At 70.5% G+C, this 45,311-nt stretch carries 43 protein-coding genes and 1 pseudogene (1 of these 44 cut by a window edge); 16 read left to right on the plus strand and 28 right to left on the minus strand.

Translation table 11 applies throughout. The features are described 5' to 3' along the window. Nucleotides 1–706 carry the 5' portion of a RibD family protein gene (locus tag ACFSCV_RS08905; protein WP_378799043.1) on the minus strand. The gene continues 155 nt to the left of window position 1, outside the view, so the window shows 706 of its 861 coding nt (coding positions 1–706); its start codon is at nt 704–706; its stop codon lies beyond the left edge, outside the window. A 184-nt stretch (nt 707–890) separates the two neighbouring features. Between ACFSCV_RS08905 and ACFSCV_RS08910 the strand changes: the two genes are divergently transcribed. Together ACFSCV_RS08910 and fae are read left to right on the plus strand one after the other, a co-directional pair. Beyond that, nucleotides 891–1,547, plus strand: a complete 657-nt coding sequence (locus ACFSCV_RS08910) for a carbonic anhydrase (protein WP_378799045.1) — start codon at nt 891–893, stop codon at nt 1,545–1,547. 39 nt (nt 1,548–1,586) lie between these two features. Next, on the plus strand, nt 1,587–2,126 hold the full coding sequence (gene fae / locus ACFSCV_RS08915) for a formaldehyde-activating enzyme (protein WP_378799047.1): 540 nt from the start codon (nt 1,587–1,589) through the stop codon (nt 2,124–2,126). A gap of 31 nt (nt 2,127–2,157) precedes the next feature. On the opposite strand, the gene ACFSCV_RS08920 is transcribed toward fae, so the two are convergent. The 5 genes from ACFSCV_RS08920 to ACFSCV_RS08940 are packed head-to-tail and all read right to left on the minus strand — an operon-like array spanning nt 2,158 to nt 5,010. Beyond that, on the minus strand, nt 2,158–2,583 hold the full coding sequence (locus ACFSCV_RS08920; protein WP_378799049.1) for a periplasmic heavy metal sensor: 426 nt from the start codon (nt 2,581–2,583) through the stop codon (nt 2,158–2,160). 1 nt (nt 2,584) lies between these two features. After that, the gene (locus ACFSCV_RS08925) at nt 2,585–3,010 is read right to left on the minus strand and encodes a hypothetical protein (RefSeq protein WP_378799051.1); all 426 of its coding nucleotides are present in this window, start codon (nt 3,008–3,010) and stop codon (nt 2,585–2,587) included. Then, nucleotides 3,007–3,618, minus strand: coding sequence for a sigma-70 family RNA polymerase sigma factor (locus tag ACFSCV_RS08930; protein ID WP_378799053.1), 612 nt, complete (start codon nt 3,616–3,618; stop codon nt 3,007–3,009). The genes ACFSCV_RS08925 and ACFSCV_RS08930 overlap by 4 nt, the downstream gene beginning before the upstream one ends. A 58-nt stretch (nt 3,619–3,676) precedes the next feature. Then, a complete protein-coding gene (locus ACFSCV_RS08935) occupies nt 3,677–4,252 on the minus strand; it encodes an EF-hand domain-containing protein (RefSeq protein ID WP_378799055.1) in 576 nt (191 codons plus the stop codon). Nucleotides 4,253–4,305: 53 nt separating this feature from the next. Then, the gene (locus ACFSCV_RS08940) at nt 4,306–5,010 is read right to left on the minus strand and encodes a uracil-DNA glycosylase family protein (RefSeq protein WP_378799057.1); all 705 of its coding nucleotides are present in this window, start codon (nt 5,008–5,010) and stop codon (nt 4,306–4,308) included. Between the two features lie 74 nt (nt 5,011–5,084). On the opposite strand from ACFSCV_RS08940, the gene ACFSCV_RS08945 reads away from it, so the two are divergent. Next, nucleotides 5,085–6,632, plus strand: coding sequence for a sensor histidine kinase (locus ACFSCV_RS08945; protein WP_378799059.1), 1,548 nt, complete (start codon nt 5,085–5,087; stop codon nt 6,630–6,632). 1 nt (nt 6,633) lies between these two features. Here the strand turns inward: ACFSCV_RS08945 and ACFSCV_RS08950 are convergent, their stop codons facing one another. Then, nucleotides 6,634–7,641, minus strand: coding sequence for an LLM class flavin-dependent oxidoreductase (locus ACFSCV_RS08950; RefSeq protein WP_378799061.1), 1,008 nt, complete (start codon nt 7,639–7,641; stop codon nt 6,634–6,636). Between the two features lie 207 nt (nt 7,642–7,848). Here ACFSCV_RS08950 and ACFSCV_RS08955 point away from each other — a divergent pair, with 207 nt between their 5' ends. After that, on the plus strand, nt 7,849–8,844 hold the full coding sequence (locus ACFSCV_RS08955) for a Bug family tripartite tricarboxylate transporter substrate binding protein (RefSeq protein ID WP_378799063.1): 996 nt from the start codon (nt 7,849–7,851) through the stop codon (nt 8,842–8,844). 62 nt (nt 8,845–8,906) lie between these two features. Here the strand turns inward: ACFSCV_RS08955 and ACFSCV_RS08960 are convergent, their stop codons facing one another. The 3 genes from ACFSCV_RS08960 to ACFSCV_RS08970 all read right to left on the minus strand — a co-directional run bounded on the left by ACFSCV_RS08960 (nt 8,907) and on the right by ACFSCV_RS08970 (nt 14,539). Then, a complete protein-coding gene (locus tag ACFSCV_RS08960; protein ID WP_378799065.1) occupies nt 8,907–12,131 on the minus strand; it encodes an efflux RND transporter permease subunit in 3,225 nt (1,074 codons plus the stop codon). Nucleotides 12,132–12,141: 10 nt separating this feature from the next. Beyond that, on the minus strand, nt 12,142–13,335 hold the full coding sequence (locus ACFSCV_RS08965; protein WP_378799067.1) for an efflux RND transporter periplasmic adaptor subunit: 1,194 nt from the start codon (nt 13,333–13,335) through the stop codon (nt 12,142–12,144). A 163-nt stretch (nt 13,336–13,498) separates the two neighbouring features. After that, a complete protein-coding gene (locus tag ACFSCV_RS08970; RefSeq protein WP_378799069.1) occupies nt 13,499–14,539 on the minus strand; it encodes a LacI family DNA-binding transcriptional regulator in 1,041 nt (346 codons plus the stop codon). Between the two features lie 304 nt (nt 14,540–14,843). On the opposite strand from ACFSCV_RS08970, the gene cysG reads away from it, so the two are divergent. The 5 genes from cysG (at nt 14,844) to ACFSCV_RS08995 (ending at nt 19,710) form a co-directional block, all read left to right on the plus strand. Further along, a complete protein-coding gene (cysG, locus tag ACFSCV_RS08975; protein WP_378799071.1) occupies nt 14,844–16,262 on the plus strand; it encodes a siroheme synthase CysG in 1,419 nt (472 codons plus the stop codon). 15 nt (nt 16,263–16,277) lie between these two features. After that, nucleotides 16,278–16,613 carry a DUF2849 domain-containing protein gene (locus ACFSCV_RS08980; protein WP_378799073.1) on the plus strand — a complete coding sequence of 112 codons (336 nt, stop codon included), beginning with the start codon at nt 16,278–16,280 and terminating at the stop codon, nt 16,611–16,613. Nucleotides 16,614–16,623: 10 nt separating this feature from the next. Then, a complete protein-coding gene (locus tag ACFSCV_RS08985) occupies nt 16,624–18,285 on the plus strand; it encodes a nitrite/sulfite reductase (RefSeq protein WP_378799075.1) in 1,662 nt (553 codons plus the stop codon). Further along, a complete protein-coding gene (locus ACFSCV_RS08990) occupies nt 18,272–19,045 on the plus strand; it encodes a phosphoadenylyl-sulfate reductase (protein WP_378799077.1) in 774 nt (257 codons plus the stop codon). Before ACFSCV_RS08985 ends, ACFSCV_RS08990 begins: the two co-directional genes overlap by 14 nt. 131 nt (nt 19,046–19,176) lie before the next feature. Next, nucleotides 19,177–19,710, plus strand: coding sequence for a DUF934 domain-containing protein (locus tag ACFSCV_RS08995; protein WP_378799079.1), 534 nt, complete (start codon nt 19,177–19,179; stop codon nt 19,708–19,710). 4 nt (nt 19,711–19,714) lie between these two features. On the opposite strand, the gene ACFSCV_RS09000 is transcribed toward ACFSCV_RS08995, so the two are convergent. The 4 genes from ACFSCV_RS09000 to ACFSCV_RS09015 all read right to left on the minus strand — a co-directional run bounded on the left by ACFSCV_RS09000 (nt 19,715) and on the right by ACFSCV_RS09015 (nt 24,913). Further along, nucleotides 19,715–20,788, minus strand: coding sequence for a dipeptidase (locus ACFSCV_RS09000; protein WP_378799081.1), 1,074 nt, complete (start codon nt 20,786–20,788; stop codon nt 19,715–19,717). 743 nt (nt 20,789–21,531) lie between these two features. Further along, on the minus strand, nt 21,532–22,611 hold the full coding sequence (locus ACFSCV_RS09005; protein ID WP_378799083.1) for a tartrate dehydrogenase: 1,080 nt from the start codon (nt 22,609–22,611) through the stop codon (nt 21,532–21,534). Between the two features lie 148 nt (nt 22,612–22,759). After that, nucleotides 22,760–23,728, minus strand: coding sequence for a tripartite tricarboxylate transporter substrate-binding protein (locus ACFSCV_RS09010; RefSeq protein ID WP_378799085.1), 969 nt, complete (start codon nt 23,726–23,728; stop codon nt 22,760–22,762). Between the two features lie 111 nt (nt 23,729–23,839). Next, nucleotides 23,840–24,913: a tartrate dehydrogenase gene (locus tag ACFSCV_RS09015; protein WP_378799087.1), complete on the minus strand. Its 1,074-nt coding sequence runs from the start codon at nt 24,911–24,913 to the stop codon at nt 23,840–23,842. Nucleotides 24,914–25,116: 203 nt separating this feature from the next. Here ACFSCV_RS09015 and ACFSCV_RS09020 point away from each other — a divergent pair, with 203 nt between their 5' ends. After that, the gene (locus ACFSCV_RS09020) at nt 25,117–25,500 is read left to right on the plus strand and encodes a nuclear transport factor 2 family protein (protein WP_378799089.1); all 384 of its coding nucleotides are present in this window, start codon (nt 25,117–25,119) and stop codon (nt 25,498–25,500) included. A 20-nt stretch (nt 25,501–25,520) separates the two neighbouring features. On the opposite strand, the gene ACFSCV_RS09025 is transcribed toward ACFSCV_RS09020, so the two are convergent. Further along, nucleotides 25,521–26,399 carry a LysR family transcriptional regulator gene (locus ACFSCV_RS09025; protein ID WP_378799091.1) on the minus strand — a complete coding sequence of 293 codons (879 nt, stop codon included), beginning with the start codon at nt 26,397–26,399 and terminating at the stop codon, nt 25,521–25,523. Between the two features lie 166 nt (nt 26,400–26,565). Here ACFSCV_RS09025 and ACFSCV_RS09030 point away from each other — a divergent pair, with 166 nt between their 5' ends. Next, nucleotides 26,566–27,729, plus strand: a complete 1,164-nt coding sequence (locus tag ACFSCV_RS09030; protein ID WP_378799093.1) for a mandelate racemase/muconate lactonizing enzyme family protein — start codon at nt 26,566–26,568, stop codon at nt 27,727–27,729. An 85-nt stretch (nt 27,730–27,814) separates the two neighbouring features. On the opposite strand, the gene pyk is transcribed toward ACFSCV_RS09030, so the two are convergent. The 3 genes from pyk to ACFSCV_RS09045 all read right to left on the minus strand — a co-directional run bounded on the left by pyk (nt 27,815) and on the right by ACFSCV_RS09045 (nt 31,131). After that, nucleotides 27,815–29,254: a pyruvate kinase gene (gene pyk / locus ACFSCV_RS09035; protein ID WP_378799095.1), complete on the minus strand. Its 1,440-nt coding sequence runs from the start codon at nt 29,252–29,254 to the stop codon at nt 27,815–27,817. Beyond that, nucleotides 29,251–29,721, minus strand: a complete 471-nt coding sequence (locus tag ACFSCV_RS09040) for a DUF1036 domain-containing protein (RefSeq protein WP_378799097.1) — start codon at nt 29,719–29,721, stop codon at nt 29,251–29,253. Before ACFSCV_RS09040 ends, pyk begins: the two co-directional genes overlap by 4 nt. A 111-nt stretch (nt 29,722–29,832) precedes the next feature. Next, nucleotides 29,833–31,131, minus strand: coding sequence for a glycerate kinase type-2 family protein (locus ACFSCV_RS09045; protein WP_378799099.1), 1,299 nt, complete (start codon nt 31,129–31,131; stop codon nt 29,833–29,835). 127 nt (nt 31,132–31,258) lie between these two features. On the opposite strand from ACFSCV_RS09045, the gene ACFSCV_RS09050 reads away from it, so the two are divergent. From ACFSCV_RS09050 to ACFSCV_RS09060, 3 genes are all read left to right on the plus strand, one after another. After that, nucleotides 31,259–32,065, plus strand: a complete 807-nt coding sequence (locus ACFSCV_RS09050; RefSeq protein ID WP_378799101.1) for an N-formylglutamate amidohydrolase — start codon at nt 31,259–31,261, stop codon at nt 32,063–32,065. A gap of 282 nt (nt 32,066–32,347) precedes the next feature. After that, the gene (locus ACFSCV_RS09055) at nt 32,348–32,698 is read left to right on the plus strand and encodes a DUF1244 domain-containing protein (protein WP_378799103.1); all 351 of its coding nucleotides are present in this window, start codon (nt 32,348–32,350) and stop codon (nt 32,696–32,698) included. 72 nt (nt 32,699–32,770) lie between these two features. Beyond that, nucleotides 32,771–33,028: a DUF2312 domain-containing protein gene (locus ACFSCV_RS09060; protein ID WP_271200819.1), complete on the plus strand. Its 258-nt coding sequence runs from the start codon at nt 32,771–32,773 to the stop codon at nt 33,026–33,028. A 73-nt stretch (nt 33,029–33,101) separates the two neighbouring features. On the opposite strand, the gene ACFSCV_RS09065 is transcribed toward ACFSCV_RS09060, so the two are convergent. The 4 genes from ACFSCV_RS09065 to ACFSCV_RS09080 all read right to left on the minus strand — a co-directional run bounded on the left by ACFSCV_RS09065 (nt 33,102) and on the right by ACFSCV_RS09080 (nt 38,775). Further along, nucleotides 33,102–33,587, minus strand: coding sequence for a hypothetical protein (locus ACFSCV_RS09065; protein WP_378799105.1), 486 nt, complete (start codon nt 33,585–33,587; stop codon nt 33,102–33,104). After that, complete coding sequence (locus ACFSCV_RS09070; RefSeq protein ID WP_378799107.1) at nt 33,584–35,011, minus strand: peptidoglycan L,D-endopeptidase MepK; 1,428 nt, start codon at nt 35,009–35,011, stop codon at nt 33,584–33,586. Before ACFSCV_RS09070 ends, ACFSCV_RS09065 begins: the two co-directional genes overlap by 4 nt. 233 nt (nt 35,012–35,244) lie before the next feature. Continuing rightward, entirely contained in the window at nt 35,245–37,206 is a 1,962-nt protein-coding gene (locus ACFSCV_RS09075) for a L,D-transpeptidase family protein (RefSeq protein WP_378799109.1), read from the minus strand. 78 nt (nt 37,207–37,284) lie between these two features. Next, the gene (locus ACFSCV_RS09080; protein ID WP_378799110.1) at nt 37,285–38,775 is read right to left on the minus strand and encodes a sigma-54-dependent transcriptional regulator; all 1,491 of its coding nucleotides are present in this window, start codon (nt 38,773–38,775) and stop codon (nt 37,285–37,287) included. Between the two features lie 204 nt (nt 38,776–38,979). On the opposite strand from ACFSCV_RS09080, the gene ACFSCV_RS09085 reads away from it, so the two are divergent. Together ACFSCV_RS09085 and ACFSCV_RS09090 are read left to right on the plus strand one after the other, a co-directional pair. Then, complete coding sequence (locus tag ACFSCV_RS09085; protein ID WP_378799112.1) at nt 38,980–40,758, plus strand: M3 family oligoendopeptidase; 1,779 nt, start codon at nt 38,980–38,982, stop codon at nt 40,756–40,758. A 137-nt stretch (nt 40,759–40,895) separates the two neighbouring features. Continuing rightward, nucleotides 40,896–41,471, plus strand: a complete 576-nt coding sequence (locus ACFSCV_RS09090) for a hypothetical protein (RefSeq protein WP_378799114.1) — start codon at nt 40,896–40,898, stop codon at nt 41,469–41,471. An 80-nt stretch (nt 41,472–41,551) separates the two neighbouring features. On the opposite strand, the gene ACFSCV_RS09095 is transcribed toward ACFSCV_RS09090, so the two are convergent. From ACFSCV_RS09095 to ACFSCV_RS09120, 6 genes and pseudogenes are all read right to left on the minus strand, one after another. After that, on the minus strand, nt 41,552–42,034 hold the full coding sequence (locus ACFSCV_RS09095; protein WP_378799116.1) for a F0F1 ATP synthase subunit B family protein: 483 nt from the start codon (nt 42,032–42,034) through the stop codon (nt 41,552–41,554). 11 nt (nt 42,035–42,045) lie between these two features. After that, a complete protein-coding gene (locus ACFSCV_RS09100; protein WP_378799118.1) occupies nt 42,046–42,564 on the minus strand; it encodes a F0F1 ATP synthase subunit B family protein in 519 nt (172 codons plus the stop codon). A 206-nt stretch (nt 42,565–42,770) separates the two neighbouring features. Then, entirely contained in the window at nt 42,771–42,998 is a 228-nt protein-coding gene (locus ACFSCV_RS09105) for a F0F1 ATP synthase subunit C (RefSeq protein ID WP_271204907.1), read from the minus strand. Between the two features lie 54 nt (nt 42,999–43,052). Beyond that, complete coding sequence (locus ACFSCV_RS09110; RefSeq protein WP_378799120.1) at nt 43,053–43,787, minus strand: F0F1 ATP synthase subunit A; 735 nt, start codon at nt 43,785–43,787, stop codon at nt 43,053–43,055. A gap of 124 nt (nt 43,788–43,911) precedes the next feature. Continuing rightward, the gene (locus ACFSCV_RS09115) at nt 43,912–44,274 is read right to left on the minus strand and encodes an AtpZ/AtpI family protein (RefSeq protein WP_378799122.1); all 363 of its coding nucleotides are present in this window, start codon (nt 44,272–44,274) and stop codon (nt 43,912–43,914) included. 185 nt (nt 44,275–44,459) lie between these two features. Next, nucleotides 44,460–45,311 (minus strand): annotated as a pseudogene (locus ACFSCV_RS09120) (chromosome segregation protein SMC); the annotation flags it as partial.

The following is a 45,311-nucleotide window of genomic DNA, read 5'->3' on the forward strand; positions in this document are numbered from 1 at the left end:
CGCGGTCGAGCTCGTCGATCGGGGGCAGAGCGAGGCCGGGCCGGCCGGAGCCGACGAGCAGCGGCGCGACCATCACATGCAGCCGGTCGATGCGTCCCGCGGCCACGAAGGCCGAGACCGTGTCGGCTCCGCCCTCGACCAGCACGCGGCGCAGGCCCCGCCGCGCCAGCGCGGCCACCACGTCGGCCGGAGCGATGCGCCCGTCGCGCGACGGCAGGTGGACGGTCTCGACGCCCGCCACGCCGCAATGGGCCGCGCCTTCGCCGCGGATGACGATGCGGCGCTGGCCGTCGTCGTCGAGCACGCGGGCGTTGTTCGGGATGCGGCCCTTCGGATCGATCACGACGCGCGCCGGGGCGGAGCCGGCGACGCGCCGCACGGTGAGCTGGCAATCGTCGGCGCAGACCGTGCCGACGCCGACCACGACCGCGTCGACGAGCGCGCGCAGCCGGTGGAGGTGGTCGAGCGCGACGTCGCCGTTGATGTAGCGCGAGGCCCCCGTGACGGTGGCGACCCTTCCGTCGAGCGACTGGCCGATCTGCCCGATCACGATCGGGCCGGGCGAGGCGACGGGCTTCAGCATCCGGCAGAGCGGGTGGAGCCTAAGCCGTTCGGGCAGCGCCGCGCCGTGCCGCGCCGCCTTGATCGCGATCCACGCGACCTCGAACGCGTCGTCGTCGGTGTCGTCCGCGGCCGTCATGCACATCGCTTGTCGCTCCGAGGGACGCCGTCCATATCCGTAACGGTTCCAGATAGGCTCCGGACCGCCTGCGGCCAGAAGGCGCTGGCGGGGATTGCGACGGACTGCGCGGTTGACGCTGACGCGGCAGCCGTGGTCCGTGCGCACATCGCCGTCTTGACCGTTACGCTGCTTGAGAAGGGGTGGTTTCATGACCGACGCGCAGCCCGCCTTCACGAAGGAGGCATCGACCTCGCTCGACGCGCTGTTCGACGGCTACCGTCGCTTCCGCGCGGAAGCCTGGCCCGAACTGCGGAAACGGTACGAAAGCCTCGCCGACGGGCAGGCGCCGAAGATTTTGGTGATCGGCTGCTCCGACAGCCGGGTGGACCCACAGCAGATTCTCGGCGCTGCGCCCGGCGAATTGTTCGTGCTCCGCAACGTCGCTGGCCTAGTGCCGCCTTACGCGCCGGACCAGGCGCACCATGGCGCGAGCGCCGCGGTCGAATACGCGGTGCGGGTGCTGAAGGTCGAGCGCATCGTCGTGCTGGCGCATGCGGGCTGCGGCGGCGTGAACGCGCTGCTCAATGGCGCGCCGCCAGAGGCGTCCGACTTTGTCGTGAGCTGGATGGGGATCGCAGCCCGCGCCAGGGGCGCCGTCGACCCCGCGCTCGAAGGCGACGCGCGCCAGCAGGCCGGCGAAGAGGCCTGCGTCGGGGTCACGCTCGGCAACCTCATGACCTTCCCCTGGCTGCGCGAGCGGGTCGAGGCGGGTGACCTCGCCCTCACAGGCATGCATTTCGGCGTCGCCACCGGCCGCCTCCGCTGCTGCGACGGCGCAGGCGTGTGGGCGGCGGTCCCGGCCTGACGGCCGGCGGCCGTTTCGGTTTTCTCAGGAGCACTGACAATGACGAACATCGTTTTCCGCACCGGCGAGGCCACGGTGCTCGCGGCCGAGGGCCAGGCCACCGACGCGATGCCTGAGATCGTGATCGGCCGGGTCGACGGCCCGGTGGGCCACGCCTTCGCCGGCATGCTGGGCCAGACGGTCGGCCACACCCGCATGTTCGTGGTGCGCGACCTGAACCAACAGGTGAAGCCGGCCACGATGATGACCACCAAGGCCACCATCCACACCGCCGAATATGTCGATCTGCTCGGCGGCGTCGTTCAGGCGGCGACCGGCGACGCGATCCTCGACAGCGTCATCGAGGGCGTGATCCCGAAGGACATCGTCGACGATATCTGCATGATCGTCACGATCTGGCTCGACCCGCGCTGCGCCGAGGACCCGAACCTCGACAAGAAGGATCTGTACCGGACCAACTACGAGGCGACGAAGCTCGCCATCAAGCGCGCGATCAACGGCGAGCCGACGATCGACGAGCTGATCGCGAACCGCAAGACGGTGAAGCACTACGCGCTCGAGGACGTCATCGAGTACTGACGCGCCCGGTAAGGACTGGGCGGATATCCGCTCAGTCCTTCTCGCCGCGCGCGACCTTCGCGCGATCGGCCGGCAGCGTCGAAGGCAGAGCCTCGGCGATCGCCTCGTGGATCACCTGCTGGAAGCTCGCGCCCTTCGCGCGGGCGTTCTCGAACGCGGCGCGCACGGCGTCCGCGTCGACCGGATCGGCGCCGATCGTCTCCCGCGTGACCCTTCGCGCCGCCTGCATCTGCGAAAGCGCCTGCGACAGCTCCGTCCGCCGCGCCTCGAGCCGCGCCCGGACCGCGTCGCCGACGGAGTCCGGATAGCGCTGCGACACGAAGCCGATCACGTCGTCCACGTTCCGGCGCGGCGGCGGCTTGCCCGGCCCGGAGGTCATGACGAAGCCGGCCGCCGCGATGTTGAGCGCGACCGACAGGGCGAGCGCGCCGAAGAGCCAGACGGGCCTGCGCGCCATCTCAGAGATCCCCGTCGTTCAGCGACACTTCGATCGCCGCGCCGAGGTCGAGGCTCGTCGCGCCGGTCGCGCGCGCATCGACCATGGCGCCGAGCGCGAGCCCGACGCTGAGCGCGGCGGCGCAGAAGCTGGCGCTCGCGAAACCGAACCGGCCGGGCGACGCCGTGAGCCAGAGCCATCGGTCGCTGCGGCGCGCCGACACCTCGCCGACCACGCGGAACGCGAAGCCGTTCGGCGTGGTCGCGGCGGCAGCCTTCGCCACCAGCGCGTCGAGCCGGACCGCCTCCGCATGCCGCTTCCGGGCTTCCGCGGAGCGGGCGAGCAGCGCGCGCGCCGCGGCGGCTTCCGCTTGAGGCCAGCGGTCGAGGTCCGCGCCGAGGGCGTCGAGCCGCCGGTCGAACAGTGGCAGGGAGAGTTGGTCGGTCATGGTCTCGTCTCCTCGCGCGCCGCTTGAAGGGCGCGCAGGGTCCGCCGGGCGCGGACAAGCATGGATTCCACAGCCTTTTCGGTCGCCTCCAGCGCTTCGGCGATCTCCGCGTTGGAGCGCTCGCCGTCCGCGGCGAGCAGCAGCGCCGCGCGCTGGCGGGCGGGCAGCGTCAGGATGTCCGCCCGCACCTGGTCGACCTCGTCGCGGTCGGACAGGCTGCGCTCGGGCCCGACCTCGTCCGACGGCGGATCGAACGCGTCGGCGAAGGGGAGGAAGCGGCGGAGACGCCGCCGGCGGTCGTGATCGACGCACAGGTTCACCACCACGCGGTGCAGCCAGGTGGAGAACCGGGCGCCGCCGGGACGCCAGCGGTCCGCCGATCTCCAGACGCGCCAGAACGCCTCCTGGACCAGATCCTCCGCCTCGCTGGCGGAGCCGGTGAAGCGGTGCGCGACAGCCTGCGCCTTCGGGCCGTGGCGCGCCACGAGCCGCGCGAAGGCGCGCTGGTCGCCGCCGCCGACGAGCGCGAGCAGCGCGTCGTCGTCCGGCTCGTCCGCCGCGGCGGAGCGTTCAGCCGCGCGCATCGCGCCGGTTCGCGCGTCGCGCATGTCCGTCATCCGGGCCAGCGCCGTCATCGGCCGTCACTCCGCATCCCCGCGGATCATCTCAGTCGGCGTCCTCGTCCGTGTCCCCCGCGTCGCCGACGCCGGCGCGATCCGAAGCCTTCTTCGGCGCGGCGCCGTCGCGACTGGCGGCGCGGCTCTTCATCTTCTCCAGCAGAGCGTCGAACTCGGCCTTCGTCACCTTGCCGTCGCCGTCCTTATCGGCGCGGCGGAACCACGGCAGGCCCTGCGCCAGGAACTCGTCGCGGGTGATCTTGCCGTCGCCGTCCTTGTCGGCGCGGTCGAAGCGGTCCTTGCGAGCGCGCGGCCGGTCGTCGTCGCCGCGCTTGGCGAGGCGCTTCTCGGCCACCGCCCGCAGCCCTTTGATCTCCTCGGCGGACAGGACGCCGTCGCCGTCCTTGTCCATGCGCGCGAACGCCTTGGTCAGGGGCGCCTGCGCCTCCTCCTGCGTGAGCACGCCGTCCTTGTCGACGTCGAGGCGCTCGAAGCGCTTCTCCATGCCCTTCGTCCGCTTCTCGATTCGCTCCGACCGGGTCATGGAATCGGCCGGCTGGGCGGAGGCTGCGAGCGGGGTGAGCGCCAGTGCGGCGGCGAGGCCGGCGGCTGCGATACGGTCCATGGCTGTAAGCTCCTTGGTCGTTGCGCGGAAACTGCGCGCCCCTCTCGCAGGTTCTAACGCGGGCCGCGGCGTTTCCCTGCGCCGGTTTCGCTTTTTGGCGCTAGCGACAGCGCGTCGCGCACCATCTCGCGCAGCGCCGGCGCCAGCTCCTCGTCGAACCACGGATTACGCGTGAGCCAGGCGTTATTGCGCCACGACGGATGCGGAAGCGGCACGACGCGCGGAAGCCCCGGCCGGTCCACGATCCGGCGCCAGTCGGCGACCGCCGCCGTCAGCGACGGTCCGGCGTCAGCCCCGAGATGCCAGAGCTGCGCCGGACGTCCGACCGCGAGCACCAGCTCGATCGACGGCAGCAGTCCGAACAGCTCGGCCCGCCAGGCCGGGGCGCATTCCCGCCGCGGCGGCCGGTCGCCGCCCTTGGCGTCGAGGCCGGGGAAGCAGAAGCCCATCGGGACGACCGCGACGCGCGCCTCGTCGTAGAACTCGTCGTCGCTGACGCCCATCCAGCGCCGCAGCCGCACGCCGGACGGGTCGGTGAACGGCACGCCCGAGGCGTGGACGCGCGTGCCCGGCGCCTGGCCGCAGACCGCGATCCGCGCGGTCGCCCGCGCCCGCACGACAGGGCGGGGAGGGTGCGGCAAAGGCGCGCCGCGCGGCGCGTCACGGCAGATGCGGCAGGCGCGGATTTCCGAGAGCAGCGTCGCGAGTTCGGCGTCCTCGGCCTCCGACGTCTGGGAATTGAACGGTTGCGTCAGCACCGTCTTAAGCCTTTCGCTTGCAAGGTCGCGCTTCGACGTGAAGCAGGGCGGTGAAGCGAGCGCGCGACGTGGACATGTTTGGGCTTCCGGAGGGATCCGATCCCGACATCCGCCCGTCGGAGCGGACGGCGGACCGTCGCCGCACGGTCGCGGCCAATGTCCGCACGGCCCGCGAACGCCTGACCTCCACCACCGGCACCCGTCCCGCCTTCGACCTCGAGCTCGCGCGCATCTACGCTCAGAACCGTGTCTCGGCCGCGCCGGTCGTGCTCGCTCTGGCGGCGTTCGCCGCAATCGGCCTCGGCATATGGGTCTCGAGCGCGGCCGGCCTCATCTGGCTGGCCGCGGCGAGCGCGGGCCATGGCGTCGCGGTCGCGGTCGCGCGGCGCTTCCTCCGCAGGCCGGCGGACGAAGCGGACGTCCGGGTCTGGACCAGGCGCTTCGTCGCCGCCGAGTTCGTCAACGCCTGCGCCTGGGCGTCGGTCGTGGCGCTGCTCGACGTCACGACCGGCGCCGCGGCGATCATAACGCTGTTCGCGATGCTGACCGGCTTCGCCGTCTCGACCACGCTGGCGGCGAGCGTGCCGCTCGCGGTCTACGCCGGGACGCTGCCGATCACGGCCGTGGCGCTCGGCGTCTATGTCCCGGTCGGCGGCCCGGGAGCGGCGGCGGTCGCCGTCATGGCGGTCGGCGCCGAGGTCTATTTCCTGCTGCTCGGCCGCCGGCTGTTCCGCAGCACGCTCGACGCGCTGGAGTTCCGGGCCGAGAAGGACGCGCTGATCGGAGAGCTGGAGCAGGCCAAGGCCAACTCGGACGAGGCGCGCCGGCGCGCGGAGGCGGCCAACCTCGCCAAGTCCCGCTTCCTCGCGACCATGAGCCACGAGCTCCGCACGCCGCTCAACGCCATCCTCGGCTTCTCGGAGGTGATGAAGGCGGAGGTGTTCGGGGCGCATTCGGTTCCGACCTACAAGGAATACGCCGGCGACATCCACCAGAGCGGTCAACATCTGCTCGAGCTCATCAACGAGATCCTCGACCTGTCGCGCATCGAGGCCGGACGCTACGAGCTGAACGAGGAGAGCATCAACCTCGCCTACGTGGTGGAGGACTGCCACCACCTGCTCAAGCTCCGCGCCAAGAACCGCGGCATCGCGATCCGCGAACTGTACGAGCCCGGCATGCCGCCGGTCTGGGCCGACGAGCGGGCGCTGCGCCAGATCACGCTGAACCTGCTGTCGAACGCGATCAAGTTCACCCCTCAGGGCGGCGTGATCACGCTCAAGGTCGGCTGGACCGCCTCCGGCGGTCAGTACTTCAGCGTTTCCGACACCGGGCCGGGCATCCCGGAGAACGAGATCCCGACCGTGCTGGCCTCGTTCGGCCAGGGCACGCTCGCGATCAAGACCGCGGAGCAGGGCGCCGGCCTCGGCCTGCCGATCGTGAAGGGTCTGATCGACCTGCACGGCGGCGGCTTCTCGCTGAAGAGCAAGCTGCGCGAGGGCACCGAGGTCGTCGTCACCCTGCCGGCGACCCGCGTGATGAGCGCCCTGCCGCCGATCCGGCAGGCCGAGAGCCCGCCTGCCGAGCGCGCCGCCGCGCACGGCCTGCGCCGGGCGGTCTAGCTCAGGCCGCGGCCCGCGCCGCCAGCCGGTCCCGGATCTCCGCCGTCAGGCGCAGCGACGTCAGGCGGGTGTCCGACGCGAAGGCGTGGCCCGTGACCATCAGCTCGTCGGGCGCGAGGCGCGCGATGAAATCGGCGAGGCCGCGCTCGACCGTCGTCGGCGAACCCACGAAGGCGTAGCGCAGCATCTGTTCGAGCCCGGCGCGTTCGGCCGGGCTGCAATAGGCGTCGATGTCGTCGATCGGAGGCGGCAGCGGTCCCGGCCGGCCGCGCCGGAGGTTGATGAAGGCCTGCTGCTGGGAGGTGAAGGCGCGGCGCGCGACGTCGTCGCCCTCGGCGGCGAGCACGTTGACCGCCGCCATGGCGTAGGGCTTCGCCAGCTTCGGCGAGGGCCGGAACCTGGCGCGATAGACCGCGAAGGCCTCCTCCAGATCGTGCGGCGCGAAGTGCGAGGCGAACGCGAACGGCAGGCCGAGCATGGCGGCGAGCTGGGCCGAGTACAGACTGGAGCCCAGCAGCCAGATCGGCACATCGAGCCCGGCTCCCGGCACGGCCCGGATCGCCTGATCCTCGAGCGCCGGCTCGAAATAGCTCTGCAGCTCGATCACGTCCTGCGGGAAGTTTTCGGCGGCGGCTTGGAGGTCGCGCCTCAGCGCGCGGGCGGTCGCCATGTCGGTTCCCGGCGCGCGGCCGAGGCCGAGGTCGATGCGGCCGGGATAGAGCGCGGCCAGCGTGCCGAACTGCTCGGCGATCACCAGCGGCGAATGGTTCGGCAGCATCACGCCGCCGGAGCCGACGCGGATGGTCGAGGTGCCGCCGGCGACATGGCCGATGACGACCGCGGTCGCGGCGCTGGCGATCCCCGTCATGTTGTGGTGTTCGGCGAGCCAGAACCGGCGGTAGCCGAGCCGCTCGGCCTCCCGCGCGAAGGCGAGCGAGTTGCGGAACGCGTCGGCTGCGGTGGCGCCTTGCGCGATCGGCGCGAGGTCGAGCACAGAGAACGGGATCATCGTCTGTTCCTGATCGGTCGCCGCCGGCGGTTGAGCGGGAAGCGACTCCGGGTCTGTCGGGCCTGTTCGCCCTGTTCACCTTGCGAGATCGTCATTCGCGCGCCCGAATGGAAGGGGGCGCCGCCTCTGCGCCGGGCGCGGGGCTGGCGCTGGCGACGGCGCGCCTTATTCTCGGGCTTCTCCCCCGACCAAGGCAGGAGATGCGCGATGCCCTATGGCCCGTCCCGCCGCGAGGCGGCCGCAGGTCTCGCCGGCGCCCTCGCTCTGGGCCTCGCGCCTCCGGCGCGCGCGGCCGTGACCACGCTGATCGCGCCGTTTCCGCCCGGCGGCGCCGTCGACCTGCTGGCGCGTCTGCTCGCCGAGCGGCTCGGTCCGAAGCTCGGCCGCACCGTCGTGGTCGAGAACCGCGCCGGCGCCGGCGGCATGCTGGGAACCGCGGCGGTGGTGAAGGCGCCGCCGGACGGCGAGACGCTCGGTCTGGTGTCGACCTCGCAGCTCATCGCCAACAAGTACCTTTACGCGAGCCAGCCCTACGATCCGGACGTGGACCTCACGCCCGTGACGCGCGTCGTCACCGGCACGGTCGCCTGCGTCGTCAACGCGCGCACGGCGCGGGAGCGGGGCTGGACGACGTTCCGCGACCTGATCGCCTGGGCGAAGGCGCATCCTGACGAGGCGCGCATGGGCTCCTCGGGTCAGGGACAGGTGTCCCATCTGATGATCGAGCTGGTGAAGGCCCGCACCGGCGCTGCGATCCTGCACGTGCCCTACAAGGGCGGCGGTCCGGCGATCCTCGACCTGCTCGGCGGCGTCATCGACATGATGTTCGACGTCACGCCGGCGCTCGTCCCCCATGTCCGCGACGGATCGTTCGTCGCGCTCGCAGTCGGCAGCCGGGAGCGGATCGCGGCGCTGCCGGGCGCGCCGGGCATGAAGGAGTTCGCCGATCTCGGCCTTGGCGACGTCGACCTGCAGACCTGGTACGCGATCGTCGGACCGAAAGGCATACCCGCCGACCTGCAGGCGAGACTGCGCGACGCGGTCGCCGCCGCGATGACCGACCCCGCGCTCGCCGAAAAGCTCGAGCCGAGCGGCTTCTCGGTGGCTTTGGACGCGTCCCCGGACGACCTGCGCCGCCGGGTCGCCGACGAGGATCCGACGTGGCGGGAGCTCGTCCGCCTCTCCGGCGCGAAGCTCGAATGAAAAAAGGGGCGCCGGCGTATGGCCGGCGCCCCCTTAGGGCGTCTCGTTTTCGGGCCGTCCCGTCAGGCCGGGTGCGGCGCGGGAGGCTGGCCCGCCCCGGGCGCGCCGCCGTCCGGCTTGTGGGAGTCGCCGCCGGGCTTGTCGCTGGCGGATTTGGGCTTCTCCTTGCGGAAGCGGCTCACGAGGCTCCGGATCGTCACGTAGAACACCGGCGTCAGGAACAGGCCGAGGATGGTCACGCCGACCATGCCGGCGAGCACCGCCACGCCGATCGCCTGCCGCAGCTCGGAGGCCGCGCCGGTGGCGAAGGCCAGCGGCACCACGCCGAGCGAGAAGGCGAGCGACGTCATGATGATCGGCCGCAGCCGGTCCTTACAGGCGTCGATGGCCGCCTGGACGATGCTTTCGCCTTCCTCCTCGCGCTGCCGCGCGAACTCCACGATCAGGATCGCGTTCTTGGCCGCGAGGCCGATCAGCACGATGAAGCCGATCTGGGTCAGGATGTTGTTGTCCGACCCCTTCAGCCACACGCCGATCAGCGCCGCGAGCAGCGACAGCGGCGTGATCAGGATGATCGCGAGCGGCAGCGCCCAGCTTTCGTACTGCGCCGAGAGGAACAGGAACACGAACAGGATCGCGAGCGCGAACACGAACACCGCGGTGTTGCCCGCCAGCTTCTCCTGATAGGCGAGGTCCACCCACTCGAACTGGGCGCCGGGCGGCAGGGTCTCCGCCGCGAGCCTCTCCATCAGCGCGATCGCCTGTCCGGTGGAGACGCCGGGCGCGGCGTCGCCCTGGACGGCGATGGCGTTGTAGATGTTCTGCCGCTCCACCGTGTAGGGGCCGGTCTGGTTGCGCTCGGTGATGAGGGTTCCGAGCGGCACCAGGGCGCCGTTCGTGGACCGCACCTTGAACTGGTAGACGTCCGACAGCTTGACGCGGAATTGGGCGTCCGCCTGCGCGTTCACCTGGAACGTGCGGCCGAGCGCCGTGAAGTCGTTGACATAGGCCGTGCCGAGCAGCGTCTGCAGCGCGTCGAAGATGCTCTGCACCGGCACGTTGAGCTGCTGGGCCTTGACGCGGTCGATGTCGAGATAGACCTGCGGCGCGCGGGTGTTGAAGCTCGTGAACACGCGCGTGACCTGGCCCGAGGCGTTCGCCTTGGCGATCAGCTCGTTGACCGAGGCCTCCAGCGGCACGAAGCCCAAGTTCGTGCGGTCCTGCACGTACATCTTCCAGCCGCCGCCCTGGCCGATGCCGCGCACCGTCGGCGGCAGGATCGCGAGCACGAAGGCTTCCTCGATCGCGAACAGCCGCTTCTGCGCTTCGGCCAGGATCGCGGGCGCCGTGTGGCTCGCGCCATGCTTCGTCCGCTCGTTGAACGGATCGAAGATGATGAAGCTCGTCGCCGCGTTCGAGGCCGCCGAGAAGGTCGCGCCCGAGAAGCCCGCGATCGTGACCGCGTTCTTCACGCCGGGCACCTGGCGGACGATGTCCGCCGCGCGCCGCGCCACCTCGTCCGTGCGCTGGAGGTTCGCGCCCTCCGGCAACTGCGCGATCAGGATGGCGTAGCCCTGGTCGGCCTGCGGGATGAAGCCCCGCGGCACCGCCGAGAACATGTAGACGGCGCCGCCGATCAGCCCGACGTAGATGAGCAGGAAGATCGACTTGTGGCCGACCATCCAGCCGACCGAGCGGCTGTAGCCGTGCGCGCCGCGGTCGAAGTTGCGGTTGAACAGGTCGGCCGCGCGCTGGCCGAGGCCGCGCTTGCCGCCGTGCTGGTGCGGCCTCAGCAGGATGGCGCAGAGCGCCGGCGATAGCGTGAGCGACACCAGCGCCGACAGCACGGTCGAGGCCGCGATCGTCAGCGCGAACTGCTGGTAGAAGATGCCGGAGATGCCGGGGATGAAGGCGGTCGGCACGAACACCGCGCACAGCACCAGCGCGATGGCGATGACGGCGGTGCCGACCTCGTCCATCGTGACGTGCGCCGCCTCGCGGGGCGTCTTTCCGAGCGCCATGTTGCGCTCGACGTTCTCCACCACGACGATCGCGTCGTCGACCACGATGCCGATCGCGAGGATCAGGCCGAACAGCGTCAGCATGTTCAGCGAGAAGCCGAAGGCCGACATGACGGCGAAGGTCGCGATCAGCGACACCGGGATCGCCGCGACCGGGATGATCGCCGCGCGCCACGACTGGAGGAAGATGAACACCACCAGCACGACGAGCGCGACCGCCTCGTAGATCGTGTGCTCGACCGCGGTGATCGATTCCTCGATGAACTCGGTCGGGTTGTACTCGGTCCGGTATTCGAGGCCCGACGGGAAGGACGCCTTCAGCGTCTCCATCGTCGCCTTGATCTGCTCGGCGGCCTCGGTCGCGTTGGTGCCGGGGCGCTGGAAGATGCCCATGCCGACGGTCGGATCGGCGCCGAGATAGGAGTTCGACGAATAGGTGCGGGCGGCGAGCTCGACGCGCGCCACGTCGCCGACGCGCAGCAGCCGTCCGTCCGATGTGGCGCGGACGATGATCTGTTTGAACTGCTCCGGGTTCTGGAATCGTCCCTGCGTCGTCACCGTGATCTGGGACGCGGTGCCGGGCGGCGAGGGCGGCGCGCCGAGCGAGCCGCCGGAGACCTGCACGTTCTGCTCGGAGATCGCGGACACGACGTCGCCCGCGGCGAGGCCGTAGGCCGCGAGCCGGTTCGGGTCGAGCCAGACGCGCAGGGAGAGTTCGCGCTCGCCGAAGATGGTGATGTCGCCGACGCCCTCGATGCGCTTGAGCGCGTCGATCACGTTCACCGACGCGTAGTTCGACATGTAGACGGTGTCGAGCGACTTGTCGGGCGAGATCAGGTTCACGACCATCAGGAAGTCCGACGACCGCTTGTTCACCTGCACGCCGTTCCGGCGCACCGCTTCCGGCAGGCGGGGATCCGCCTGGCTGACGCGGTTCTGGACCTGGACCTGCGCGATGTCCTGATTGACGCCCGGCTGGAACGTGACCGTCAGCTGCAGGCGGCCGTCGCCGGTCGCCAGCGAGTTCATGTAGATCATGCCCTCGACGCCGTTGATCTGCTGCTCCAGCGGCGCGGCGACGGTCTCGGCGATGGTTTCGGCGTTCGCGCCCGGATACTGCGCGGTCACCGAGATGGTGGGGGGCGCGATCTCGGGATACTGCGCGATCGGCAGGCTCACCAGCGCGACGCCGCCGACGATCATCAGAACGATCGAGATGACCGACGCGAAGATCGGCCGGTCGACGAAGAAATGTCCGATTCCCATGGCCGCCCCCTTACTTCGCGGGCTGCGCGGCCGCGCCCTGTTGGCCGGCGGGCTTGGTCGGGTCCACCGTCTGCGGCTTCACCTGCGCGCCGGGGCGGGCGCGCATCAGCCCGTTCACGATCACCTGGTCGTCGGCCGTCAGGCCGCTGCGGATCACGCGCAGTCGGCCGTTGAGCTGGCCGGGCTCGACCACCTTGGGAACGACCTTGTCCTCGGGGCCCACCGTCATGACGATCTTGCGGGTCTGGTCGGACAGGATCGCCTCGTCCGGCACCAGCAGGGCCTCGTAGGCCGGGCTCGACTGCAGCCGGATGCGCCCGAACACGCCCGAGGTCAGGAAGCCGTTTTCGTTCGGCGTCGTCGCGCGCAGGCGCAGCGTGCCGGTCTGCTGGTCGAGCTGGTTGTCGGCGAAGTCGATCCGGCCCTTGATCGTGAATTCGTTCGAATCCGGCAGCGCGATCTCCACAGGCGCGCCGCCTTCCTCCTGCTTGATCTTGCCTTCGCGAATGAAGTTCATATAGCGGAGGTAGCTCTGCTCATCGACGTCGAAATAGAAGTAGATCGGCTGGGTCTTGACGATGGTCGTCAGCGCGGCGGAGCCGGCTCCCGCGGCGATGAGGTTGCCTTCGGTCACGAGCTTGCGGCCGATCCGGCCGTCGATCGGGGCGCGGACGTCGGTCCATTCGAGGTTCAGCTTCGCGGTCTGGACCTGCGCCTCGGCCGACTTCAGGCTGGCCTGCGCCTCGCCATAGGCCTGGTTGCGCTGCTGCGCGACCTGATCGCTGATGTTGCCGGTCCGCAGCAGGTCCTTGGCGCGGTCGACGTCGGACTTGGTCAGATCAATGCGCGTCTGGGCGGTGATGACGGCGGATTGCGCCTGCGTCAGCGCGGCCTCATAGGGGCGGGGATCGATCTTGAAGAGCAGGTCGCCCTTCTTGACCGCGGAGCCGTCGGTGAACGGCGCGCTGATGAGCTGGCCGCTGACCTGCGCCCGCACCTCGACCAGCTCCGAGGCTTCGAAGCGGCCGGTGAATTCGGCGACGTCGGTGACCTCGCGCTTGATCGGCTTCGCGACCGACACGGGCAGCGGCCCGGGCGCGCCCTGCGCGAAGGCCGACCCCGGCGCCAGCAAGGCGAGCGCGAGGACGGCGGCGAGGGACGTCTTGGCGGTCGCCGGACGAACGGGCGCGACGATGCGGAGCATAGGGGTCACCTGCGCGAAAAAGCATGCGCGCCATTCAGCATGGCGCGCGTGCGTACAAAACCGGACGTCCCCGACACGGTCTTAGTGTGCGGCGCGGCGTCCCGCAACAGCGGCGACGCGCGCGCCGCCGCAGTGTCGCCGGGAAGCCTCAGCCGACGGCGCCTCAGGCGCTGTCGCGCACGATGACTTCGAAGTCGAGCGTGACGTTGAAGGGCGCCGCGTCCTGGCCGAGCCGCGAGGCCTCGAACGCGTTGATCATCAGCTTTCCGATCTCGACCCCCATGAGGCCGGCGTTGAAGCCGATGGTGGTCAACGCCGGCAGCGTATGCCGCGCGACCTCGTGGTCGCCGAAGCCGAACACGGCGATATCGTCGGGCACCCGCGCTCCGCGTCGGCGGAGTTCGCCGATGACGGCGATCGCGGTGATGTCGTGCGGGCACAGGACCGCGTCGATCTCGGCGAGGTTCTCGATGATCTCGGCGGCGGCGCGGACGCCCTGCTCGGCGAGAGCGAGCGGGCCGCCGGCGCTTATCAGGCGGACGGGCGCGAGGCCGGCCTGCCGGGCGCCTTCGCGCAGGCCCTCGGCTCGGTCCGTGGTGTTGCTGGTCAGGCGCTCGCGCCCGATGATGGCCGCGAGGCGCTTTCGACCGCTCTGAACGAAGTGCTGGGCTACGGCGCGTCCGACCGCGACATGGTCGATCGCCACCACGTGCCGAATCGGCTCCGCCGGCCGGTGAAGGAACTCCACCACCGGGACCCCGGCGTTCAGCAGCATCCGGGTCGCACGTTCGCTGCGTATCTCGCCCGCGATCGCGATGGCCTCTGGGCGCCGGCGCAGCATGGACTCGAGCATGTGCTCCTCCCGCTCCGCGCCGTAATCCGAAAAGCCGATGAAGAGCTGCAGCCCGAGCGGCGTGAGCGTGTCGTTCAGGCCGCGCGCGACCATGCCGAAGATCGGATTGACCAGCGCAGGCGCGATCATGCCAACGAGGCTGGAACGCCCCGACGACAGGGCGCCCGCCGCCTGATCCGGCACGTAGCCGAGCTCGTCGACGACCGCGAGCACCTTGTCCCGGGTCTTCTGCGAGACCGCCCCGTCATGTCGCAGGGCGCGCGAAACGGTCATTGCGGACACGCCGGCGAGACGTGCGACGTCCGACATTGTCGGCGCACTTTTGCTTCCAGCCTTGCCAGATGAGGACATAGCACCTCGTTCGAATATCACCGAGGTAGAGTGTGGCCCTCAGCTTAAGATCAACGCCGAAACTGGATTAGGAGTCACGCCAGAATCAAACCTCTCGGGACAAAAACAAGTGGGAAGCTAGTCTTGGGTATCGATAACATAAGGGTTTCGTGCGTTTTACAGGCGCCGGGGTCCCGGTTTGGCACGCGTGGGAAGCGCGTCGCGTGGCAGTGGAGGCATATTCCACAAATTATAAACGTATAAATGTGCGCTCTTGCAATTCTGTCTGTGCAATATCATTGTCCCGGCAACGAAAGCTGCGCCCATGGCTCGTCTCACATCGTTTCCGACCTTTCACCGCGTCTCCGGGCGCGTGATCCTCGTCGTCGGCTCCGGCCCGGCGGCGGCGGCGAAGGTGCGCCTGCTGGCCGAGACCGACGCGCGGATCGTGGTGGTGTCCGAACATCCCTCGCGCGAGCTGCGGAACGATGCGCTCCGCGTCGGCGCGGAGCTTCGGGAGGAGCCGTTCGCGCCGGGCCATCTCGAGGGCGCGGCGCTCGCTTTCGCCGCCACCGAGGATGAGGACGCCGATCGCGCCATCGCCGACGCCGCTCGCGCCGCGCGTGTGCCCGTGAACGTGGTCGACCGCCCGGAGTTGTGCGACTTCACCACGCCCGCGATCGTCAACCGCGCTCCGCTCGCGGTGGCGATCGGCACCGAGGGCGCGGCGCCTGTGCTCGCGCGCCATGTGCGCGCCCGCGTCGAAGCGATGCTTGCGCCCGAGATCGGCGGCCTCGCACGTCTTGCGGAGGGCCTGCGCGGCGCGGTCGCCAGCTTGTTGCCCGCGGGCGAGGCGCGGCGCCGGTTCTGGGCCCGGCTGTTCGACGGCCCTGTGGCCGAGCGCGCGCTCGCCGGCGATCTGCCAGGCGCCCGAGCGCTCGCCCTGCGCGAGCTCGCGGCCGAGCCTGATCTCGGCGGTTTCGTCTGGATCGTCGGCGCCGGTCCAGGCTCCGTCGACCTGCTGACGCTGCGCGCCCAGCGCGTGCTGCAGGAGGCTGACGTTATCGTCCATGACGCGTTGGTGCCGTCCGAGGTGGTCGCCATGGGCCGCCGCGACGCCGAGCGCGTGTTCGTCGGCAAGCGCAAGGGCCGGCACGAGGCCACGCAGGGCGAGATCGACGAGCTGCTCGTGCGCGAGGCGAAGGCGGGCCGGCGAGTGGTGCGGCTCAAGAGCGGCGATCCGCTGGTGTTCGGCCGCGCCGGCGAGGAAATGGAGGCGCTGCGCGCCGCGGGCGTGCCGTTCGAGATCGTCCCGGGCGTGACCGCGGCCTTCGCGGCCGCCGCCTCCGCTCAGGTGCCGCTGACGCTCCGTGGCGTGGCGTCGAGCCTCGTGTTCGCGACCGGCCACGACCTCGACGGCCGCACGCTGCCGGACTGGGCGGGCCACGCGCTGAACGGCGCGACCGTCGCCGTCTATATGGGGCGCTCGGTGGCGGCGGCGGTCGCCGCGCGCCTGTCGGAGGCGGGGCTCGCCGCCGACACGCCGGTGGTCGCGGTCGAGAACGCCGCCCGGTCCGACGAGCGGGTGCTCGCGGGGCGGCTCGACGACCTCTCGGCCGTCGCCGACCGGCCGGATCTGAGCGGTCCGGTCCTCATCCTGATCGGACGCGCGCTCGCCTCCGCCGATCTGTCATCCGCAATCCCTTTCGCTGAGGCGGTCGCCGCGCCAAGCGCCGCCGCCTGAAGGTCCAGATCCCACATGTCCGCGCCGATCCAGAAGTCGGCGGCCAAGACCAAGGCCGCTACGCAAGTCGTCACCGCCAATCGTCTCGACGACGGCGTCGTCGTCTATCTCGACGCCCGCGACGACTGGACCGAGCGGCTCGGCGAGGCGGCGCTCATCGAGACGCCGGAGGCGCTCGCCGCCGCCATCGCCGTCGGCAAGGCGGCGGAAGCCGCGCGCGTGGTGGTCGAATCCTATCCGATCGACGTCGCCCGCGGGTCTGACGGCCTCGCGCCGCTCCGCCTGCGCGAGGTCATCCGCGCCGCCGGCCCGACCGTGCGCGCCGATCTGCTGCGCCCCACGGGCGTCTGAGGAGTTTTCCATGTACCGCTATGACGAATTCGACCACGGCTTCGTCACGTCCCGCGTCGCGCAGTTCCGCGACCAGGTCGAACGCCGGCTGTCGGGCGAGCTTACGGAGGACCAGTTCCGTCCGCTCCGGCTGATGAACGGCGTCTACCTGCAGCTTCACGCCTACATGCTGCGGATCGCGGTGCCGTACGGCACGCTGTCGTCGCGCCAGCTCCGGATGCTCGGCCACATCGGCCGCAAGTACGACCGCGGCTACGGCCACTTCACCACCCGCCAGAACCTGCAGTTCAACTGGCCGGCGCTGAAGGACATCCCGGCGATCCTTGACGACCTCGCCTCGGTCGAGATGCACGCGCTGCAGACCAGCGGCAACTGCATCCGCAACGTGACGACAGACCATTTCGCCGGCGCGGCGGCCGACGAGATCGCCGATCCGCGGCCCTACGCCGAGATTCTCCGGCAGTGGTCGTCGATCCATCCCGAGTTCAGCTACCTGCCGCGCAAGTTCAAGATCGCGGTGACGGGCGCGCCGAAGGACCGCGCCGCGATCCAGGTGCACGACATCGGGCTTGAGCTGAAGCGCGGGCCGGACGGCGAGATTGGCTTCGCGGTCTACGTCGGCGGCGGGCAGGGCCGCACGCCCATGATCGCCCACAAGGTGCGCGACTATCTGCCCGAGGAGGACCTGCTCGCCTATGTCGAGGCGATCATGCGGGTCTACAACCTGCACGGGCGGCGCGACAACAAGTACAAGGCGCGCATCAAGATCCTCGTCCACGAGACCGGCGCGGAAGAGATCACCCGCCAGATCGAGGCCGAATTCGTCGAGGTGAAGAAGACCGAGCTGCTGCGTCTGCCCGACGAGGAGATCCAGCGCATCACGGCCTATTTCGCCGCGCCGGACCTCGCGCCGAAGCCTGCCCGCTCGGGCGCCTTCGAGGCCGCCAAGGCCGACAGCGCCGCCTTCGCGGCCTTCGCGGAGAACAACGTCACGCCGCACAAGGCGCCGGGCTACGGCGTCGTGACGGTCTCGCTCAAGCCGATCGGCGGCATCCCCGGCGACGCCACCGATGTGCAGATGGAGGTCGTGGCCGACCTCGCCGAGGCCTATTCGCAGTCCGAGATCCGCGTCAGCCACGAGCAGAACCTCGTGCTGCCCCACGTGGCGCTCGACGACGTTCCCGCGCTCTACGCCAAGCTCGCGGAGCACGGGCTCGCGACCGGCAACGCCGGCCTCGTCACCGACATCATCGCCTGCCCGGGCCTCGACTACTGCGCGCTCGCCAACGCCCGCTCGATCAACATCGCTCAGGACCTCTCCAACCGCTTCGGCGCGCCTGAGCGGCAGAAGGACATCGGCGAGCTCAAGATCAAGATCTCCGGCTGCATCAACGCCTGCGGCCATCACCATGTCGGCCATATCGGCCTGCTCGGCGTCGATCGCCGCGGCGAGGAGGTCTATCAGATCACCCTCGGCGGCTCCGGCGACGAGACCGCCTCGGTCGGCGCGCTCGTCGGTCCCGGCTTCACCGGCGATCAGGTGGTCGACGCGGTCGAGACGGTGGTCGACACCTATCTGAAGCTGCGCCAGGGCCCGGACGAGACCTTCCTCTCCGCGGTCCGCCGGCTCGGCCAGCAGCCCTTCAAGGAGGCGCTCTATGGAGCAGCCTAACCTTCCGCTCCCGGCGGTCTCCGCCGCGCGCGCGGCGGAGCGCGCGACTTCGCTCGCGGCCCATCTCGACGCGCGCTACCGCGACCGGGACGCGGCCGGGCTGATCGGCGTCGCGGTCGAGGAGCTGTTCCGCAACCGCATCGCGCTGGTGTCGAGCTTCGGCGCGGATTCGTCCGTGCTGCTGCACCTCGTGGCGCAGGTCGAGCGCTCGACGCCGGTGATCTTCGTCGACACCGGCCAGCTGTTCGAGGAGACGCTGCGGTACCGCGACGAACTGGTGGAGCGGCTCGGGCTGACCGACGTGCGCAGCTTCGGTCCGAAGCCGGAGCGCCTCGCCCGGCACGACCCGGAGGCTTTCCTCTGGCAGTCGAACCCGGACCTGTGCTGCCGCATCCGCAAGGTCGAGCCGCTTAGCCAGGCGCTCGGCGACGTGCCGGCCTGGATCTCCGGCCGCAAGCGGTTCCAGAACGCGTTCCGCGCCGAACTGCCGGTGTTCGAGGCGGATGGGCCGCGCATCAAGGTCAATCCGCTCGCGAGCTGGACCTCGAAGGACGTCGAGGCCTACCGGATCGCCCACGACCTGCCGGCGCATCCGCTGGTCAAGTTCGGCTATCCATCGGTCGGCTGCGCGCCCTGCACCACGCGGGTGAAGCCGGGCGAGGACCCGCGCGCGGGCCGCTGGCGCGGCCAGGCCAAGACCGAGTGCGGCATCCACCTGCCCGGCATGATCGTGACCGAGAGCGACGGGAGCGGGATTTGACCGCCGGACAGGCGCTGCGGCATAGCGACCGTGGCGAAACACGGCGGGAGGGTCGTATGGAGACCCGCGCGCCCTATGCTCACGATCATCCCGCCGCGGCCGTGCGCGCCGTCCGGGACGACGAGGATTCGATGACCGAAACGGCTGACGCCAACCTGCCGCTCTGGCGCAACGGCCGCTTCGAGGCCGACGAATGGACGCGCGCGGGCGAGGGCGAGGCGGTGTCCGAAGGTCCGGCGCTGCTGCCGCTGGTCCGCTTTCTCGCGGAGCGCGACGCGCTCGCCGCCCGCAACGCGCCGATCGGCGTGGTGGTGGAGCCGGGCGAGGCGATCGAGGAGCTCGCGCCCCATCTCGACCGGGTGTCGCTGGTGGTGCTGACCTTCCCGAAATACGCCGACGGCCGCAGCATGTCGTCGGCGCGGCTGCTGCGCCAGCGCTACGGCTACAAGGGCGAGCTCAGGGCCGCGGGCGACGTGCTGATCGACCAGATGCCGCTGATGCGCCGCTGCGGCTTTGACTCTTTCGAGGTGGTCAACGGCCCGACCCGCGCCCAGCTCGCCGCCGGCAAGTGGCCGGACGTGCCGTTCTACTACCAGCCGACCGGCGCCTCGCAGCAGACGGAAATCCCGGCCGGCACGAGGCCCTGGGCGCGCCGGCCGGGCTGAGCCCTCACGCGCCCCAGATCCGCTCCAGCACCGCGAGCCAGTTCCGCCACGCGATCTTCTCGAGCGTGGCGTCGTCGTAGCCGTGCGCGCGGAGATGCGCGATCAGGCGCGGCAGGCCGCTAGCGTCGCCGAGCGGGCCCGGCACGATCGCGCCGTCGAAATCGGAACCGAAGCCCACATGCTCGACCCCGAGCCTGCCGATCAGGTGGTCGAGGTGGCGCGTCATTGTGTCGAGCGGGGTGTCGGCGGTCATGCGGCCGTCCTCGCGCAAAAAGCAGGTGGCGAAGTTCAGGCCCACGAGGCCGCCTGAGTCGCGGATGGCGTCGAGCTGGGCGTCGGTCAGGTTGCGCGCGTGCGGCGTCAGGGCGTGGGCGTTGGAGTGGGTCGCGACCAGCGGCCGCGTGGACAGCTTCGCCACGTCCCAGAAGCCGGCTTCGTTGAGATGGCTGAGGTCGACGACGATCCGGAGCGCGTCGCATTCCCGGACCAGTCTTAGCCCGGCCTCGGTCAGGCCCGGTCCGGTGTCGGGCGAGGACGGGAAGCGGAACGGCGCGCCATGGCCGAAGATGGTCGGCCGGCTCCACACCGGCCCGAGCGAACGGAGGCCCGCGGCGTGCAGCACGTGCAGCGCGTCGAGATCGGGACCGATCGCCTCGGCGCCCTCAATGTGCAGCACGGCGGCGAGCGCGTTCCGCTCCATCGCGGCGTGGATTTCGGCGGCGCTGCGGCAGATCGCGACGGCGCCCGCCGACGCGCGCACGATCCTGAGCAGGATCGAGGTCATGGCGAGGACGGCGGCCTGCGCCTCGCCGAGCGGCAGCTTCTCCGGCAAGGGCACGTCGTAGCGCGCCGAGCGCATCAGCTCGATGTAGTCGGCCCCGAGGTCGCGCGAAGGCGTGAAGATCGCGAACAGCCCGCCGACCAGCCCGCCCGCGCGCGCCTTGGCGAGATCGACATGCCCGCCGAACCCGCCCTCGAGAAAGGCGTGAACGCCCCGATCGGCGTCGCCGCGCTGGTGCAGCCGGAGCAGGGTGTCGTTGTGGCCGTCGAAGACGGGAATCTGCGGCGCGTTCGTCATGGCCCGACAAGATCAGCCGCGCCGCCCGCAGGCAACGGCGCCCGTCGCCACGCGCTCATCCCACGCCCACCCGTCATGCCCGGCGAAGCCGGGTATCCACGACTTGGGCGTAGGGCGGGACGTGGAAGGAAGTCGTGGATGCCCGCGCGAAGGCGCGGGCATGACGGCTGAGGGCGGCTATGGGTCCAGCGTGAAACCGGGCGGAGGCGCGTCCCTGTCTTGGAATATATTCCTTGACATTCCCATCATTCGCGCGCACGGTTCCAAGACCCTTCCCCGTCACGGGAGGCGTGTCCGGACCGGCCGGCCATGCGGGGACAGGGGCGGCGCCTGCGGGTTGGGCTCTACCGGAAGCCGGGCCCCCGGGACGTCGGATGGAACGCGCGGCGCGCGACGCCGGTCTGGGGGAGAGATTCAAATCCCCTCGGACGGAGGTTCGCGCCGGGCGTGAGCGACCCGCCCTGCACTATGACGGGGCCGCGCCTATGCAGAGGCGCCATAAGGCCGGATACGGTCACGAAGCCCTTGGGCTCAGACCGTCTTCGACGCCGGAGAGCCGCTTTTCGTCCGATGCGAAACCGTCGCGCGTGGAACGCCGGGCGACCGGATCGTCCGAAGAGACTACGGACAATGTGTGGTGGCCCGGCGTTCCGCGCCTTCCCGCTTCCATTCCGCCGTCTGACATCGCCGTGCCGACGCGTCCCGCCAATCACGGTGGCGGGACGCGCGCGGCCGTCGCCGCGTCAGCCGAGCGCGTCGGCGACCGCCTTGCCGCAGGTGACGGTGTCAGCCGTGCCGCCGAGGTCGCGGGTGCGCAGCCGCTCGTCGGCGAGCACGGTCTCGATCGCCTTGACGATCGCCGCGCCGGCGTCCTTCTCGCCGAGATGGTCGAGCATCATCGCCGCCGACCAGATCTGCCCGATCGGGTTCGCGATGCCCTGTCCGGCGATGTCGGGGGCCGAGCCGTGGACCGGCTCGAACAGCGAGGGGTGTTTCCGCTCCGGATTGATGTTGCCGGACGGCGCGATGCCGATCGTGCCGGTGCAGGCGGGTCCGAGGTCGGACAGGATGTCGCCGAACAGGTTGGAGGCCACCACCACGTCGAACTTCTCCGGGCGCAGCACGAAGAAGGCGGTCAGAATGTCGATGTGGTACTTGTCGGTCTCGACGTCCGGATACTGCTTCCGCATCTCCTCGAAGCGCTCGTCCCAATAGGGCATCGTGATCGCGATGCCGTTGGACTTGGTCGCCGAGGTCACCTTCCGGCGCGGCCTCGTGCGGGCGAGCTCGAAGGCGTATTTCATGATCCGGTCCACGCCGTGGCGCGTGAAGACCGTCTCCTGGATCACCGCCTCGCGCTCGGTGCCGGGGAACATGCGGCCGCCGATCGCCGAATACTCGCCCTCCGTGTTCTCGCGCACGACGTAGAAGTCGATGTCGCCGACCTCGCGGCCGGCGAGCGGGCATTTCACGCCCGGCATCAGCCGCGCGGGCCGGACGGACGCGTACTGGTCGAACTCGCGCCGGAACTGGATCAGCGAGCCCCAGAGGGATTCGTGGTCCGGAACGACGGCGGGCCAGCCGACGGCGCCGAAGAAGATCGCGTCCTTCGGCGCGATGTCCTCCTTCCAGTTCTCCGGCATCATCCGGCCGTGGCGTTGCCAATAGTCGGCGGAGGCGTAGTCGTAATCGGTCCCCCGGATCTCGAAGCCGAACTTCTTCGCCGCCGCCTCGAGCACCCGGACGCCTTCCGGAACGGTCTCCTTGCCGATGCCGTCGCCGGGAATGTTGGCGATGGTGTAGACGCGGTTGGTGTCGGGCATCTGTTCTTCCTGTTCGTCATGTCGGCATGGCGTTTCCGCCGTCGTCCTCCGGCGTGGCCGGAGGACCCATGTCTGGCGTCGCGCTCGACGTTGATGATCCGTCACGCCGGATCACGACGAGCTTTATCGCGGAACGCCCTTCCGGGTCTCAATCGGCGAACTGGCCCGCCGCCTTGATGACCGGATCCCAACGGTCGATCTCGGAGATCAGCCGCGCCTTCAGCGCCTCCGGCGTCGCCTGCTCCCTGGTCGCGGCCGTCGTCGCGATCTTGGCGAACTTCTCCTGGAGCGCGGGGTCCGCGAGCGTCGTCTGGAGCGCGCCCGCGAGCTTGGCAACGATCGCGTCGGGCGTTCCGGCCGGCGCGTAGACGCCGTGCCAGGTCGACATTTCAAACCCCTTCAGCCCGCCCTCCGCGGCGGTCGGCACGTTCGGCAGCTGCGTCACGCGCTTCGGGGCCGTCACGGCGAAGGCCTTGACCTTGCCCTCGGTGATCGGACCGGTGGTGTTGGTCGCCTGGTCGCAGGTCATGTCGATCTGCTTGCCCATCAGGTCGGTGAGGATCGGCGCGTTGCCCTTGTAGGCGACCGCCGTCATTCGGGCGCCGATGGCGGACTGGAACAGCACGCCGCAGAGGTGCGACGACGCCCCGAGACCGGCATGGGCGTAGGTCAGCGTGTCGCCTTCGGATTTGATCTTGGCGACCAGCTCCTCGAGCGTGTTCGCCGGAAAGTCAGTCCGCGTGATCACGGTCGAGGGCGCGTCCGAGATCAGGCCGATGGGCGCGAAGGCGGTCTTGGTGTCGAACGGGAGCTTCCGGTAGAGCGCGGGCGCGGTCGAGATGCCGATGTGGTGGACGATCAGCGTGTAGCCGTCGGGGTCGGAGCGCGCGACGCGCGTCGATGCGAGCGTGCCGCCCGCGCCCGTGACGTTCTCGACCACGAACTGCTTGCCGAGCGCCCGGCCCATGCCCTCGGCGGTCATTCGGGCGATGGCGTCCGTCGGGCCGCCGGCCGCATAGGGCACGATCACGGTGACGGCGCGGGCGGGGTAGTCGTCCTGCGCTGGCGCGGAGCCAGCCGTCAGGCAAAGCGCGGCGAAGGCGGCGATCAGGCGCATGGACGTTCCTCCTGTGGCCGGCAGGTCGGCCTCGGGCGAGGTCCGCGCGCCGTGCTTGTTGTGTGGGTGCAGGCCTGCGGGGACGCGGCGGACCGCGGCCCCGCGCGTCGTTCAGACGTTCGACGAGTGGATCGCGTCGACCACAGCCTCGGTGACCTCGCGGGTGTTGGCGGTCCCGCCGAGGTCCGGCGTCAGGACGCCGGCGCCGGTCACCTTTTCGACCGCCCGCATCAGGCGCGCGGAGGCTTCGTGCTCGCCGAGGTGGTCGAGCATCTGGGCCGCGGTCCAGAAGCTCGCGACCGGGTTCGCGATCCCCTTGCCGGTGATGTCGAAGGCCGAGCCGTGGATCGGCTCGAACATCGAGGGGAAGCGCCGCTCGGGGTCGATGTTCGCGGTCGGCGCGACGCCGAGCGAGCCCGCCAGCGCGCCGGCGAGGTCGGAGAGCACGTCGGCGTGCAGGTTGGTCGCGACGATGGTGTCGAGCGACTGCGGTTTGAGCGTCATGCGCACCGTCATCGCGTCGACCAGAACCTTGTCCCAGGTCACGTCCGGGAACTCCTCGGCGACCTCGGCGGCGATCTCGTCCCACATCACCATGCCGTGGCGCTGGGCGTTGGACTTGGTGACGACGGTGAGCAGCTTGCGCGGCCGCGACTGGGCGAGGCGGAAGGCATAGCGCATCACGCGGGTGACGCCGACGCGCGTGAAGATGGAGACCTCGGCGCCGACCTCCTCCGGAAGGCCGCGATGCACCCGCCCGCCGGCGCCGGCGTACTCGCCTTCCGAGTTCTCGCGCACGATCACCCAGTCGAGATCGCCGGGGCCGCAGTTGCGCAGGGGCGGCGTGACGCCCGGCAGGATCTTGGTCGGGCGGACGTTGGCGTACTGGTCGAATCCCTGGCAGATCGGAAGGCGCAGGCCCCAGAGCGTGATGTGGTCCGGGACGTCAGGCGCGCCGACGGCGCCGAAATAGATCGCGTCGAATTTCCTGAGCTTGGCGAGCCCGTCGGCGGGCATCATCACGCCGTGCTTCTTGTAGTAGTCCGAGCCCCAGTCGAAGGTCTCGAAGGTGAACGTCACGTCGCCGAGGCGCTTTTCGAGGCTCTTCAGCACCGTCTCGCCGGCCGCGATCACTTCCGGGCCGATTCCGTCGGCGGGAATGCTGGCGATCGAATATTCACGCATGGATCGGATCTCCCGGAGGCGCGCTGGCCGTCACGGGCCCGCGTCCTTGTTGCTTGGCCGGGATGATCCGCCCGGCGGGGCGAGGGGGTCCAATGCCGTCACGGCGTCGCGTCATGCCGGATCGGCATCGCCGTCGGGCGCTGTCGACGCCGGCCGCGGCTCCGCCTACGAAAGGGGGCCGCCTCGCATGTCCGGAGAGCCGCATGACCGAGCTTGAGCGCAACAAGGCGACCGTGATCGCTTTCTACGAGCTGATGTTCAACGACTGCCGGCCGCGAGAGGCGATCGCGCGCTACGCCGGGGACGCCTACATCCAGCACAACCCTCATGTCGCGACCGGCAAGGACGGGTTCATCGCCTATTTCGAGCGCATGGCGCGCGAATGGCCGGGCAAGCGCGTCGAGGTGAAGCGCGCGATCGCCGAGGGCGATCTGGTCGTGCTGCATTGCCTCCAGCATTGGCCCGGCGACCACGACTATGCGGCGATCGACATCTTCCGGCTCGACGGCGCCGGGAAGATCGTGGAGCACTGGGATGTGCTTCAGGTCCTGCCCAAGACCTCCGCCAATCCGAACGGCATGTTCTGAGCCGGCGCCGACTGTCTGTCCTACGCCCGCAGCGCGTCCCAAAACGCTTCGGCCGCCGGACCCAGGCGGCCTGCGCCGCGGAACAGGCGGATCTCGACGTCGATCCCGAGGCTGTCGTCGCCGGCGAAGGCGAGCCGGCCGTCCTTTAGCGCCTCTTCCGACAGCGCGAGCGGAAGCCAGGCCACGCCCTCTCCGGCGCAGGCGAGGGACATCAGCGTCGCGCCGAGGTGGCTCGTGAAGGCGACGTCGGCGTCGCGGACGATCCAGCGCGCGGCGACGATGCGGCCGATGCCGGACTGTTCGGCGTAGGACAGCAGCCGCACCCGCGCCCCGTCCGGCGCGGGAAAGCGCCAGCGCGGCGCTCCGTCCGAACCGGCCGCGCTCACCGGCATGACGCGGTCATGCCCGACCACGACGCTCGGAAACCGGTTCGCCTCGAACAGCTCCGGCAACTCGGGGTCGTGATGGCAGAGCAGGAATTCGGCGTCGCCGCGCCGCATCACCTGCTCGCAGGCGGCCATGTTGTCGGAGATCAGCCGGATCGCGCCGAGGCCCGGCGCGCAGCGGCGCACCCATCCCGGAAAGAAGGTGAAGCTGAGCGCGTGGGTGCAGCAGAAGCGCACGGCGTGCGCCTCGCGCCCCGAGATCGCCCGCGCCTCGCGGCGCACGTCGTGGATGCGCCGCACGATCTCGCCGGCATGGGCGAGCACATGGGCGCCGGCGCGGGTGAGCTCCACGCCGCGCGGGCCGCGCTCGAACAGCTCGGCGCCGATCCGGTTCTCGAAGGCCTTGATGCGCCGGCTGAACGCGGGCTGCGTCACGTTCCGCGCGTCCGCCGCCCGCGAGAAGTTGCGCGCTTCCGCCAGCGCCAGGAAGTCTTCGAGCCAGACGAGCTCCATGGGTCGTCCCTCCGCCGTCACGCCTGCGCAAAGGAGCGGGCATGACGGTCAGGTTGGCTTAGCAGCCGGAGAGCTTATGCGCATCCGGCATCGATCTCACGTGCATCGGCATTGGAGTCCGAGCGGCGGGCTATGCGAAACGCGTCTCAACGAAACGGAGAACGCCATGCGCATCGTCGACGTCCGCGAGATCACCCAGCCGATCTCCTCGCCCATCCGCAACGCCTATATCGACTTCACGAAAATGACCACGAGCCTGGTCGCGGTGGTCACCGACGTGGTGCGGGATGGGCGGCCGGTCGTCGGCTACGGCTTCAACTCGAACGGCCGCTACGGGCAGGGCGGGCTGATCCGCGAGCGCTTCGCGCCGCGGCTGCTCGAGGCCGATCCGAAGGCGCTGCTCAATGAGGCCGGCGACAACATCGACCCGGACAAGGCTTGGGCTGCGATGATGGCGAACGAAAAGCCGGGCGGGCATGGCGAGCGCTCGGTCGCGGTCGGCACGCTCGACATGGCGATCTGGGACGCCGTGGCGAAGATCGCGGAGAAGCCGCTGTTCCGTCTGCTCGCGGAGCGGCACGGCCGCGAGGCGAATCCCCGCGTCTTTGTCTACGCCGCGGGCGGCTACTACTATCCCGGCAAGGACGACGACGCGCTGCGCGCGGAGATGCGCTCCTATCTCGACCGCGGCTACAACGTCGTGAAGATGAAGATCGGCGGCGCGTCGCTGACCGAGGATCGCCGCCGCATCGAGGCGGTGCTGGCCGAGATTGGCAGCCAAGCGCAGCTCGCGGTCGACGCCAACGGGCGCTTCGATCTCGAGACCGCCATCGCCTACGCCAAGGCGCTCCGCGACTATCCGCTGTTCTGGTACGAGGAGGCCGGCGACCCGCTCGACTACGCGCTGCAGTCGGCGCTGGCGGAGTTCTATCCCGGCCCGATGGCGACGGGCGAGAACCTGTTCAGCCACCAGGACGCGCGCAACCTGCTGCGCTACGGCGGCATGCGGCCCGACCGCGATTGGCTGCAGTTCGACTGTGCGCTGAGCTACGGGCTGTGTGAATACACGCGAACGCTGGAGGCGCTGAAGGTCGCGGGCTGGTCATGGAGCCGCTGCGTCCCGCACGGCGGCCACCAGATGTCGCTCAACATCGCGGCCGGCCTCGGCCTCGGCGGCAACGAGAGCTATCCCGACCTGTTCCAGCCCTATGGCGGCTTCCCCGACAGCGTGCGGGTCGAGAACGGCCACGTCACGATGCCGGAGCTTCCCGGCATCGGCTTTGAAGGCAAGTCGGACCTGATCTCGGTGATGCGCGACCTGGCGTCCTGAACCGCCGGGGGAGGGGGGCGACGCGTCTAGTCTTCTCAGGCGTCAGGCCTCGCCGCTCCCGGAACGGGGCGGCGAGGCCTGATCGTCAGTCGCGCTTGACGTGGTCGCCGTCTACATAGGCGATGCGCAGCATGTTGGTCGCGCCGGGCACCCGGAGCGGCACGCCGGCCGAGATGATGACCCGGTCGCCGTGGTCGGCGATGCCCTGGTCCTTCGCGATGTCACAGGCGCGGTCGACGATGTCGTCGAGGTCGTGGGCGTCGTGGGTGAGCACGGAATGCACGCCCCACGCCAGCGCCAGCCGCCGGCTGGTCTCGAGGCTCGGCGTCAGCGCGATGATGGGCTGCTTCGGCCGCTCGCGCGCGGCGCGGCGCGCCGTGGTGCCGTAGGCGGTCCAGCAGATGATCGCCGCAAGGTCGAGCGTCTCGGCGATCTGGCGCGCGGCGGCGGAGATCGCGTCGGCGCCGGTCGCTTCCGGCTCGGCGTGCTGCGCGTCGATGATCGAGCGGTAGTAGGGATCGCTTTCGACGTTCATGGCGATGGAGTTCATCATCGCCACCGCCTCGACCGGATAGGCGCCGGCGGCGCTCTCCGCCGAAAGCATGATCGCGTCGGCGCCTTCGAACACCGCGGTCGCGACGTCCGACACCTCGGCGCGGGTCGGGGTCGGCTGCGCGATCATCGACTCCAGCATCTGCGTCGCGATGATCACCGGCTTGCCGGCGCGGCGGCAGGCGCGGGTCATCTGCTTCTGCAGGCCGGGCACCTTCTCGAGCGGCATCTCGACGCCAAGGTCGCCGCGGGCGACCATCACGGAATCCGACAGCTCGACGATCTCAGTGAGCCGCGTCATCGCCTGCGGCTTCTCGATCTTGGTCATCACCCCGGCCTGGCCCTTGATGATGTCCTTGGCCTCGGTGATGTCCTCCGGCCGCTGTACGAAGGACAGCGCGATCCAGTCGACGCTGTTGGTCGCGAGCGCCGCCTCGAGGTCGGCGTGGTCCTTCGGCGTCATGGCCGAGGTCTTGATCAGCGTGTCCGGCAGGCTGACGCCCTTGCGGTCCGACAGCCGGCCGCCGACCACCACCTCGGCGACGGTCGCCTGAGGGGTGCAGCTGCGCGCCACGAGGCGGATCTTGCCGTCGTCGAGCAGCAGCGCGTGGCCGGGCTCCAGCGCCTCGAGGATTTCCGGGTGGGGGAGATGCACACGCGTCTCGTCGCCCGGCGTCTCGTCGCTGTCGAGCGTGAAGGTCTGGCCGGTCTTCAGCATGGCCGCGCCTTCGGCGAAGCGGCCGACGCGCAGCTTGGGACCCTGCAAGTCGATCAGGATGCCGATCGGGCGCGCGACCTCGTCCTCGACGTCGCGGATCGTCTGCACGAGCTCGCGCATGCGGTCATGGCTGGTGTGGCTCATGTTGATGCGGAACACGTCCGCGCCCGCACGATAGAGCTTCTCCACCATCTCGGGCGTCGACGAGGACGGGCCAAGCGTGGCGAGAATCTTGACGCGACGCAGCCGCCTCATTGGACGGATCCGCCCGGCGCGACGCCCGCGTTCGCCGCCGCGGGGCGTTCGCCCGATTCGGACGGCGCATGCGATTGCTGCGCCGCCTTCGCGGTCGGTTCGGTCAACTGCACCGTCCAGCTCCCTTGCTCGCCGGTGTCGATCTCGAAGAAGCCCGAGCGGTCGTAGCCGCGCGCCAGGCAGTCTTCGATGCCCCGGATCGTAAATTCCTTGTCGCGGGTGCACATGTAGGCCTTGCCGTTCCACTCGCCGCCGCGGTCGTAGTCGATCGCGTAGACGTAATAGAACCGCGAGGACAAAGCGCCGCGGAGAATGGTCTCACAGGAGTTGGCGGGAACGTTCCACCAGCCTTCGGTCGACCACGTGTCCTTTTCCTTGTAGCCGATCGATACGCCGATGCGGCTGTTGGTCTTGTTGCAGAGCCGGAAGTCTGCCTTCGCGCCGGCGCAAACCGTGAAGCCGGCCACGACAAGCGCGCAGATGCTGAGGAGGCGTGCGAGACGCCCGGGTGCGGACATACGAATCGTCATGCTGCGGATGCGCTCGCGGCGGACGCGTCGGACCGCTTTTTGCGGTGGTCAGCCTGGCATGTCAACGAGCACGATACGCAGATCGTTGACGTTGGTGCAGGTCGGCCCGGTGTGCAGCCCATCGCCCGTCGCTTCGAAGAACCCCGTGCTGTCGTTCTCTGCGAGGAAGTAGGCGGGATCGAGGCCTTTCGCGCGGGCGCGCTCCAGCGTTCCGGCGTCGACGACGGCGCCGGCCGGGTCCTCCGGCGAGCCGCCGCCGCCGTCCGCGCCGTCGGTGTCGCCGGCGAGCGCGGCCCAGTCCGGAACGTTCCGGAGATGCTCCACGAGCGCCAGCGCGTACTCCTGGTTCGGGCCACCGCGGCCGTTCTGGCCGCGGATGGTGACGGTGAGCTCGCCGCCCGAAACGAGCGCCACCGGCTTCGTCAGTCCGGTCAGCCCACGCACGATGGCGGCGTGCTCGGCCGCGACCTCGCGCGCCTCGCCTTCGAGGTCGGCGCCCACGACGCGCACCTCGACGCCGGCGTCCTCGAGCGTCCTGACCACGGCCGCCAGCGCGTCCGCGGGACGGGACACCACCGTAAAGGCCGCGTCCTCGAACGCCGCGTCATCGGGCTTCGGGCTCTCGTTGGCGGGGTCCGCCAGCGCCTTGGCGACGTCCGGATGGGGCGTCACCTTGAAGCGCTCCAGCGCGGCGACGGCGTCCTCGAGCGTCGAGGGATCCGGCACGGTCGGACCGGAGGCGATCACCGAGGGATCGTCGCGCGGCACGTCCGAGATCGCGAGCGTCACCACCTTGGCGGGGTGCGCGGCGCGAGCGAGCCGGCCGCCCTTGATCTTCGACAGGTGCTTGCGGACCGTGTTGATGGCGTCGATCGGCGCGCCCGAGCGCAGCAGCGCCTTGGTGGTGGCCTGCTTGACCGCGAGATCGAGCCCGTCGGCCGGAGCGACCCAGTTGGCCGAGCCGCCGCCGGTGATCAGCGCCAGCACCAGATCGTCGGGTCCCGCGGACTCAGCCAGCGCGATGGTGTCGGCGGCGCCCTGGAGGCCTGCGGCGTCGGGCACCGGATGGCCGGCCTCGACCACCTTGATCCATTCGGTCGGCCGGGCGTGGCCGTGGCGCGTGACCGCGAGGCCGAGCAGCCTGTCCGGCCCGAGCCCGTAGGTTTCGCGATAGAACTTCTCGGCGATCTCGGCGCAGGCGCCGCCGCCCTTGCCGGCGGCCAGCACGATGACGCGCCCCTTCGGAGGCGCCGGCAGATGCGCCGGAAGGCAGACCGCCGGATGCGCCGCGGCCACGCCCGCGTCGAAGGTGCGGCGGAGAAGCGAACGGCGCTCGTCAGGGGTCATGGGCGTGGGGTCCGTGGCCAGGCGTTCAGGCGGATGCGTTCAGGCGCGTCGCGTGGGCGACGCCGACGGTGTCGGGGCGACCTTCCTATGGCATCGGCGGGCAAGCGTCACTAGAGTCCTCTGGATCATGGCCTGCGACCCATTTCCGCCCGCGACCAAAGGCGAATACGCCCCCGTCGAGATCTTCGAGGGCCGGCCCGGCGCGCGTCTTCTCCTGCTCTGCGACCACGCTTCGAACCGCGTGCCGCCGGAACTGGGCGATCTCGGCCTGCCGGCGTCCGAGTTCGAGCGGCACATCGCCTATGACATCGGCATGCGCGGGGTGACGCTGGCGCTGGCGGAGATGCTCGAGGTTCCGGCCGTGCTCTCCACCACCTCACGCTTGGTCGTCGACCCGAACCGCGGCGAGGACGATCCGACGCTCGTGATGCGGCTCTCCGACGGCGCCGTGGTGCCCGGCAACGCCCGCGCCGACGCGGTCGAGATCCGCCGGCGCGTGGAGCGCTACCACCGCCCCTATCACGACGCGATCACGCGCCGGCTCGACGCGCTGGTCGACGCCGGGCAGACCCCGGTCCTGATCGCGATGCACAGCTTCACCCCGGCCTGGAAGGGCTATCCGCGGCCGTGGCACGTGGGCCTGCTGTGGGACAGAGACGACCGGCTGGCGAAACCGCTGCTCGCGGCGCTCGAGGCCGAGGGCGATCTCGTCGTCGGCGACAACGAGCCCTATGACGGGGCGCTCGCGGGCGACACCATGAACAGCCACGGCACGCGCCGCGGCTTCCCGCACGTGCTGGTCGAACTCCGGCAGGACCTCGTCGCGACGCCGGACCAGCAGCAGGCGTGGGCGGCGCGGTTCGCCCGCATTCTGCCGCCGATCCTCGCGCGGCCGGAGCTCGACGACATCATCCACTACGGAACACGCACCTAGAGGCTGTCAGGGACCATGGATAGGGTCTGGACGTAGCGATTCTGGCCGAGCGCCAGGAGCCCGAGGACGCAAGCCTTGTGGCTTGCTACGATGGGCGACGCCGCGATCGCGCCAGAAGCGCGGCGCCCCCTCGGGGTGAGGTGAAAACGCGAAGCCGCCGCGTCGCATCGCTTGCCGATACGGACGTATCGGCTGCGCAACGCTCCTTGCCGCTTCACGTTTTGACCTCATCCAGACCCTATTCGTGGTCCCTGACAGCCTCTACACTCACCGGAGGACGCCATGAGCGACGCCGCCCCGACCGACCCGAGCCGCCTGCCGCCGCTCGATCTCGCAGGGCTGGACCCGGCGACGACCACCGAACTGGAGGCCGCCGCGTTTCGCCGGCTGGTGAAGCACCTGCGCGACCGGCCGGACGTCCAGAACATCGACCTGATGAATCTCGCGAACTTCTGCCGCAACTGCCTCTCGAACTGGCTGAAGGACGCCGCCGACGCCCGCGGCCTGCCGTTGACCAAGGACCAGTCGCGGGAGGCGGTCTACGGCATGCCCTATGAGGACTGGAAGGCGAAGCACCAGAGCGAGGCGACGCCGGATCAGCAGGCCGCCTTCGCCGCGCGGGCGAAGCACTGACGGCGCCCGTCGCGGCTTGACGGCCGCTCCCGCTTCTGCGAACCGGACGCTCCAAATTTCGAGGAGAGGCATGTGAGCACGGTCAATCCGGACGATATCGCCAAGGATCAGCTGACCGCTTTCGTCGAGCGCATCGAGCGGCTCGAGGAGGAGAAGAAGGGCATCTCCGACGACATCAAGGAGGTCTACGCCGAAGCCAAGGGCAACGGCTTCGACGTCAAGGTGCTGCGCAAGGTGATCAGCTTGCGCAAGCAGGACGCCGACGAGCGCGCCGAGCAGGAGGCGATCCTCGACCTGTACCTGCAGGCGCTGGGCATGCCGACGGCCTGACGCTCAAAGCGCGCGACAAACAAAAAAGCCCCGGACCATGGTCCGGGGCTTTTTTGTGGATAGCGGGGATCGCTCAGCCGCGCTGGGCGGAGGCCGCGGCGGCGGTGCTGGTCGGGGCCGGCGCGAAGGACAGCGTCCGCAGGAAGGTCACCGAAGAGCCTGCGAAGCGCTCGATCTGCGCGCCATGGTTCGGATCGCGTCCGAAGCCGCCCGCCAGCACGGCGCTGGGCGAGGCTAGCAGCTCGACGTGGCCGGAAGCGTCCGGATGCTTCAGGGTCGCGTCGTCGGCGGCGCGCACGGCGCGGGCCGGCACGGTCATAGCGCGCAGCGCCGGGCCGTCGAAGCGGGCGGTGACCATCGGCGCCGCCGGCAGCGAGGCCTTCTTCTGCGCCGTTGCGGCGGCGTAGATCGCGGACGGGGTCGCGTCCGGCGAGATCACCCGCACGCCGTCCATGGCGACGCTCGGGGCGATCCGGTGCTGGGCCTGCGGGGCCGACGGCCGGCTGCGGTTCTCGACCGGGATCTGGTTGGTCTGGGGCGCGGCGTAGGCCAGCGTCATCTCGGGCTGGGCCGGCTGCTTGCGCGCCAGGAACGCGTCCGGCAGGCGCGGGAAGGTGGCGGCTTCGGCCTGATAGGCGGTCGCGGCGGCGGGGTTGATCTCGCGGGGCCGGGGCGCGCCCGCCGGAGCGGAGCGGTCGGCGGCGACCGGGGTCGGGATCGCGGCGAGCACGGCGACGGCGCTGTCCGCCTGGGCCGGCCGCGGACGCGGCGCAGGGATCGTGGCCGCGAGCGCCATGGCGGGCTCGGCGGCGTCAGGNNNNCGTCAGGCTGCGAGCCGCGGAGGCCGACCGGCTGCGCGCCCGAGCGCCAGACCATGTCGGGCTGCGGCGGGGTCGGCGCGGCGGCCGGCTGCGCGCTCGCCACCGTCATGGCCCGGGCGGGCGCGGCGGGCGGCGTCGGGATCGACGCGACCACGACCGGGGCCTCCGGCGCGACGACGCGCGGCATGTCGTTCGGACGCGGCGTCGGCATCGGCACGCGGGCCGCGGCGACGACGGTCGGCGTGGCGGGCGCCGCCGGAGCGGCGGTTTCGCCGGGCTCCGAGGTCGCGGGCGCCGCCTGGCGGCTGCGGCTCGCGGCGGCCCTGGAGGAGGCGGAGGCGACCATGGCCGGGGCGGCCTCGGTCTCGTCCTCCTCGTCCGAACCGAACAGGCGGGCGAAGAAGCTCTTGCCGCTTGAGCCGGAGGACGACGAGCCGGCATAGGCGTCGTCGAGCGAGACGCCGCCGCGGGACTTCAGCTCGGCGAGAGCGACCTGATAGCCGGGCATATGGCCGCCTTCGGCGGGCTGATGCACGGTCTTGCCGCCGGGGAACAGGCGCGCGAGCTGGGTACGCGACATGCGCGGCCAGGCGCGGATCGAACCGGCGTCGAGATGCACGAAGGGGCGGCCGGAGGTCGGGTAGAAGCCGACGCCGCCGCGCTGCAACCGCATGCCGGCCTCGCGCACGGCCGAAACGGGCACGCCGGTGATGTAGAAGTCCATCGCCCGGCCCAGCATGTGCTGGCTGAACTTGGCGACGCCGCGCGAACGGGCGCGCAGCATGGCGTTGGTTTCGGGGCTTCGGTAGGACGAGACGATGTTGATCATCTGCCCGCGGCCGACTTCGCGATGGACCTCCCACACGATGTCGAACAGCTTCGGCTCCATGCGGGTGGACTTGTCGTTGCGCCAGTCCCGCAGGAAGTAGCTGAGCTTCTTCAGGCCCTCGGCGTCGTAGCGGCCGTTGCGCTTGAAGGTGACGGTGAGCGTGTCCCCACGATGCGTGTGATACAGCGTCAGCGTCCGCGTATCACCGTTCGCCTGGGCGTTCTGCGTGCTCTCGGAGCCCGCGACCAGCGCAAAGACCCCCAGAAGAGCGACGCCCGTCCCGCGCGCGATGCGCTTGAGGGAGGTGCGTCGTGACGTGTGCGCTTCGAGCAATGATCCGACCTGACCTTGAGATCACCGACGGACGCCATCGCGGGGGCGATGGCGCCGTGATTGATGACCGAAGTCTCTACGCGACTGGTTAATGCGTTATGACCAGCGCCGTAGAAAGTAGACCCCCGACTGTGCCCCTGTGACCTCGTAGCCGCAGAATCACGGAAAAGCTAGTCGGGAATGCTCTGCGTCGGATCGAAAATGCTTCGTCGCCCTTGATATGCCCAGCTTGTTCAGGGCCTGCCGCGCGAATCGCCGAACACCCGCGACAGCCAGGAGCCGAAGCCCTGCGGCTGCGGCGCGCGCTGCTCGACCACCTGCGCCTGCTCCGGGGCCGGACGGCTCGCCGGCTTGGCGGCGGGGCGGGGCGCCCGCGCGATCGTCTGCGCCGGCGGCAGGGCCGGGATCTGCTCGCCCGCGAGCGCCGCGCGGATGCGGTCGTCCTGTTCGTAGAGGTCGCGCCGCGTCTCGAGCGCGCCGTCCGGACCCGCGACGGCGGTGAAATAGGCCAGATGGACCGGGATGGTCTGGGAGAGCGGAAGGCCGCGCTCCTTGCCGCCGATCATCTTCTGCAGCCTCGCCCCGTCGAGCCCCTGCGCGCCCGTCAGGGCGTCGGCGAATTCGAGCGGCCGGTCCACGCGCACGCAGCCGTGGCTCAGAGCGCGGTGGTCGTTGCCGAACAGCTTCCGGCTCGGCGTGTCGTGCAGATAGACTGAGTGGTTGTTGGGGAACATGAACTTGATGTGGCCGAGCGCGTTGCGCTCGCCCGGCTCCTGGCGGATGCGCATCTTGCCGGCGCGCACGGCCTGCCAGTCGACGGCGCCGGTCGGCACCACGCGTCCGCGCGAGTCGACGACCTCGTAGCCGCGCAGCGAGCCGCCGGCCATTTCGTTCATGGCGATCGAGACCGGCACGTTCCAGTACGGGTTCACCACCACGAGGTTGATCGCGCTCGACAGCATCGGCGTCTGGTTGGACGGCTTGCCGATGATCACGCGGGTCTCGTAGGTCTCGCGGCCGTCCTCGACGATGTGCAGGTGGAAATCGGCGAGGTCGACGAAGACGTGCTTCGCGCCGAGATCGCGCGGCATCCAGCGCCAGCGCTCCATGTTGACGAGGATCAGCGCCGTGCGGTCGACCCGCGCTTCCGCATTGAGTGCGCGCACGGTCTGCGCGCCGACGATGCCGTCGGTGCCGAGCTTGTTGTTCTTCTGGAACGCCTGCACGGCGGCGACCAGCGCGTCGTCATAGACGAGGTCGCCCGCCTTCTCCGGCAGGTCGAACCGCGCGCGCAGGCTCGGCACGCGGTCGTCCTCGGCGCCGGGGCGCAGCGTCTTGCCCATGGCGACGAGCGGGTGGCGGCGCTGCTCGTCGAGGCGCGCGCGCTCCCCGGCCAGCAGCTTGCGCAGGCCCTGGAACTCGGGGTGAGGCGGGTTGAAGCCGTCGAGCGTCGCGGCGACGTCCTGCGACGCCGTGATCGACAGCAGCGCGGCGCCGGCGTCGAACGGCGAGGTGCCCACCTCGATGGAGCGGCTGATGACGGCCGGATTCACGCGGCCGCCCCAGGCCTGGCGGGCGTAGGACAGCGCTGCCGCCGTCAGCGCGACCTCGGCGCGGGCGAGCACGGCGGGTTCGTTCGAGGACGGCTGCGTCGGCAGGTTGAAGCGCTTCGCGTCCAGGCCGTCGGCGTCCGCCTGCGCGATGCGCGCGATCGCGGCCTCCGCGGCCGGCGTGAAGCGGCCGTCCGCGATCCAGGCGGGCGAGCCGTTGCGGGCGGCGTAGAAGGCGACCAGCGCCTGCCGGTCGGCGCGCGGGAGCTTGAGGCTGACGCCGGCGCCGTCGGTCGCGAGCAGGGCGCTGACGGCGGCCTGCAGCGGGTCGGTCGCGTGCACGCTGTCGACCGGAGCCGGCGTCGCGGGAGCCGCCGCGGCGTCTTCGGCCTCGGACGCGTCGTCGCTTTCGGCCGGGGCCGCGGCGTCGACGGAGCCGGTGGGGAGTTCCGTCGAGGCAGGCGTCGCCGAGTCCGTGGCGGCCTGCTGCGTCTCGGGCGTCGCGGCCACGGGGGCGGATTGCGCCAGGGCCGCGGACGTCATGAGAGCCGTCAGGCTCGCGCCGAGCGCGGCCGCGCGCCAGATGCGCGCCGGCGCTGCGGACTTGGCGGCGCGACGCGGGGCGGAGGACACGCAGATGGTCATATGATCAGTCCTTGGCGGCGTGCACCGAGAATGAGACCCGGCGCTTTATGGTTCAATGTCCGGCGGTGCGTTTCCGCCTCACGCGACGGCTTCGTCGGGACGCGTGTCCCGATCGCCACATGCCTCGTCGAGGCCGAGGTCCTTCAGGCGACGGTAGAGCGTGGAGCGTCCGATCCCGAGGCGGCGTGCCACCTCGCTCATCTGTCCGCCGAGGTGGCGGATGGCGTAGCGGATGGCGTCGGCCTCAAGCTGGTCGATCGGGCGCAGCGCGCCTTCGGCGTCGAACAGCGGGAGAGCGGGCGCCGCGACCCGGGTCTCGAGCTCCGGCTCCTCGAGGTCCCACATCAGCGCGGCCGTCGCGGCCTCCTCCTCGGCGGAGACGCCTTCGCCGAGCATCGTCGCGATCTGCGGGAAGTCGGCCGAGGTCAGCATGTCGCCGTCGGCGAGCACCACGGCGCGGAACACCGCGTTCTCGAGCTGCCGGACGTTGCCCGGCCAATCGAAGCGCTCCAGCAGCGCGATCGCCTGCGGAGTGATGTCGCGGATCGGGCGGTTCTCCTCCGCCGCGAAGCGGGTCAGGAACCGGCGCGCGAGATCGGCGACGTCCGCCCGACGGTTCCGGAGCGGTGGCAGCCGGATCGGAAAGACGCTGAGACGGTAATAGAGATCCTCGCGGAAGGCCGACGACTTCACCTGCTGGACGAGGTCGCGGTTGGTGGCCGACAGCACGCGGATGTCGACCCGAACGGGCTTGCGCGCGCCGATGGGATCGACCTCGCCCTCCTGCAGCGCGCGCAGCAGCTTCACCTGCGCGTCGGGCGGCAGCTCGCCGATCTCGTCGAGGAACAGCGTGCCGCCGTCCGCCTCGACGAACTTGCCGACATGGCGGTCGGTCGCGCCGGTGAAGGCGCCCTTCTCGTGGCCGAACAGGATCGATTCGACGAGGTGGGGCGGGATCGCGCCGCAGTTCACCGCCACGAACGGCTTGCCGCGGCGCTCGCCGGAACCGGCGATTGCGCGTGCGAAAAGCTCCTTGCCGACGCCCGATTCCCCTTCGAGCAGGACAGGAATGGTCGAGGCTGCCGCCCGTTCGCCGAGGCGCATCGCCTCCGCCATCGCCGGCGCGCGCGTCGGCAGATCCCGGAACGTCAGCGCCCCGGAGGCGCGGCGGGCCATGCGCCGTATCTCGCCTTCGAGCGCCTCGGCGCGCAGCGCGTTGCGGATCGAGACCTGAAGCCGCTCGGGCCCGACCGGCTTCACCACGAAATCGGCGGCGCCGGCCCGCATGGCGGCGACGACGGCCTCGATCGAGCCGTTCGCGGTCTGCACGATGACGGGCGTCTGCAGGCCGAGCTCGCGCATGCGGGCGAGCACGGCGAGGCCGTCCATCTTCGGCATCGCGAGGTCGAGGAACATGAGGTCGTAGGCGGCGCCCGGCGCGGTCAGCGCCTCCAGCGCCTCCGCGCCGTCCTCGGCGGTGCGCGCCTCATAGCCGAAGCGGCGGGCTTGCGCCTCCAGCAGGCGGCGCTGCACCGGATCGTCGTCGACGATGAGGATCACGGCGCTCATTCGGGCCTTTCAGACATACGCTACGCGGCTTCACAGATTCCGACGCAGCATCGCGGGCCACGGTAAATGCGCGCTTAAACCGCGATCCGCGGGGCGCGTCCGCGCACGCCCTGTTGATCGCGGGCGACGCGCTTGCGATATCTGGCTCGAGACGCCCCACCCCGCCGGCGACGAGCTTCGCGTCGGCCGACGAACGAGCCGCCCTTGTCCAAAGCCGCCGAACTCGGGCCGCTGCCCGAATGGAACCTCGCCGACCTCTACGCCGGCGTCGATGCGCCCGAAGTGGCCGCCGATCTCGCCCGCGCGGACCGCGACGCCCGCGCCTTCGCGGACGCCTACAAGGGCAAGCTCGAGACGCTCGCGCGCGAAAACCGGCTCGCCGAGGCGGTCGAGGCCTATGAGGCGATCGACGACCTCACCGGCCGCATCGGCTCCTACGCCAGCCTCGTTTACGCGACCGACACGACCGACCCCAAGGGCGCGAAGTTCTACGGCGACGTGCAGGAGAAGCTGACCGACGTCTGGTCGCATCTCTTGTTCTTCAATCTGGAGCTCAACCGGCTGGACGACGGCGTCGTCGAGGCCGCGCTCGCCGACCCCCGTCTCGCGCGCTACCGGCCGTTCATCGAGGACACCCGCAAGGAGAAGCCGCACCAGCTCGAAGACCGCATCGAGCAGCTTTTCCATGAGAAGTCCGTGACAGGACGCGGCGCCTGGAACCGTCTGTTCGACGAGACGATGGCGGGGCTGCGGTTCGACGTGAACGGCGAGAAGCTAACGCTCGAGCCGACGCTCAACCTGCTGCAGGACGGCGACGGCGCCGTGCGCAAGACCGGCGCGGACGCGCTCGCCGCCACCTTCCGCGCGAACGTGCGGACCTTCACGCTGATCACCAACGTGCTGGCGAAGGACAAGGAGATATCCGATCGCTGGCGCGGCTTCGCGGACGTGGCCGACAGCCGCCATCTCGCGAACCGGGTCGAGGGCCAGGTGGTGGACGCGCTCGTCTCCGCCGTCCGCGCGGCCTATCCGCGGCTCTCGCACCGCTATTACGCGCTGAAGGCGCGCTGGTTCGGCATGGACGCGCTGAACCACTGGGACCGCAACGCGCCGCTGCCCTCCGCGCCGACGCGGACGATTCCCTGGGACGAGGCGCGCGAGACCGTGCTCGGCGCCTATGGCGGCTTCGCGCCGAGGATGGCCGACATCGCCCGCCGCTTCTTTGACGAGCGCTGGATCGACGCCCCGACCCGGCCCGGCAAGGCGCCGGGCGCCTTCGCGCACCCGACGGTGCCGTCCGCCCACCCGTACGTGCTGCTGAACTATCTCGGCCGGCCGCGGGACGTGATGACGCTCGCCCACGAGCTCGGCCACGGCGTGCATCAGGTGCTCGCCGCCCCGAACGGCGCGCTGATGGCGCCGACGCCGCTCACGCTCGCCGAGACGGCTTCGGTGTTCGGCGAGATGCTGACCTTCCGCGCCATGCTGGCCAAGACCGTCGATCCGGCGCAGCGCAAGGCGATGCTGGCCGGCAAGGTCGAGGACATGCTGAACACGGTGGTCCGGCAGATCGCGTTCTACACCTTCGAACGGCGGGTGCACGAGGAGCGCCGCGGCGGCGAGCTGACCTCCGACCGTCTGAACGCGATCTGGCTCGAGGTGCAGTCCGAGAGCCTCGGGCCGTCGATCCGCTTCGGCGACGGCTACGAGGTGTTCTGGACCTACATCCCGCACTTCATCCATTCGCCGTTCTACGTCTACGCCTACGCCTTCGGCGACTGCCTCGTGAACTCGCTCTACGCGGTTTACGAGAACGCCGCGGACGGCTTCGCGGAGCGCTATTTCGCGCTGCTGTCGGCGGGCGGGGCCAAGCCCTATGGCGAACTGCTCGCGCCCTTCGGCCTCGACGCGCGGGACCCGGCGTTCTGGCAGACCGGCCTCGGCCTGATCGAGCGCATGATCGCCGAGCTCGAGACGCTCTGACGGTTCGGCGCCCACGCGCCGGGCGCGCGGTCGGGCGGCGCATTCGCCGCTTGACCGTGGCGCGCCCGCAATTCGGCCTGATTCGTTGACGAAGACTTAAAGCCTCGAGGGGAAGCCAAGCCTACGAGGTCAGTCCCATGCCCGTCTTCCGCGTCTCTTCCGTCGGGGGGCTCGCCGTCGCGGCCGCCGTCATCGCCGCGCCGGCCCTCGCGCAGGGCGCGTCGGACGGCGCCCGGGCCAACGAGGCCGCGGCGCTCGTCGCCCAGGGCGTTCCCGCAAAGCCCGCCGGCGACGCGTCCTGCCCGCGCGTGATCGCGCTCCGCGGCGCGGAGCGGTTTCCGCGCTCCGGCGGCGACAGCCACCGCGCCACGGTCGAGGGCCTCGCGCGCGACTGCGCCAATCTCGGCGCCGAGACGATCCTCAAGGTCAGCGTGGTCGGGCAGGGCGCCCGGTCGAGCGGCGGGCCCAGCTGGTTCAACGCGCCGCTGTCGGTCACGGTGATCGACGACCGCGGACAGCCCGTGGCGTCGAGCCGCGCCAAGCTGAAGGTTCAGCTTCCGCGGGGCAAGACCGAAGGCGCCTTCACCCACGTGGTCGAGGACCTGTCGCTGCCCGCGGCCAGGGATTACGCCGGCTGGACCGCGGTGGTCGGCTTCGAGGTCGGGGCGGCCGAGGCCCAGCGCGCCGCGAAGACGTTCACCGCCGCGCGGTGACGTTCAGGGTCCCGTCGCGAAAACGGAAAAGGCCGCCCGGAGGCGGCCTTTTTGTCGGTTGCGTCTGACGACGGCGCGGCTCAGTTGAGCTTGGCGCGGACGTCCGAGAGGCCCTTGTCGAAGAGCTGGTCGCCGAGCGGGCCCTGCGCCTGCGCGCCGAGCACGCGGCTCGCGGCCGCGACGGCGGCGTCGGCCGCGGCGGAGCGCACTTCGCTCACCGCCTGGGCTTCCGCGAAGGCGATCTTCTGCTCGGCCTGCGCGGTGCGGCGGGCGACGAACTGCTCGGCCTTGATCTTGGCGTCGGCCGCGACGCGCTCAGCCTCGGTCTTGGCGTCGGCGATGAGCTGCTCGGCCTCGCGCTCGGCCTGCTCGCGCTTGCGGGCGTAGTCGGCGAGAACCCGGCTCGCCTCTTCGCGCAGGGCGCGGGCCTCGTCCAGCTCGGCGCGGATCTTGACCGCGCGGTTGTCGAGCGCGCCGAGGATCTTGCCCGGCACCCCGAGATAGACGAGGAGGCCGAGGAAGATGACGAAGGCGACGAGGACCCAGAATTCGGGAGTGCCCATGAAACGGCTCCTCAGCGGGCGAGCGAGGCGTCGACCGCCTGCTCGATCTCGGCGGGCGCCGGCGCGGCGCCGGTGAGGCGCTCCACGATGGCGGCGGCGGCGTCGGTCGCGATGCCGCGGACGTTGCCGAGGGCGGCCTGCTTGGTGGAGGCGATCTGCGCCTCGGCGGCCTCGAGCTTCGCCGCGAGTTCCGCGTCGAGCGCCTTGCGATTCTCTTCGGCCTGCTTCGCGACGGCGTCACGGGCTTCGGCCGCGATGGCGTTGGCGCGGGCGCGGGCGTCGGCCTGGGCCTTCTCGTAAGCCTCGCCGGCGGCCTTGCTCTCGGCGCGCAGGCGGCGGGCCTCGGCGAGATCGCCTTCGATCCGTTCGGCGCGGCCCTCGACGATGTTGGCGAGGCGCGGCAGCGCGAACTTGCTGACGATGAAATAGAGCGCGCCGAAGGTCAGGGCGAGCCAGATGAGCTGCGACGCGTAGGTGGACGCGTCGAAGGGCGGGAACGCGGCGCCGTGTTCGCCAGGCGTCGAGGCCATGTGTTCGGCTCCGTGAGGCTCCGCGGGGGCCTGCGCGAGGACGATGGTCGTCCCGATCGCGGGGTCGACGGAGATCGAGGTCGGTATCATCGTCTCACCAGGCGACGGTGGAAAGGCGTCGGTCTGGGAAATCGACGGGGAGCGGCTCCGAACCTGGCGCCGCCCCCCGCGTCACATCCCAACCGACCTGGACCGGAAAGGTCCGATCAGACGGCGAACAGCAGCAGAAGCGCGACGAGCAGCGAGAAGATGCCGAGCGCTTCCGTCACGGCGAAGCCGAAGATCAGACGGGCGAACTGGCCATCGGCGGCCGACGGGTTGCGCAGCGCGCCGGCGAGGTAGCTCGAGAAGATGTTCGCGACGCCGACGGCGGCGCCGCCCATGCCGAGGGTGGCGAGACCGGCGCCGAGGAACTTCGCGGCTTCAGCTTCCATGACGAGAACTCCGAAGTAAGGGTCGTTGGGTGGGCGGGACGAGAGCGCCGCGGCTCAGTGGCCGGGATGCAGCGCGTCGTTCAGGTACATGCAGGTCAGCAGCGCGAACACGTAGGCCTGCAGGAAAGCGACGAGGAACTCGAGCGCCGTGATGCCGATGGTCAGCAGCAGCGGCAGGATCCCGAGGACGAGGCCGACGCCGCCGAGCGCCGCCGACAGCATGGTCACGAAGCCGGCGAACACCTTCAGGGTGATGTGGCCTGCGAGCATGTTGGCGAAGAGACGGACGGAGAGGCTGATCGGGCGCGAGAGGAACGAGATGACCTCGATCGCGACCACGAGCGGCAGGATGTAGCCGGGAACGCCGTGCGGCACGAACAGCTTCAGGAAGCCGAGGCCGTGCTTGGCGAAGCCGTAGCCGATCACCGTGAGGATGACGAGCAGCGCCAGCGCGAAGGTGACGATGATGTGGCTCGTGACCGTGAACGAGCCCGGGATCAGCCCGAGCAGGTTGCAGAACAGCACGAACATGAACAGCGAGAACACGAGCGGGAAGAACACCATCCCGTGCTTGCCCGCGGTCTGGTGGATCATCCCGCGTACGAACTCGTAGGACAGCTCCGCCAGCGACTGAAGCCGGCCCGGCACCAAGGCGCGCTCGCGGGTGCCGATCAGCAGCAGGGCCGAGACGCCCGCGACGGCGAGGATCATGAAGGTGGCGGAATTGGTGACCGGCCCCAGAACGGGGGTGATCGCGAACTGGTGGATCGGATCGATCGCGCCTGCCATCTGTCGCCTTCGGCCCCTTCCCGACGCCGGCCCCGAGAGCAGGGCGTTCGGCGTTTCCACTCGTTGCGCCGGGCTCGTGAGCGGCCCGGCTGTCCTGGTCGTTCCGGCCCCGCAGGACCAAATCTCAAAGCGGCGGACGGTCGTCCTGTCCCGGATGCCTCGCCAGCCCCGCCACGCGCATGACGTTCAGGACGCCGGCCGCGAAGCCGAGAAGCACGAACACGATCATCGCCAGCGGCGTGGTTCCCAACCAGCGGTCGAGCGCCCAGCCGAGCCCTCCGCCCACCACCACGCCCGCGATGAATTCCGAACTCAGCCGGAACGCGCGTGCGAAGCCCTGGGCGTCGCGGGTGGAAATCGGAGGAGTTCCGCCTTGGCCGCCTTTTTCCGTCCCGTGGCGCGAAAGCGCCTTGTCGAGCCGGTCGAGACGTCCCGAGAGGTCGTCGTCCGAGCGTTCCGGACCTCCGTCTGAGCTCTCTCGCGCCATGTCGCTTCGAGCCCCGCCGGATGTCGACGATCGCAAGACCGCCCCCTGAAAGCCGGGCGCACCCTAGTTTTTGGCGTATGGGCTGTCAAGGTTCCGCCGCAAAGTGCTAAACCATTGATACGACGTATAATTCAAGACTTTCGACGGGGTGCGGCGGAAACGTCGCGCCCCTGCGCGGCCGAGGGTCAGACCGCCTCCAGCAGGCGCTCCGCCGCCTGGAGGTCCACCGTGACGACCTGGCTGACGCCGCGCTCGGCCATGGTCACTCCGATCAGCCGGTCCATGCGCGCCATTGTGATCGGATTGTGCGTCACGGTCAGGAAGCGCGTCGACGTGGTCCGGCGCATTTCGGCCAGCAGCGCGCAGAAGCGCTCCACATTGGCGTCGTCGAGCGGAGCGTCGACTTCGTCGAGCACGCAGACCGGCGCCGGGTTGGTCAGGAACACGCCGAACACCAGGGCGAGCGCGGTCAGGGCCTGCTCGCCGCCGGAAAGCAGCGACAGCGTCTGCGGCTTCTTGCCGGGCGGACGGGCGATGACCTCGAGCCCCGCCTCCAGCGGATCGTCGGACTCCACCAGCTCCAGCCGGGCCTCGCCGCCGCCGAACAGCGTCTCGAACAGTTTCCGGAAATGGCCGTCGACCACTTCAAAGGCGGCGAGCAGGCGGCCGCGGCCCTCCTGGTTGAGCGAGCGGACGCCGGCCCGGAGGCGCGCGATCGCCTCCGTGAGGTCGGCGCGCTCGGCCGACAGCGCGCCGTGGCTCGCCTCGATCTCGGCGAGCTCCTCCTCCGCGCGCAGATTGACCGCGCCGAGGCGGTCGCGCCCGGCGACCGCGCGGGCGAGCCGGGCGTCGATCTCGTCGCGAGAGGCCCCGGCGAGGGCCGCCACCGTCGCGGCGAGCGCGGCCGGCTCCATGTCGCGCGCCTCGCGGATGCGGGCGACGGCGGCGGCGCGCTTCTCGCGCTCGGCCTCGAGCCGGGCGCCGCGACGGGCGGCCTCCTCGCGGGTGGCGGACAGACGGTCGAGCGCGGCGCGCGC

The organism is Methylopila henanensis (assembly GCF_042681025.1).
GTDB lineage: Bacteria > Pseudomonadota > Alphaproteobacteria > Rhizobiales > Methylopilaceae > Methylopila > Methylopila henanensis.

Excerpts from the sequence above, each read along its gene's own strand:
- ACFSCV_RS08910 (WP_378799045.1), top strand. The coding sequence starts at position 891 with ATGACCGACGCGCAGCCCGCCTTCACGAAGGAGGCATCGACCTCGCTC.
- fae (WP_378799047.1), top strand. The coding sequence starts at position 1,587 with ATGACGAACATCGTTTTCCGCACCGGCGAGGCCACGGTGCTCGCGGCC.
- ACFSCV_RS08920 (WP_378799049.1), bottom strand. The coding sequence starts at position 2,583 with ATGGCGCGCAGGCCCGTCTGGCTCTTCGGCGCGCTCGCCCTGTCGGTC.
- ACFSCV_RS08925 (WP_378799051.1), bottom strand. The coding sequence starts at position 3,010 with ATGACCGACCAACTCTCCCTGCCACTGTTCGACCGGCGGCTCGACGCC.
- ACFSCV_RS08930 (WP_378799053.1), bottom strand. The coding sequence starts at position 3,618 with ATGCGCGACGCGCGAACCGGCGCGATGCGCGCGGCTGAACGCTCCGCC.
- ACFSCV_RS08935 (WP_378799055.1), bottom strand. The coding sequence starts at position 4,252 with ATGGACCGTATCGCAGCCGCCGGCCTCGCCGCCGCACTGGCGCTCACC.
- ACFSCV_RS08945 (WP_378799059.1), top strand. The coding sequence starts at position 5,085 with ATGTTTGGGCTTCCGGAGGGATCCGATCCCGACATCCGCCCGTCGGAG.
- ACFSCV_RS08950 (WP_378799061.1), bottom strand. The coding sequence starts at position 7,641 with ATGATCCCGTTCTCTGTGCTCGACCTCGCGCCGATCGCGCAAGGCGCC.
- ACFSCV_RS08955 (WP_378799063.1), top strand. The coding sequence starts at position 7,849 with ATGCCCTATGGCCCGTCCCGCCGCGAGGCGGCCGCAGGTCTCGCCGGC.
- ACFSCV_RS08960 (WP_378799065.1), bottom strand. The coding sequence starts at position 12,131 with ATGGGAATCGGACATTTCTTCGTCGACCGGCCGATCTTCGCGTCGGTC.
- ACFSCV_RS08965 (WP_378799067.1), bottom strand. The coding sequence starts at position 13,335 with ATGCTCCGCATCGTCGCGCCCGTTCGTCCGGCGACCGCCAAGACGTCC.
- ACFSCV_RS08970 (WP_378799069.1), bottom strand. The coding sequence starts at position 14,539 with ATGTCCTCATCTGGCAAGGCTGGAAGCAAAAGTGCGCCGACAATGTCG.
- cysG (WP_378799071.1), top strand. The coding sequence starts at position 14,844 with ATGGCTCGTCTCACATCGTTTCCGACCTTTCACCGCGTCTCCGGGCGC.
- ACFSCV_RS08980 (WP_378799073.1), top strand. The coding sequence starts at position 16,278 with ATGTCCGCGCCGATCCAGAAGTCGGCGGCCAAGACCAAGGCCGCTACG.
- ACFSCV_RS08985 (WP_378799075.1), top strand. The coding sequence starts at position 16,624 with ATGTACCGCTATGACGAATTCGACCACGGCTTCGTCACGTCCCGCGTC.
- ACFSCV_RS08990 (WP_378799077.1), top strand. The coding sequence starts at position 18,272 with ATGGAGCAGCCTAACCTTCCGCTCCCGGCGGTCTCCGCCGCGCGCGCG.
- ACFSCV_RS08995 (WP_378799079.1), top strand. The coding sequence starts at position 19,177 with ATGACCGAAACGGCTGACGCCAACCTGCCGCTCTGGCGCAACGGCCGC.
- ACFSCV_RS09000 (WP_378799081.1), bottom strand. The coding sequence starts at position 20,788 with ATGACGAACGCGCCGCAGATTCCCGTCTTCGACGGCCACAACGACACC.
- ACFSCV_RS09005 (WP_378799083.1), bottom strand. The coding sequence starts at position 22,611 with ATGCCCGACACCAACCGCGTCTACACCATCGCCAACATTCCCGGCGAC.
- ACFSCV_RS09010 (WP_378799085.1), bottom strand. The coding sequence starts at position 23,728 with ATGCGCCTGATCGCCGCCTTCGCCGCGCTTTGCCTGACGGCTGGCTCC.
- ACFSCV_RS09015 (WP_378799087.1), bottom strand. The coding sequence starts at position 24,913 with ATGCGTGAATATTCGATCGCCAGCATTCCCGCCGACGGAATCGGCCCG.
- ACFSCV_RS09020 (WP_378799089.1), top strand. The coding sequence starts at position 25,117 with ATGACCGAGCTTGAGCGCAACAAGGCGACCGTGATCGCTTTCTACGAG.
- ACFSCV_RS09025 (WP_378799091.1), bottom strand. The coding sequence starts at position 26,399 with ATGGAGCTCGTCTGGCTCGAAGACTTCCTGGCGCTGGCGGAAGCGCGC.
- ACFSCV_RS09030 (WP_378799093.1), top strand. The coding sequence starts at position 26,566 with ATGCGCATCGTCGACGTCCGCGAGATCACCCAGCCGATCTCCTCGCCC.
- pyk (WP_378799095.1), bottom strand. The coding sequence starts at position 29,254 with ATGAGGCGGCTGCGTCGCGTCAAGATTCTCGCCACGCTTGGCCCGTCC.
- ACFSCV_RS09045 (WP_378799099.1), bottom strand. The coding sequence starts at position 31,131 with ATGACCCCTGACGAGCGCCGTTCGCTTCTCCGCCGCACCTTCGACGCG.
- ACFSCV_RS09050 (WP_378799101.1), top strand. The coding sequence starts at position 31,259 with ATGGCCTGCGACCCATTTCCGCCCGCGACCAAAGGCGAATACGCCCCC.
- ACFSCV_RS09055 (WP_378799103.1), top strand. The coding sequence starts at position 32,348 with ATGAGCGACGCCGCCCCGACCGACCCGAGCCGCCTGCCGCCGCTCGAT.
- ACFSCV_RS09065 (WP_378799105.1), bottom strand. The coding sequence starts at position 33,587 with ATGACGCTGGCCTACGCCGCGCCCCAGACCAACCAGATCCCGGTCGAG.
- ACFSCV_RS09075 (WP_378799109.1), bottom strand. The coding sequence starts at position 37,206 with ATGACCATCTGCGTGTCCTCCGCCCCGCGTCGCGCCGCCAAGTCCGCA.
- ACFSCV_RS09080 (WP_378799110.1), bottom strand. The coding sequence starts at position 38,775 with ATGAGCGCCGTGATCCTCATCGTCGACGACGATCCGGTGCAGCGCCGC.
- ACFSCV_RS09090 (WP_378799114.1), top strand. The coding sequence starts at position 40,896 with ATGCCCGTCTTCCGCGTCTCTTCCGTCGGGGGGCTCGCCGTCGCGGCC.
- ACFSCV_RS09095 (WP_378799116.1), bottom strand. The coding sequence starts at position 42,034 with ATGGGCACTCCCGAATTCTGGGTCCTCGTCGCCTTCGTCATCTTCCTC.
- ACFSCV_RS09100 (WP_378799118.1), bottom strand. The coding sequence starts at position 42,564 with ATGGCCTCGACGCCTGGCGAACACGGCGCCGCGTTCCCGCCCTTCGAC.
- ACFSCV_RS09105 (WP_271204907.1), bottom strand. The coding sequence starts at position 42,998 with ATGGAAGCTGAAGCCGCGAAGTTCCTCGGCGCCGGTCTCGCCACCCTC.
- ACFSCV_RS09110 (WP_378799120.1), bottom strand. The coding sequence starts at position 43,787 with ATGGCAGGCGCGATCGATCCGATCCACCAGTTCGCGATCACCCCCGTT.
- ACFSCV_RS09115 (WP_378799122.1), bottom strand. The coding sequence starts at position 44,274 with ATGGCGCGAGAGAGCTCAGACGGAGGTCCGGAACGCTCGGACGACGAC.